The following is a 57671-nucleotide window of genomic DNA, read 5'->3' as shown; positions in this document are numbered from 1 at the left end:
TCCATTGTAACGGTAGCTCACGTTTGGGTCATTACATGAAGTGATTGAAGATCGCCATTGATTTTAGACAAAAGAAGCCACATGGAGATGCTACTCTCACATATGGCATCAATTTTTTATTCTATTCTTCTTGATGTTCTCGCTGCAATATCGATTTCAAACTTTTCCTCTGGTATGCCGAGTTCTTTTGTTGTATAGAGAATATAATCAGATACATTGTCTGTTAGTTCAAGCTTTATCCAATGGGTATCCCCACCAACGGCTAAAGTTTTAATTCTGTGTGTCTGAATTTCTGTTGGAATATACAATTCCTCTCCTGTGCTAACATTTTTAAGATATAACCGTGCATAACTGTTTCTTTGAAACAAATTAATTAAATCTACTCGATATTCATATTCTCCATCTGCTGATATCTTTAATGTGTCACTTCTTATCTTTTCGTTCGCCCAAGCGTGAGTGTTAACGCTTTGAATTAGAGCAGCAGAGATGAGTGCTGATAAAATTAGCACTACACAAATTCCAACGTAGTCTATTCCACTCGTTGGAGTCCATCTTTTGATGAGTAACATAGTAAACACTACAGCGAACAATAGAACTGGAATTCCTGCTCCCCATAAATAAGTGGTTCCAATAATATCCATACCTCTTTCAAAATACGCTGTTGAACCCATAAGGAACCATACAAATGAGGAAACACTAAATATTATTATTCCTATTAGGAATACCTTTAACCATATTGGCATATTCCTCCCCCTTTCGGAGTTTATACATCTTATTATTTCAACTTTAATATTGGCTCAATATATTTTTTCCAGACGTCTACATTACTGTGCATAGTTGAATGAGCTTGAATTTTCGTGCCGATTTCACCATCTTTTGCACGTACATTATCAGCACCTTTAAACTTCCTTGTAAATGAAGATCCTGCCCACCACCAACTTCCTCCCATCTCACCTTGGACGCTATCCCTATTATTATACATATGAATATGTTGCCCGACCTTTGTTTTTAGTTTATATTCCCTAACGGGAGTCGCTACAGTAATTAACGTCTCGACCTTCATCCCCTTTTTCTCTAGAAGGTTGGCTAACATGATTGCCACATTTCCTCCATGACTATGCCCTACTAATCTAATAGGTTCATCAGGATTTTTACTGTGCCATTCATATACTGTTTTTACGAGGTCCTCAGCCGCATCAGAACGTGCACCTTTGCTGTTTTTGCCTGTCCACTCTAGTGCTTTACTTGATTCATTGAATAGACCTTCCACATATTTCACAAAATCTGGAGTCCATGTATCCGCATCTGAGAAAGTACCATGAATCAGCCAAGCTCTATGACCAGTTGGATCCACATAGTTCAACGGATTATTTTCCACATACGTATACAAATTCAGACTCAGCGGATTTGTCAGTTCACCCTCGTACGTATCTTCACTAATAAACCGAGCCGTGGAGGGATCATACCAACGGGCTCTCAAATACTGGAGGTCTGTCACTTCATCCCAATACTTCCCGGCATAGCGCAAGACGTTCGGGACAGTCTCCTCTGCCGTCTCGGGATTGCCCCAGATATCATAGGTGTAACGGTTCAATACATTGCCCGATGCATCCCGGATTTCCGTTACATCCCCGTGGCCGTTGGTCACATAGGACTGTAGTTGACTCTCTCCTGCCATCTGCCGGGCGGTTAGTTTTCCGGTCGCATCATGCACATACCCTGTCGTGATCTGCACCGTTCCTGTGCTGCTTACCGTCCCTTCGGCCACCAGCAACCCACGATCATCATAATAGTAACGAGTTGTTTTTCCTCCTGTACTTCGCTCGGTCATCAGGCCGTCTGCATTGTAAAGGATAAGTTTTATCCTAAGTAAAATTTATACTTAGAAATGGTCAATCTTTAACCAATTTAGATACGCTCATCTTATATTTCGTTTTAAGAATAATTATTTAGACATATTCAATAATAACAACATCATGTAGGATTACCTTTTAATAAATTTTCACCTTCCTCGAATTAAACAACTGTAAAGTTATTTAATTCGAGGAAATTCATAGATTATCTTGTGAGTTTCTTATTAGTTCTGGAATTTGTATATCACTAAAAGGCTTATTCTGACTAATCGTCTAAGTGAAATAAGCCCTCTAGTGAGTATTAATTTTCTAAATTCATTAATTATATTGGAACGGTCCTGTTTACTCTTTAAAGTTTATTTAAAAATAGCACTGAGATTTCCACAATACAATTCTATTTAATTTGTCATCCTTAAATAATCATCCATTGCACTTCCGTCTAATGCAAATATAGATTCATAAATGCATATTTCTTCTCCCTCATATACAACCTCTATACAAACAGATACAAAACTAATCGGTTCATCAAACCGATAACTCATTGTTAGACTAATTTTATTGATATTGATTTCCAAATAATTCAATTTTATATTATTAAATACTTCTTTAAACTCATCTGGTTCTTCCTTTTTATAATTATCAATGTACGTCCAAAAACTCTTTTTAGTACGTTCGGCTACATTATTTATTAATATCCAATTTTCAAACTCCTCAGTATTCAATTTTTCATCTCCTTAAATGTTAATGTAATCCTTTTTTGAATTGGTCAAAAATAAATTTCCCTGTTTCGTCAATATATCCAAAAATTCGAAAATCTCCATATTCTTTATTTAACACTTTTATTTCATGAGTATACGTTTTCTTACCTATTTTTACCCCGTCTCCTTTTAATGCTTTTATTCCATTTTGACCCTGTGCACCGACTATTCCTTTATCTGCTGCCTTCTTGAAAGCCTCTACACCTTTTTATCCCCACTTTTTACCAATTTGTTTTAGGGCTTTACTGCTAATTGAATCCGAGAGATTCCCCGTCCCCTTATTCGCCTGTCCATTACTTGAAGTCGACGGCTTACTGCCAGACGATCCACTTCCGCCTCTTCCTCCACCTCCACCCATGCTTCCGCCTGGGGTCATTCTCCCTGAACTGGAACTTCCACTGCCACTTTCTAATCCTAACAGTGCATTATTAGCCTGCCTTCTCGCCTCTCCGCTCGGATCTACATAGACCAATGGATTATTTTCCACATACGTATACAAATTCAAATTCAGCGGGTTTGTCAGTTCACCCTCGTACGTATCTTCACTAATTTACAAGTGTTAAATGTGATATTGATTGAATGATGGGCTCATTCGACACTGGGTAACCCCCACTAAAAAAAGCATGCCCTAAAGAAAAAATCTTTAGGGCAAATAATCATAGCTATTATGATTGAGGGAACATTTCCAAATATGTTTCGTACCAATCAGGGCGTTGCGCTTTAATTAAGGAAAGCACCTCTGTCAAAGCAATCCCATTTAAATGAGATAACTTTTCATAACTTATTTGCTGTGTTGCAAGCCAAATTTGACCTATAGACTCACCACAGCTTGCCGCAATCATCTCATCACAGTTACTTTCATTTGACACTTTGATTAAAATGTCCACAGTCTCACCATCTTGGAAGTTCTCTCCTAGTTCAATTATTGCATCATCTTTTTCTGCATCTGATGCAGTAGAGTCTGTTAAAATCTCCATTAATGTTTCCTTTTTCATACATATCACTTCCCTAATGGAATATGAGTTCCAGTACTCCTACCGCCTGTTTTTCCGGTGAACGGATTAATGTAAGTTCCTTTATCGTCTAATCTAGCATCAAAGCGAGATTGATTACTTCCTTTACCAAGCCCTTCCCTTGTACTAGCTTCAGGTTTTAGCTTCAATCTCCAACTAAACGATCCATCAGTACTCTTTACTCCCCATTGCTCAACGCCTCCTGAACTATTTTGCTGTACCCATCCATTTTCTTTTGCCCAAGCCCTCAGATTTCCAGTATTCTTAGAAATGTTACCAGTATCTTTAACTAGAACATTTCCCGTCCCCTTAGTTGAGGACGACTGTTTTTTCACCATGCTTGTCCTTGATGCATGGATTCCTCTGACTTCATCTTTCAATTCATTCAACGACTTCTTAGATGAATATCTCACAAGCCTAGAATTACTTGAAATTTTAGGACTATTCGAAATTCTACTTGATGAGGATATCCCCCTTCCACCACCACCCATGCTTCCGCCTGAGGTCATTCTCCCTGCACTGGAACTTCCACTGCCACCTCCTAATCCTAACATTGCGTTCTTTTCTGGTCTTTTGGATTCTCCGCTCGGATCCACATAGATCAATGGATTATTTTCCACATACGTATACAAATTCAAACTCAGCGGATTTGTCAGTTCACCCTCGTACGTATCCTCGTTTATGAAACGGGCTGTGGACGGATCATACCAACGCGCTCTCAAATACTGAAGTCCCGTCACTTCATCCCAATACTCCCCGGCATAGCGCAAGACGTTCGGGACGGTCTCTTCTGTTATTTCGGGATTGCCCCAGATGTCATAAGTGTATCGGTTCAATACGTTGCCTGATGCATCCCGGATCTCAGTCACATCCCCGTGGCCGTTGGTCACATAGGACTGTAGCTGACTCTCTCCTGCCATCTGTCGGGCGGTCAGTTTTCCGGTTGCATCGTACACATACCCTGTCGTGATCTGCACCGTTCCCGTGCTGCTTACCGTGCCTTCAGCCACCAGCAGTCCACGGTCATCATAGTAGTAACGAGTTGTTTTTCCTCCTGTACTTCGCTCGGTCATCAGACCGTCTCCATTGTAACGGTAGCTCACATACTGGTCGTTAACCGTGGCACCTGTCAATTGGTTACGGGCATCGTAGGTATAGGATGCTGCCGCTGGCGGGCTCCACTCCCGGTCACTTTCCAGACTGCTCCGGTTATCCCGTACATCGTAGGTATAGGTCTCCTGATACTGGCTGGACGTTTGGATTCGGTTCAGCTTGTCATACGTAAATTGGTAGGCGATTCCCTGATCTGTTTTGCTCGTAATATTCCGGTTGTTATCATAGGCATAGCTGTAGCTCGGACCGTTTGTACCATTAAACGTATGCGTGAGCCCGTTCAGGTTCAGGCCGTCGTAGGTGTAGGTTTCTTTCCATCCAGACCCTGCACTTTTTTGAGCCAGACTATTGTTGGCACGGTAGGTGTACCCGAAGCTGCCGAGGGCCGTTCCGCTACCACTCGTCAAGCTCAAGGATTCAGGAAGTGCCGAAGCTCCCTTGTACGACATGCCCAGGTTGAGCGTATAACTACCTTGCTGGAAGGTCTGACGGGTCCGCACGCCTCTGGCATCGTAACCCAGCGTTAGCGTTGCCCCATCCGGATAAGTGATGCTCTCCAGCTCACCGACGGGTGTATACCCATATTGGGTGCTACCAATGGAGTCGACCATACCGGTTCTCCGGCCCATGGCATCATAAGTGAACGTAATCGTCCTGTCACTGGCCCGATTTTCCAGCAGGAAGTTACGGCTGTTGTATACATAGGTGCGTTCTTGCCCTTTACGATCCAGCATCTTCGTCATATTACCGCTCGCATCATACGTATATGTCGTGACCTGCCCCAAAGGGTCTGTCTGTACGAGCAAACGGCCAATCTCGTCATAACGTTTCTGCAGGGTTTTTCCGTCTGCATAGGTTACCTTAGTTAAGTCACCACCAAGATTGTACGTATAACTTGTCTTTTTATTCTCGGCATCCGTCACCGAGGTGAGACGGGACAAGGCATCATAACCATTCGTGGTCAGGTTGCCGTTTCCGTCGGTGACGGTGAGGATGTTGCCCCTGCTGTCATACGTGTTGGTAACCAGAACTACGTTGCCGCTGGCACGGAGTTCTTCCTTTTGGGTCACCTGGCCCATCACATTGTAGGACTCACGAATACGGTTGTTTTCGCCATCCGTGATCGTCAGGGTACGAGCCGTATCATCATACGCCATTAGAGTGGTGGACGTCCCGTCCTGCTCACGAATGACCCGATTGAATGCATCATGGACATATGTTGTCGTCTGTCCAGCGGCGTCCGTCTGGGCGATCATCCGGTCATACGCATCATACGTATACGTCTTGCTGCCCCGTTCATTTGTTTCACTGGATAGCCTGCCCAGCGGGTCAAAACGATATAGGGTTTGGCTAAGATCAGGTGTCGTTACCGTCAATGTATTATTCACATCATCATAGGACAAGGTTGTGATGCTTCCGTCCGGATTCTTCTCGGAAATGATACGCCCAAGCTTGTCATAGGTCGTCGTTGTTGTGTTCTGATTGCCGTCGGTATAACTGCTCATCTCTCCAGTAGCATTGTATCCCGCTTGCAGGGTAATGGTAGAGCTCATCCCTGCTGCATCCGTTACATTGACTTCCTGCTGAGTAGGCCGCATGGACTTGTAACCAAACTGCTGACGAACAATGGTATCCGCCGTCTCTCCCTTCAGTTGGAGCACAACCGGGTTTCCATAACCATCATATTGATAATTAGTCTGTTCCAGCAGATTACCTTGACTGTCCTGTATGACTGACTGTGTTAATGATCCAGTAACCGAATCATAACTGTAATTTGTTGTTGCTTGTTGATTATTACCACCTGTTTCCGTACTTTGAGTAAGTACAATGACTGGAGATAAGTCATACCCACTTAAGAATTTCATTTCGTAGGTGGACTTGACAGTGGCTCCAAGTGGATCCGTTTGGGAGATGACCTGTCCCCAGTCGTTATACTGGAGTGAAGTCACCGCTGCACTGGAGGCACCCGCCGTATCATACGAACGTTCTTCAATACGGGTCGGTACATTCCGGTAAGCGGATTCATTGTACGTATAAGCTGTAACCCGCTGCTGGTTCCCTTCGATGGCGCGGGCATTGATTTGCGTATTATAGACCACGTCAGGTTTGTTATGCGCGACAAATTGTTTCCTGAAGCTATAGTCAGTTCGGGTTAGCCCGTCCTCCACCGTGGTCGTAAAAGAATTACTTTGTCCGTATACGGCGCCAATATCGCCGCTATAACTCACATTGATTTGGTTGGAAACTTCCTGTCCTGCTGCTGTACTATAGAACACTTTGCGCTGCCCATATCGAGGCTGAGTCTCAGCGCCAGTCGGCCCCAGTTTACGCAGTACGGTCCCACCAAAGGTGTATTGTGTCATCGCTTTGGTCGGATGCTCAATGGAAGCCAGAACGAGCCAATCGTTCCATCCCCAATAGACCTGCTGATTTTCTCCCGTATAATCCTTGAAGGAATCAACCAAGTTGAAAAGTAGGCCATTCCAGCGAAGATACCCATACTTCGTTATTCTTCCTTCTGCATCAATGACGTGATCAAGCAAGCTTTGTGTACGATTGTTACTCGTCACATTCCGCTTTTTATACGTGACCGCCCGATCATCAAAGGAAACTTTGACTTCATTGGTGCTGTATGAAAAATCCATCGTCTGCACGGGCTGTCCCTTGCCCGCCCGAGTCATCACAAAACTCAGAACGGTGCCGTAATTGGCTTTAGTGGTGTAATAAAATTCAATGGTGTTATTATACTGATTACGAATTTGCAGTATGTTGCCGGCCTGATCAAAATATTGAACAATACCGGTATTATAATCTTTTAGAACATAGTGAGCTTTTTCTCCTGATACATAGAGATCAGAGTGTTCAAGCCCAAAGTCGAGATTATCCCAAGGATACCCTGCTAACCCGCCTCTTTCTGAATCAGCGAATGTACCGACTCCCGGGATATGAACATACGTCCCACCGCCTTCATGCTTCACATAAGGCAGATCCCAGGTCCAGCCTTTACCAATCGGAAATTTCTGTTCCTCTGTTGTGGATTCGGTTATGTTTCTGAAATCAGGATTTACTCTCGCGTCAATCCGATCCTTGCCCAACGAACTGTCGTATGTGCGACGCAAAGTAAAATCAAGACCGTTGACCCCTGGCATCACGAGGTCAACCACGCTTATATTAAGCGAACCATCGCTCGTGGAGATACTATCGTTGACTGATCCTACTCCATAAGGAGCCTGATCGAACTTGATGGACTGACGTTGTAACGCGATGTCATCATATCCATTTGCAGCGAGAGCAAACGTGTCCGGTGCTGCGTACACCTCGTCTGTGACAGATGCAGGCTCAGAGAAATCGGTGTATGTAACCTGCGTCACCGAGGGCTCATCTGCTCGTCCCAACGAACCCGGTTCATTCTCATACGTAACCGACTCAGGACTGTCCGTTAACGAATGATTCATTGCATCAGGATTTTTCTTTTGCAAGTAGGCCTCGTAGGAACCTCCTTGTTCCTGAGCAAGCAACGCCTGATAAATTTCATTCAACGCATATCCTTTGCCCAGTTCAAGAATGATCCAGTCCCGCTCCACCTGAAAACGTTCGGATACGCTCGTAATCGTAATGAGATCTTTCGAATCCACAGCGCCTCTCAAGGTTGGGTTCAATGAAGCATCGCCATATACGTCTCCCGTAACACTCCTATTCTTCTCGTTGTTATAGGATGGAGAAGCTCCGGCACGTTGTAACCCTATTTCTGGCGGGAATAGCATAGATACCACAAAAGCGAAAATAAGTAGGATAGATAGTCCTTTTTTCATATCTTCAATCTCTCCCTATTTCAATTGTAATTCCCCTTTGGACGAACGCAGCATATCCTTGGATCGTCCCCACTACGATACTTTAAGAATTCAAACTTCCCTATCGCAGAGAAGCGCTCTGAACTATCCTCAATAGATTTCCGTTGGTATCATACTGATATGTATATACCTTTCCATTAGCTTTCGTCACCGATGTTAATCGATTGTTGGAATCATATACATATGTCGTTTTGCCTGCTGCCTGTACTGACGAAGCCATGCACAACATCCCCAGACCTAATACGCACACCCCAGTCCACCTTTTCCATTTCCTTTTGTTTTGCAATTCAATTCCTCCCTATGACAGAATAATTGGATCTCCCTTATTATAGTAAATGTATTTTGTAACTATCTATCAAAATTTGTCGTTTAACCCAGGATATTTAATCATAGTTTTCAACTTCGTTCTTTACCTACCGGTTTCTTTAATCCAGATTCCCCAGTCACCCCGCCCGTTAGCCTTGAATGAAGGTGCTTCTCACGGCGGTGTTTTTCAATTCTCTATGTTCTGATCTGCAGCGATTATACTCATTAATCAATTCATCCAATATCATGGACTGCTGAAGAACCTTATCATCATGCATGCCATGATTCCCTACCAAACGACTCAATTCTTGTCTACCTTGCTCTATTTGGTCTTTTAGAATTCTCGGCTTTCTCACAGCATGCACCCTCTCTAAAACAATTTAGAATACATCTTAAACCCTCCTTTTCTTTTCGTTTAATCCTAAGTACTGACAAAAACATACTATATTTTGCAGAATTTTGTAAAAATGATTCTATAGAAAACTTTATGTCAGTTGTTTTTCCTTGATTTTTGAACATAAAAATAGCCTACTGCAAAAAAAACAGTTGGCTGCTTGAAATATTCCTATAATATTATGCATTTTCATTCAATAGAGTATCATCAATACACTTTAATGTTACCCCATTGCAGAAGTGATCTGATCCAGATGATTCATGGCAATGAGCCTATAGTAGGTGCATTTCCCACTCCTCCCACCCCCGACAGTTTCATTTCCCAAATTCTTGCACACTTAAACTCTCTATTAAAATTCTATACTGCTCCTCCTGAGCATCACTTGCCTGGTTTCTGAATTTCCCATACAAATCTATACATTTAATAGACATGAGGTCGTCGTTACTTGAGGATGAGAGCTCTAGGCTGGAAAGTAAACCCTCGATTCCAGATGAATAGTTTTGTTGGTAAAATCTATATCTCGCAAGTTCGTAGTATAAACTTATATAAGCGTGATTTAACATTTGATCATTATATTTTCCTTTATTAAGCGTGTCATTATTAAATAATCTAATGCAAGAATCAAATCTATCCAATGCAAAATCGATATCAAATAAATATTGATTAGCTGCTTTTAATATACCTACAAAGGCTGTTAAGATTTCTTCGGGATTGGCTTCGACATAATCCAAATAAGAATAAATAACCTCTTCATTACCTAGCATCAATTGATATAAGTAACGATTCCCTTGGGCCCATTTTTGGAATAACTGTATAATTTCGCTGTCCTCATGTGTTGGATTTTTAATTTCAATAACGTTCACATATATTTCTGTATGTTTCAAAGCACTTTCATATTCCTTACGCGCATCAAATACACTGGACATTAACAAATTTGCATATGCTTTGTAAGTAAATATCGGGTAGTACGCAATTCTTTGTCTATTTTTCCGCCTACGAGATTGAAGATCAAGTTGGAAATCAACTTTCCGTTCTAATTCCTCTGCTAATTCATAAACCTTATCCCAGAGGTGTATTGTATTATAGACATTCGCCAAATCTTTAATCGCATCCAGTTGCACTTCTTCATCCAACTTCTCAATATAAGGCTCAAATTTAACCGCAGCGTTTAGATTATCGAATTTACTCTTTGTTTTATGAAGTGAAAAAATACGGTACTGGCATAATGCCAACCGTTCCGAGTGCTGATACTTCTCACAGTCTGCTACACATTCATATAAAATAAGTGCCGCTTCACTCATTCCTTTACTATACAAATCTTCAGCCATTTCAAACAATTCTGAAATATAGGACCGATTATCCGTTACTTGAATAATAACCCTTTTAATACAATTCAGCTTGTTTAGTTCAGCACAACCATACAGAAACGGTTCCAATCGTCTCCAATGTGGTGCCACGTCTATAAAACACTCCACGCTATACATTTCGTAAAAGTATCCTTTTTCAAGCCCCATTCCAGACGTGATCTGATCCAATTGGTTCATGGCTAGAGGCCTACTCCCTTTTAAAACGGCACTCATAGTGCCAACATTAACTCCACAGGTGTTAGCAAATTGTTGAAGTTTGTACCCTTTCTCCTTGATATAATCCTCTATATGCGAGCGAATCGTAGGTGCAAGTTCCAAATCCCTCACCTCCATCAACCATACTAACTTTTCAATAAGTTATAATATATGTAATTTTAATCCTGTATTTTACAATGGTCAATCAATAGATACATAAAACGAGCGTTCCATTTCCAAATTAGGAAATAGAACGCTCGTTAACAATAAAATATCTTCAACTGCTCCACTACATATCAACATCCCTAATATCCACCCGTACCGTGACTAAAAAAAGAAGCTAATATAGATTCCGCACCGCTAATTATCCCAGAGAACAAAAGACATGAACTACAAAGCATTACTACTAACATTGCTTTTTTTAGCATATCGACCATAGACCTCCTTGATAATACTTTTGTACTTTAACATTACTGATTCGGTCGCTTGCGCTCTGTACTCTTCAAATAAACCCACACAATATATTATTGTAGAATCATCTTTGATTTTATGAGCAGATGATAAACAAGTTAATAGACTTCTATATCCTTCATCATATCGTTCCTTAGACAACTGATAAAAAGCTAATTCCGCCCAAAATTTAGTGTACCTATCATCCTTAATTTGAGTAATATAGCTACTTTCGTCATAATGATCCTCAAATAACATATTAATATATAGATTGAATCTTCTAAGAGCATGGTCTACATTCAGATTGTATAAATTGGCAGCTTCCATAATCTTAACTAACCCAAGAAGAGTTTCATTATCGTTATCTTCAATAAAATCTAAATAAGTATTTAGTGCCTCGTAATCACCCATCATCAATTTATAGAGATAGGTATTAACTTCAGCCCAATCTTGAAACCGTTTAATAAATATACGATCCTCTGAAGTAGGTTTTTCAATTTCAAAATTCGTATATTGAGCGGTCTGATCCAAGGCCTTTTGGTAATCCCTACGCTCACCCCACACATTAGACATCAATAAATAAGCATAAGATTTATAGGTGAATAAAGGATGTTTGGAAGTCCTCTGTTGATCCAACCCCCTTTTCTTTTTTTTGTATTGTTCTAAAAATTCAACTCGTTGTTCCAGTTCACCGGCTAATTGAAATACCTTATCCCAATGGCACAACCCACTATATGTATTAGCCAATTCCCTTAACGCATCGAGCTGCCGCTCTTCATCCAACCGATTAATATACGGCTCGAAATGTACGGCTGCCCTGAGATTGTCATGCTGATCCTGACCGAGAGATAAGGTGAAGATGCGATACTGACACAACGCGAGACGCTCCGAGTGTTGATATTTCTCACACTCCGCGACACATTCATATAACATACGAGCCGCTTTCTTTTGTCCACGCTCCAGCATACCCTCCGCCATCCCGAACAATTCCCCAATGTAGGATCGGTCATCCGTCACCTGCTGGATTACTTTGTGAATACACTCCAGCTTGTCCAGCTCGGCACAACGTTGTAGAAATGGCTCCAGCCTTCTCCAATGGGGTGCAGATTCTACAAAACATTCAGCACCGTAGATTTCGTAGAAGTGTCCCTCTTCGAGATTCATGCCCTGAGTGATCAGGTCCAGTTGAGCCATGGCGATTGGCCGTGTCCCTTTGATGATCGCACTTAATGTTCCGGCGTTAACGCCCGATATATCGGCAAAGTATTGAAGGGTAAACCCTTGTTTCCTGATGTAGTCCTCAATAGTTGAGCGTATCGTAGTTGTAGGTTCCATGTCTCCCACCTCCACAATTAAAATCCATAAATTTGAATTTATATGATATGTACAATTTTAATCCTAAATTTTACAGCGGTCAATAAAAATCGTGGCAATTATCTCCACATTCTTACAGGGCAAATCGACTTTATTCCCCTTATAGAAAAAATCCATTAGAAGAATGCCTCGCAACATGGTAAAGTTAGTTTCAACTTAAAATATCCTACTATTTCCATAGGATTAAACAACACAGATGCTTTTCGATTCCAGTCCGAGGAGTAGGTTAGATGAAATTTGCCTTGTTTAGTCTCATGATGAATCTGCCCAACGCGGTGACCGGGGAAGCGCTTACCACACAACAGAAGTTCCACAACATTCTGGAACAAGCCCAGTTGGCTGAACGGCTGGGATTCGATGCCTATGGGATCGGTGAGCGGCATGGTGCACCTTTCTTATCCTCCTCACCACCCGTCATGTTGACCGCCGTCGCCGCTGCGACCTCACGCATTCGGCTACTCACCACCGTTACTGTTCTCAGTATACTTGATCCCGTGCGGGTTGCTGAGGATTATGCCACGCTGGATCAATTATCTGGCGGACGGCTGGAGATGATCATCGGGAAAGGCAATGATCATCGGCACTACCCTCTGTTTGGCATTAGTGAAGAGGAACAATGGGATTCACTCAGTGAACGCTATGAGCTGCTGAAACGGCTATGGACTGAAGAGGATGTAACCTGGCAGGGAACGTATCGTCCTCCCCTTCATGAGGTTACCACTCAACCAAGACCGCTCCAGCAATCCATTCCGATCTGGCATGGTAGCGCATCGAGTACCCGCTCCACCGAGCTTGCAGCGAAATATGGTGAGCCGCTGTTCACCTCGAACTCTTTCCACCCTCAGGCCAAATATAAAGCACTCATCGACCATTATCGGGAACGTCTCGAACATTATGGTCATGATGCCGAGCGGGCGGTGATCGGTTCGGGAGCGGGCAGTCTGTACCTCGCGGATACACGCGAAGAAGCGATTCGTCGGTATACGCCTTATTATGAGGCATTTCATGCTACCGCTGCTGCACAGCACAACCAATCACCCTTCAAAAATCTGGAGGATAACATTGCTCACGGCCCTGTGTTAATCGGCAGTCCCGATCAGGTCATCGAGAAAATCCTGAACTATCATGCTGCATACGGACATCAAGTGCTGAGTATCAGCGTGGATGGCTTAAGCCGTAGCGAGCAGCTCGAGCAAGTGGAGCGTTTTGCCAAGGAAGTTGCACCTGTATTACGACGAGAACTGCCTAGTTCCGTATGGAACGATCCCCCCGTTTTGAACCAGCAACCCCCATCTTCTGCCGCTCCATCTCCAGAATCATGGCCCCCAGCCATCTCGCCGATTGTCCAAATATAGACCCTCGTACAATACACGCCCATGGCAACTTGGGAGATCCTTGTGAATCTCCCTGTTACCCTCCCACACCGCGCCTTAAATAATCCTTCTATTGAAATTCTGGTGAACTCGACATTGCACCCTATCCCACGTTAATCGGACTGGATACCATTGAACAGAGAAGTTAACAGTCGCTGCACATATTCAGCATCCATCGGCTCGCCAGTCACCAACATACGATAGAAAATTGGACCATACACGAGATCTATACATAATCCGATATCACAATCCTTCTTCAGTTCGCCGCGCGTCAGCCCCTTCTCTATAATTCCCCAAGCTTCACGCCTGCGAGGCTGAATGTACCTTGTCCGGTATTCTTCCGCAAGCCCTGGATCGGATTGGCCTTCTCCGATAATCTGTGTAATCACTTTTCCTTCCCGACTGGTCAAAAAATGAACCAGATTACTCGCATGAATGCGCACATCCTCGAATACTGATCCGGTATCCGGCACAGGCAATCTTGCCGTTGCCGCAGACATATACCCATCCATAATGACAGCCCCTTTATTGGGCCACCATTTATATATTGTTGCTTTGCTCACCTGAGCACGTTCAGCAATTTTTTCGACCGTAATCGCTCCAAACCCGTGTTCCAGCAATAATTCATAGGAAGCTGCAAGAATGGCATTCTGGGTTTCCATGTTGCGGGGACGCCCTCTTTTGGCAGTCATCATTATTCCTCCCTGGTGTGAATCGTACAACTAACTTCATTTTATATCATAAAAACGATACGTTCATTATACTAAAATGCCATGGATTTAAACAATTTCAACCTCGCGTTCGCCCGTATAACTAAAAAATATTCTCTCTGCCCATTTACAATACTAAACGTTTAGTTTATTATATGTTTGTAATTAGTGAACACAACGTTTAGTAATTAATGAACCCATGAGAAGTGTCACACTGGTTTGAACATACGGCTGGTCATGGTGATAAGTCAAACCATTACGCTATTCAGGATCATTAACATAAAAAACATTGGAGGATGATGAACATGTCTATGCAACATGATGTGAAGGGGAACAAGGTTCCGAGCTGGTTGATATTCCTTTTGGCTGCAGCTTGTGGACTGATTGTGGCGAATCTGTACTATGCTCAGACTGTCTTGGGGCCGATCAGCGATACAACGGGGCTGTCTTCTGCTGCTGCCGGACTGATTGTAACGTTAACTCAGATCGGTTATGTCATTGGGCTGCTGTTTATCGTACCGCTCAGTGACATTATAGAGAATAAGCGGCTGGTAACCTTGTTCCTCATCGTTCTGGTCATTGCCTTAATTGCCGCTGCCTTCTCTCCCAATGCCATCTTATTTCTGACTGCCTCCCTGCTCATTGGGATCGGTTCTGTGGTTGCTCAAATTCTGGTACCCTATGCCACCTACCTCACTTCGGAGGAGCAACGCGGACGGGTTGTCGGCAATGTGATGAGTGGTCTACTGCTCGGCATCATGCTGGCCCGTCCTGTCGCAAGCTTTATTACCAGCCTCTTCGGATGGCAAACCGTCTTTGTATCCTCGGCCATTGTTATTGCGCTGCTGATGCTGCTCCTGTCACGCGCGCTTCCTTCACGTCAGCTGCAGCCTGCCATGAAATATGGTCAATTAATCGTCTCACTCGGTACCCTGTTGAGAACGTACCCACTACTGCGTCGCCGGGCCCTCTATCAAGCCAGTCTGTTTGGCGCCTTCAGCTTGTTCTGGACCACCGTGCCGTTACGACTGGCTAACGATTTTGAAATGTCCCAGCAGGGGATTGCCTGGTTTGCACTGGCTGGTGTTGGGGGTGCTATCGCCGCTCCCATTGCCGGGAGATTGGCAGATCGCGGATTAACCCGGATTTTGACTGGCGCCGCCATGGTGATCGCTGTCGCTTCATTCGGTCTTGCTTATCTGTTCCAGGGCCACTCTACCGCTACCCTTATCCTGCTTGTTATTGTGGCGATTACACTGGATATGGCTGTGTCGGGCAATCTGGTTCTGGGACAACGCATCATATACTCTTTGGGGAGTGAAGCCAGAGGTCGTGTGAACGGAATATTCATGTCGATCTTTTTTATCGGGGGCGCGATTGGATCATCTCTTGGCAGCTGGTCTTATGCACACGGGGGCTGGAGCCTGACCACACGGATTGGCTTGGTGATGCCTCTGTTGGCACTTGTATACTACTTAACGGAAAAGAAAGCTACCGTCGTCAGCAATCATCTATAAGTGCGTGTTCAAAAAGGTCGGTTTTCAGTACCGAGAAGATGGGATGAAGTTAGAAATGGAGTAGCGGAGCGTAGGCAAACTACGTGAGCAACCACAATGTTTCAAAAGAAACATACTTCGTAAGCCTCCCGCTTATTTCGGCTGAATTCCATATTCGATGCTGAGATGCCGTCAGGCATCCTTCGTAATCAAAAGCGGACTTTTTGAACAACCTCTATAACTATCCTTTCATATGTAAAGAAGGGCAGAGTGATCTCTAGGATCAGCTTCTGCCCTTTTGACTTATTTCATGACACTGAACTTCTTGGTTATTGCCCGAACCATTTCATCCTCGCCCCACACAATGACCCCTACCACTTTGGTGGCTTCCAATTCCATCGAAGAAATCTGATCTGCATATTGTTCGAAGGCATTGTTGAGTGATTGGCCCGTCTGTGAAAAAACAATATGGCTCAGTCCCCCGCTGTCATCTGAGCAGGATTTGACCAGGTTGATCAGTTGATTCTCCCCGGCTTTCAGAATGACCGTACTGTACTGGATACCTGCATGCTGAACTCCGCTATGATCCAGTACAGGTTGATCAGAATATAACCCCGGCTCGTTGAGGGCTGCTTGTCCCATCAATAGGGCAGCCACATTGGCTGCGGCTCCCGGCTCCAGATTTTTGTCCAGTATAATAGCTATTCTTTTCATATGACTGCATTCACCCTCTGTGTATTTTTGGTAAAACATATCCATGGCATGTTGATTCCCTCGCGTAATACTTTATAGGTCACGAGCCCGTAATGATCAGCACAGAGCTGATTCGTGAGCGCTATGGACTTCTCCTTGTTGTACATGACCTTCCTGCAAGCTTCGGGGTTGGATGATACGGTGCTGCTCTCTCTATAGGTTGTATCAAGTTCAGATAACAAGTATGTAGTCGCCGGATGATGATAGATAATGTCGATCTGATCGGGACATACCGCATGGAAGCCGGATAGCACCAGGGCAGGAATCTTCTCTACAAAGCTCTCAGCCACGACTAAATCAGAATCCATGATGAAGCTGTTGAGCTTGGGATACGCCCCAGGAACCAGCAGGCAGGAAATTTCCCCTGACTTCAAGTCTTCCGCAGCCGCTTCAAATTCGGGGTATGGCTTGATTCGTTCAGAGTTGCCCAGCTTCTTCGCGATATGCATGCTGCAAGTCAGGAATCCTTCATCGTCTCCAAGTGTTCCCAGTATGGCATATTTCCCTTTGGTTATCTCCATTTATTTCTATTTCCTCCTTTTTATTTCTAATCCGCTAAAGATCGTATACCAAAAAATTCCTATTGTCAATTAACACTTTAACGTAACACAAATATGTATTTCCGTTCATATTTCCCGCTAAAAAGTATATTGAAATTGGAAGATTATGAGCTATAATGTTATGAAATGAATTATTTTCTATTTTTGCCTTTAAATTGAGGGAGGACTTATGAAAACGATTGTATACATATCTGATTTTAGGCTTCCAACTGGATTAAACTTCATTAAACCTTTGCAGAAATTCGCAAATCATAAGAAAATTCTGATCATTGAACGGCACAATCTCCATCATGATGAGCTGCTCCAGGACTTCTTTGATGAAATTAGATATGTCGACCATCTGGAATCCGTGGATGCCATCCGGGAGCATATGATTCAAATCCGAGAATCCCATTCCATAGAAGCTTTGTTAACTCCGGGGGAGAATGCCATTGAGATCGGCGGTCAGCTCCGATCCGAATTCGGCATCCCCGGTATGCAGCGCAATCAGGCTGAGGCTGTCCGCAACAAATGGATCATGAAACAAATGCTGCATCAACGCGGAATTCGGACATCCGAAATTGCCATCGCACTACATGAACAGGACTATATTCGTTTCACTGCTGCACACGGTTTCCCCATTATTGTGAAGCCACTCAGCGGATATGGAAGTATCAATACGTTCAAATTGTCCAGCATGGATGAACTGGTACATTATCTTCACCATACAAGACAAGCACAGCAAAGGGATTTGCTGGAGGAGTTCATCCACGGTACGGAGTTTCATTGTGATTCCATTGTGTCCAAGGGCAAGGTTGTTTTTTCATCCGTTTCCCAATACCTGTATAACTGTCTGGATATTGCAACGAAGCAGAAGCCGCCAGCTAGTATTACGTTCCCTGAAGGCACGGAAGCTGATTTTATCGATCACATCAAAGAACTCAATGAACAGGTCATTGCTGCCTTGGGTATCAACCAATCCGTAACACATGCCGAGCTATTTCTAACTCCGGAAGGAGAAGTGGTATTTGGAGAAATCGGGGCAAGAATCGGGGGATCGCATGTTATGCCTCCTTGTATCAAGAACACCCATGGCGTTGATTTCTTCGAAGCTGTCACTGATCTGGAAGTTGGAATATATGAGTTTAACCAACAAGAGACGAGCCATAAATTCACAGGCATGATCTGCTTCCCTTCACGCGCAGGGGTAATTCAACACATATCCGGGATAGAGGATTATGCGGATATCCCTGGCATCGTTGAGTTCAATGTATCCTATCAAGTGGGGCAGCGCGCCGGGGACGTAAACGATACGATGACCCGATCAGGGTATGCTATCGTGGAGGGTGATTCGTTCGAGGAATTGCGTCAAACCCTGCTGGATATGTACGACCGCTTCAAGATTGAAGTGACGGTTGCTGAAACCGTATAAGATGTACGGATGATCCTTACCGTTTTTGGTCTGGAGTGAAGGTTATCTTGGGGAGGGCTGGAATTATTGACGTTATTCAAAACCTACGCGGGTCTGAGCCGCGATATCTATTATCTCTGTTTGGCCAGAACGATTAACAGCACGGGGGATTTTGTCTTCTCCCTGATTACCTTGGTGCTTACGTTGCAGATGGGAATGAATGTAGTCAGTGCAGGGATCTTTGTGTCCATGGCAGCCCTGATCAGTGGACCCGGTGTACTGCTTGGCGGCTATTTAAGCGATCTTATGGGTAAAAAAACAATTATTGTCATCGGGCAATCGTTGTCTGCCGTCATGATTATATGCTGTTCCTTTTGGTCAGGCACAATCACGATTGGTTATCTTCTGATTGCAGTCATGTTCTTCATCAGTATTACCCGGCCTGCTTATAATGCACTGATTATTCAACTGTGCACGGAGGAAAAAGAGCGAAAATCCGCCTTCTCCCTCATGTATCTGGGGGCCAATCTGGGGATAGCCATCGGACCACTGATCGCCGGTTTTTTCATCAAGGATTACGTCAACATCGTCTTTATAAGTATCGGCACCGTGTTTCTGATATCTACCTTTATTATCATCAACCAGGTCAAGGTCGGCACACGCAAGGAATTGGCGTCAACAGGCAGCCAACATTCTGAACAACAAGAACAACAACTATCGAGCCAACCGCCTTCTCCATTATTCAGACTGCTGCTGAAAAATCCGCTCGTTGCCTTCTTCATCGTGGTATCATTTCTTAACTATTTTATCTATATGCAATACTCATTTAGCCTCCCGCTCCAGATGAATCACTCGTTTGGGGAAAACGGGGCAGCATATTACGGCTCTGTCATGACCATTAATGCCATCAGCGTCATCATTCTCACCACCTTGATCCTGTCCGCTACACGCAAATTAACTGCCCTAAACTCCATAGCTGTGGGCGCGCTCTTCTATGGAATCGGATTTGGTTCCTTGAACCTGCTGGGTTACTTTCCCCATTTTTCCATCGTCGCCTTATCCACGGTGTTGTGGACCATTGGAGAGATTCTGGTGCAGACCAATATCAACCTGTATATCGCTTCGCGTGTACCCGATACACATCAGGGACGCTTTAACGGCTTGCTGTTATTCGTAGGTTGTCTGGGTTATACACTTAGTCCATATTTGACAGGCATTTTCATCAAAAGCATGGACATGGAGAGCGTATGGATCATTATTCTGGCCTTCAGTCTGGTCTATGCGTTGTGCATGATTATTCTCTGGTATATTGAAAAAAGCTCAACCAGGAAAAGCGAAATGGAGCCGCTGGATCGCTCAAAAAGTGTCTGAACATTGGGCCAGCCGTCCTCCAGGTGCTGCAACATGGAAGACCCATAGCTGGTCGTACGAAAATACACGACTTTGTATACATTCCTTTCCATACGTAAACAAAGGGCAGAGCGATCCAGAGGATCGGCTTCTGCCCTGTTTCTTTATGTTCACACCAAAACAGACAGATGTGCATTCGCATCATACTCAACCAGCTGCTGCCCCGCATGCAATTTTTGCACCAGATCGGGATTGGCGATAAACGGTCTACCGAACGCAGTCAGATCAATGATCCCATTCGTCACAGCCAGCTCCGCGGTCTGAACATCCAGATCACCCACACCAATGATGATTCCGTCCCATTGACTCCGAATCCTCTGGTGAAAAGTTTGTTCTCCCTCCCACGTTCTGGTGTATCGATCTATCGAAGGGTGCAGAATGCTTATGCCTGTCTCACGGAACAGGTTCAGGTATGCGTCGATCATGCCAGCCTTGTCTGCCCAGACATAGGATGGGTCATCGTCTTTTTTCTCGGAAAATCGAACGGATATGCGATCCACACTGATTTCTTTTTTTACTGCAATGATGATGTCCCGAAGGAACCGCAACCTGCCTGTAGTGTCGCCTCCATACTCGTCCGTTCTATGATTCGTCTTCTCATTAATAAATTGATCAATCAGATAACCATGTGCCGCATGCAGCTCAATTCCATCGAATCCGGCCAATACCGCATTACGGGCAGCTATTTGAAATTGTTCAATGGTATCCTGGATATCCTGTACACTCATCGCTTGAGGTATCTGATATGGCTTATGCAATTTGTGGACTCTTCCCTCTGCCCGAAGGCTGGAAGGGGCCAGCGGAGCGGTACCAATCAGATCGGAATGGGACAATCTGCCGACATGCCACAGTTGTGCAATAATGGTTCCCCCATGTGTGTGGACTGCCTCCGTCACTCTTTTCCACGAAGCAGTCTGTTCTGCCGTGTATAATCCGGGGATGCCATAGGTTCCTTTGCCTGCCAACTCCGGGATAATACCCTCAGTAATGATCAGTCCCACGCCATCCCGGGCACGCTGTTCGTAATAAGCCACGACCTCTGCGGTCACTGTGCCATCATGATCATTGGCAAATCCTCGAGTAAGAGGTGCCATCACCAATCTGTTTCTCAAATGCCATTCGTTAATCGTCACCGGGTTTAGTAATGTAGACATGTTATGCATACAGCTCCTTCTCTCTTCGTAATAAGGATATTGTAAGCCGGCTCATATATATCGTAAAATGATTGAAATATATAGATGTATCTCTCTGAGAGATACCTGACAAGGAAATCTGAGGATAACAGCGATCGCAATGTTGTACTGTCCTCGGAGTGCCAGTGTAATATGCATTAGTTGAACTTATATAGATAAAAGCAATCAGGAGGCCAGATCCATGGAACTTTCGGATATCGATATTATTCTCGCGGTAGCACGGTCAGGCAAAATCTCGCAGGCCGCCAAAGAACTGAACTATGCACAATCCAATGTCACCACACGCATCAAAAAGCTGGAACAGGAATATCAGGTGCAACTGTTCAACCGTTTTCCCAAGGGCGTTGTACTGACCTCCAAAGGAGAGCAGTTTGTCCAGTATGCGACACGCATTCGTGACCTGTTAAACGATCTGCACCAGGATATGACCGATCCGGGGGAGCCTTCAGGCATGCTAAAAATCGGGATCGTGGAGACGGCGGCTTCCAGCCGTTTCATGGAAATGCTCAATGAATACCAGGTGAGCTATCCTGAGGTATCCATCTCACTTGTTAATGCCACTTCACCCAAAGTACTGCGCAAGAAAATACAGGACTATGAGATTGATGGTGCCTTTATCAGTGGTGCCTGTGTGAAGGAAGGACTGAAGGTGGAATATGAAATGCAGGACACGGTACATATCATCTCGAAACGGATGGACGTACCACCTGAAAGTCTGTGTCAGGTATCATGGGTTGTTTTTCCACAAGGTTGTCCATATCGTGAGATTACGGAGCAATTTTTACAGGAAGAGGGTCTATCCGCTCGCAATATGATTGAAGTCAGTACGATGGAAAACCTGCTTAGCTGTGTTGAATCGGGGATTGCTTTTACCATTATGCCGTGCAACGTTATTCACAAGAAGCCGGATGCGTTTTCCGTGCATGATCTGGCCGAGCAATTCACACATACCACGACAACCTTTGTCCGTGGTGAGGGTCGTTATGTAAGCAGCGCACTGGACCAATTTGTAAAGCTGTTGAATCAGAAATGCATTACATTTTGAATTCAACATGTAGCTGCGCCACATTATACTTTCGTTAGAATTGAACTTAGAACATAGGAAGAAACCAAAAAAGCACTCATAAAGAGTGCTCTTTGGTTTGATTGCCTCTACATACTAAATATTACTTCTTACTCCACCTTGAATCTCGCAGCCGATTCGGCCAGCTTTTGCGTCAATTGTTCAATGGTTTCCACCATGTTCGCCAGTTGCTGCACCGTAGCAGATTGCTCCATCATGGTAGCGGTCACTTCTTCAACCGATGCGGATACCTGCTCACCTGAAGCCGACAAACTATGCGCTGACTCCAGTACGTCGTCCTTATTCTGCAACATCTCCTGCATCTGTCCTGCCATCGTAGCGATCTGTTGATTAATGACCGTTACCTTCTCCAGAATCACATCGAATGCCTGTCGGGTCTGAATGACAAGCTCATCCTGTCTGGACGAGATGGTATGGATCTCGGCAACACTCTGATTGTTCTCCGCTACATCAGCCAGATTCTGCTCGATGATGCTGGAGATTTCCTTGGACTGGCGTGAACTCTGTTCTGCCAGATTACGAATCTCTTCTGCCACAACCGCGAATCCTCTGCCATGCTCTCCAGCCCGTGATGCTTCGATGGAAGCGTTCAATGCAAGCAGGTTGGTCTGCTTGGCAATCTGGCTAATGGCTTCCGTAATCTGACTAATACTGCCCGAACTCGTTTGAAGTTTGACCGTAATCTCAGAGATTTTCTCCACTTCCCGTTCATTCATCTCATTAATACGCATCAATTCATTCACGACTTCATTCCCATTATGGAATACACTTTCAATCTCATCTGCCCTTGCCTTCACGTCCTGTGCGCTGCTGTTCATGGCAGTCACTTTATCGCCAAAGCTGTTGAACTTGCCTGCAATCTGCTCCGTATCTTCGGATTGGGCCTCCATTGCCTTTGCAATCCCCATGGACGTCGCCGATGTCTCATCAATGGATCTTGCCGTCTGTCTGGACGTGTCCTCCAGTTCCTGGGTGCTGGCCTGAAGTACATGGATGGATTGATTCATGTTGGTAATCAGGCTTCTGTTCTGCTCCACCATGCCATTGAAGCCCTCAGCCAGATCCTTGAATTCACTGTTATATCTGCCATTAGCCTTAACGGTCAGATTCCCTTGAGCAAGCTGCTGGAACAGTCCGATCAGACGAATGATGGGTCTTGTAATACTACGAGAAATCAGCAATCCCACACCAATAGCCAGAGCAATTCCGATCAAGGTCACAATCAGCACCTGCCGCTGTATATCCTCTAATGGACGTTTGATATCGTCATAATCGTCCATAATCACCACCGAGAGATCTGCGCCAGGAATCTGATTGATACGATAGTAGATGTCATCTCGATCCATCGAGGTGATCTTCACTTTGTCCGTTGCCTTGGCCTCAATAAGTTCCATGGCTTCCTTATCCTCTGCAAGCGTTTGACCCACAACAGAAGGGTCCAGAGAATCATACATAATGATGCCGCTCCGGCTCAGCACTTCAACTCTGCCTTGACCATTGATTTTAATGTCTCCGAGTTGCCCCAGGAAAAAGTTGCTGTCCACCGACATGGCGAACACACCCAGAATATTCCCCTCTGCATCGATGATGGGCTCCGAGAATGCAATAATTAGCTTCTTGCTAGTCTTAGAGACGACGGCATCACTGATGAAGGATTTCCCCTGTATGGACTCCTTAAAATATTCCCGATCTCCCCGTGACTGCCCGATCACTTCCGGCATGGTTCCCGCCACCATGGTTCCTTCCTTATCAAACACGAACAGGTCCGGCTTGGAGCCTACCGTTTCAGATATACTGTCGGTAAGAATCGTATTCGCTCTATTGAAATACGGATTCTCATCTGTGAAAAAGGTCTCGTCTGTCATTTCGTTGGTATCACGCAATTTCAAGAGTTCTTTAAAAGTACTATGTACGGATATGGCATGACTCATTTGTTGCTGAAGCTGCATCGCTGTCCAAAGCCCTTCCCCAAGGCGGTCCGCCATCACATTAATCTCATCCTTGCTTTTTCTGACCACAACATCAGATGAAACCATATAACTTGTGGTCGTTGCACCAAGCAGAACCAAAACAACCAATACACTGATCATGATCGACAGCTTGATTTTAAGCGACACATTTCTGATCTTATGACCTACCCCTTGTTTTTTCCCCATTTCTCCACTTCTCCCCACTTTTATGAACCATCTTGATGATATACACCTATACATTATCGGAAAAATTCGTGACGAATTTGATCAAACAGGGAGATATTGCCACTGTTTTTTTCTGAGCGCACACAAAAATGCCTGCTCGTATTGACAGGACCCATAACTTAAGATGGATTGCCGACACGTAGCAGACAGTATTCAAGTGGTATTATGGCCTTGGGCCTTGGCTATCCGCGTAATCTTCGGGAACTCAGCGCGTGATGGCCGTTCTGAAGGAATGTGCTTCGTGTATTCTTCATGAGTTCGATTCGGCGCTCAGCCAAACGGTCCGCCGCCACATAAGTTGCGATGCCTTCAGTCCGGGACGTTTCGAAGATTTTCTCCAGCGTGTTATAGATCTCCCCAACCTTGCTCCACGCACGATCCGCGTTATAGCCGTTCAGCTCATCCGCAATGTTAATTACACCACCTGCATTGATGACATAGTCTGGTGCGTATACAATACCCATCTCATGCAACTTGTCACCATGTCGAGTTTCCAGTAGTTGATTGTTCGCACAACCTGCTACAACCTTGGCTTTGATCTGTTTCAGCGTATCGTCATTGATTGTACCGCCCAAGGCACACGGGGCATATATATCACAATCTACTCCAGTAATATCCGCAGGGTCTACTGACTTTGCACCAAATTGGTCCACGGCCTGCTTGACAGAATCCTTGTGAATATCCGTGACGATCAGACGCGCACCTTCCTCGTACAAATATTTGCATAGATGCATCGCCACGTTACCCACACCCTGTACAGCTACTGTCTTGCCTTCCAGCAAATCGGTTCCGAATGCTTCCTTTGCTGCTGCCTTCATGCCACGATATACACCCCAAGCGGTTGCGGGCGATGGGTTACCGGATGAACCATAGCTCGGCGAGATGCCTGTCACATAATCGGTTTCCTGATAGATCAGGTTCATATCTTCTTCTGTTGTGCCTACATCTTCTGCCGTTACATAACGTCCGTTCAGTCCCTGAATATAGCGGCCGAAGGCCCGGAACATCGCTTCATTTTTGTCCCGGCGTGGATCGCCGATCATGACCGATTTGCCCCCGCCGAGATTCAGTCCAGATACCGCATGTTTATATGTCATTCCCCGGGCAAGGCGCAACGCGTCTTCAATGGCCGCTTTTTCTGAAGCGTACGTCCACATCCGGGTACCTCCCAGCGCAGGGCCGAGTGTTGTATCGTGAATAGCTATAATTGCCTTTAACCCGGAGGCTTTATCCTGGCACAGTACCAGTTCCTCATAATCATGATGTTCCATCGCTTCAAACCAACTCATTTAACCGTCTCCTCTAGCCATTTTTGCGATCGGTTCGCATTCATCTGTCCATTTTCCATTCTCTATTGTACCTATGAATACCAATTTTGTGCAAAATCACATCACAATGTCAGCGAAGCATCGATCGATGCCTCTCTTTTGGCCGGGGCGGGGTGTCGAATTTTTGATTTGAAAAATTTTCATATATCAAGTAGGGTAAGACGAGGGATTACTCCCTCGGACTCCGGGTAGAGGGGCCACCCAACTGGTGACCCGAACCCCCACAGAACCCGGCGTGCGGATTTCCCGCACCGGGCTCTTCAGAACTGGTTTTACAGCATTGCGTATGTCTTCAACCGTTGATACGGGATGAAGATTTTCGGTCGCATTAGTGGAAACAATGAACGCAATCGCTGGTATTCTTCCCAGGTTACGTAGCTCTTTCGGCTTCGTCTGCTGAGTACTTTCCTCCAATAGGTAACGGCTGTAGCGTAGACTTTGCTCAGACACCTCATGTTGCCTACCATTCCATAATAGGCATAATGTCCTTGCAACATTTGGTTCATCTTCTTTGCCTGTACCTCAAGCGGTTCATGCTGCATTCTTCTCATGGTTTCCTGCACGTTTCCTATACTTCGCTTCTTTCGTTTCTTCTCTGTCTTTCTGCCCACCATGAAATTAGATTTCTTTTGGCGCATAAAGGCTCGCACCCTCATTCGCGTCCATTCATCCAGACGCCCAAACTTCTTCTTCACATTCCCTATACCGAAATAATTTCCAAACCCTCGGATGATTTCGTTAGTGTCTTGAGCATTTCGCTCAGGTTGTTTCCTTGTTGTCTACGAGTCGCGTTTCGGATTTTATCCTTATATTTCTTCACTTTCGTGTCCGGCAAGGTCACATAATTCCTCCAGAAGTTGAATCCCAGAAAACGAAATCCCTCTTCGAAGTCCACCACTTTTGTTTTCTCCGGGTGCATCCGCAGTCGCAGGTCTTCTTCCAAGATCTTCTTTGCTGCCTGATACGCCGCTTTTGCCTGCTCCGTTGTCTTGCATAGGATCACTGCATCGTCCGCATATCTGACTACGGCAAATCCCCACTCCTTCATTCCCCAGTCAAACGTATTCAGATAAATATTTGCTAAGAGCGGCGAGATCACTCCGCCCTGTGGAGACCCGATTTCCGTTTCATGGAACTGATCATCTTCCATGACTCCCGCCGTCAGCCATCCGCGAATGAGCGTCAGCACTTTTCCGTCGGTGATTCTTTCCCGTACCTTCTCTATGAGTCCCTCGTGGGGAATTTCGTCGAAGAACGATACGATATCCAGGTCCACTACATGTTCATATCCGTTACGTTTGGCCCGCCGGATCGTGTGTATAGCTTGATGCGCCGAGTATCCTGCCCGAAAGCCAAAGCTATAATAGTAAAAATCCTCTTCAAAGATAGGCTCAATGATTTGACGTACGGCTTGCTGACATACCCGATCCCGGATCGTGGGAATGCCTAGCGGCCTTAACTTCCCATTTTCCTTCTCGATGTAATGCCGCCTCACCGGATCGGGAACGTAACGACCCTGCTGCAATAACCTCTGAAGTTCCTTTAGGTTCGTGCTCACATTCTTCTCGTACATCCTGATACTCACTCCATCGATTCCGCCGCTTCCCTGATTCTTCTTCACCGATAGCCACGCTTCGTGCAGATTGTTCATTTGGTAAACCTTATCGATTAAGGAATAGTAACGTCTTTTCGGTTTCATTGGTGTTTCACCACCTTTACCGCTACTCACCAAGCTGGTCTTGTTTCCGCTACAGAAATCGATTCCTTGCTTGTTCCATCCCGGCAACTGCGTGTTAGAAAAAAAATTCAATCGCTCCTGCTGCCTTGGATGTACTCAGGCCGCCAGTTTGCCTTATCCCCAAGCGTTCTTTCGCTCTCGGCGGGACGCACCCTCTCGGTCAAACTCTCACTGGTTACGGCGTTTACGATCTCCACTCACGAACACTCACAGGCTTTGACGAAGCACGTTCCCTTGGCCTCTGTCTCTCCTCTTTTGGAGTAAGAGCAGGGTATGCGACACCACTTTTTTTTCCGGCTGCTTGCCTCTAAAAAAAATCCTGAGCGCATACTCATCCGGGTGTTCTCCTCCAGTCTGTTACCAGCTTTCATCGGCCCGAATTTACTCGTTACTACGGAACGACCCGCTATCTCGCAATCCTTCGGCTTGGCTTTCCCTTTCGGTTATACCTCCCCTACCTTATCTGCGTTTGCACCAAGGAGACTACGAGACTTCCCTCAGTTATCTGCACCTTCTATTCCATCCATCCTGACCCTAATCACGTCGATGAGTCCTACTGGTCATTTCCCTTTGTTTGGTTTCCTGTAGGATATACATCTATGTATAAGTTTTCCCGTTTTCTAGGCGGGTCACCCAGCATCGCCGCCACCTCTGGTTCACTGCATTCCGGGCTGGACTTTGCCTGCAGGCCCTTCAGATTCTTCCTCACGGAAGACACCCTGCCCATCCGGCTACAGCACTTTAAAGGGTAAAGTTCCCGGGTGGATTTGAACCACCTAGATGGTGCGACTGTGAGGCGCACTAAAAAAAGCCTTTCGGTATACGAAAGGCTTTAAAAGGATATAATCGTAATTTGAGTATCATTAACTTAGAAGAATGAATGCCCGCCTACTCTGTTCCATGTATGATAATGTGCATAATAATAGAATCCTGGGATTTTATCCACATTTAATTCTGGACCTGCTGGTGTTACTCCACCGCCTGCTGTCCTTGCCACTCGTTCAGCCCCCGTCCTAGTTGTGGACCAAACATTTTTCGCAGGAGCTGCAAGCATTGGGTTTACCAGTCTAGCAGCAGCTGAAGTTAAATCGATAGCAGGTCCTACGTAAAGTTGCCCACCCATTATATTTGCCTGATAGTATTCGTGACTTTTTTGTCTCAAAGTCTCTCTTATTTCAATAACTGTAGCCCAAGTTTCGTTTGCTACAATCAATACAGCACCAATTCCAAGCAACCATGCTAACAAACTTTCGCCAATTACGATCCCAATCGGAATCGCAAATGATGCTTGTAATTTATCTTGTTCAATAGTGTAAATTTGATTTGTTTCTAGATCTGTAAAAGTTGCATTGATGTCCCTTTTATAACATTATTTTTGATTTGTAAATATAATGTAATCCCCTACATATTATTAATGTCGTATTGAATATTTTCTCTTTAATTGCAATAATATGAGAATAGAACTAATGAAGGAAGGATGAAGTTCAAGATGAGTTTCGAATTCTATATAGCAGCAGATCGTCCGATCCCCGAGATTAAACTTAGTGGGCAAGAGGTTTTAACTGTCGGTGATATGATTCGTATGAATGTTCCGGATGGCCTGATTCCTTGGAAAGAAATGAATGAAAATGCAAAAGTTCTTTATGGCGATCCAGCAGCCTCTAATTGTTTTCACATAGAAGGTGCTTCATATGCTTTAAAAATAATGAGCAGATATACTGATCTCAATCATATTTATAAATTCGATGTTTCTGATATCAATCTAACGAAGGAGTTGTATAATTATGTAACTTCACTCAATAAAGAAATAAACTTGGAAATCTGGCATCTCTGGTTCGGCTATGATAATGAAGATGAAGTTATTACAAGAAAGAATTTGTCGCGCTCCACTCTTACTCTCCCTGATTTTGATGTCGTTCTTAATGAGAGTTGGTGCATAGCTATTGAAAGTTGATTCGTGAAGCAGGAAAATAACAGAAGGGACTGCTAAGATCAGTCCCTTCTGTTATTTTCTCTCTAAAGTAAATCATTTATTCTCTTGCAAGTTCATGATGCGTGCTCACCTAGATAGTGCGACCAGGATGAAATATTCCTCGTTTTTAGATATCCCTCAATTTTATTATTTATTCTCCTTTATGCATATTATTTAACATCAGTAAATCTTCTAAAATATTGAATAGAAGAATCTAATTAAAGATTACTGTCACAGATAAAAGATTGAGGTTAACGCCACCTATATGTTCTCGTTGACTCATAATTAGCTGTTCTATTTCTATCAATAGCAAATCTCCATCTAAATTTCTTATGATATAACCCTCCATTAAGAACATCTTATTATTTTTAATAATTTCCATTATTTTAATTTAAATAACTTTAATTAACAGGGGTATTATACCATAACGATTCTAAGGTGGTTCTTAATAGAAGTGTATCTCACAACAGGTCTTATCCTGAGATAATTTGATTTCCGCAAAAAAGGCTCTTCGCTCTATTGGATGGGTAGACCAAAGTAAAATAGTTTCAACTGTCATGGTCAAAACGGGATAACGTCAGATTCATTCGATCCGCCACACGATGGAGGTCTGCCTTGAGCCTCTGCCTCATCAAGGAACTGTCAGAGTCTGCTTGCCGGTTCATCATTTGCCTCCTCCTCTGGTTGGTTGGACTTCACGCTACATCATTAGTACCCATACCTTCCCCTCGTGAGCAGGCATTTATGCAGTAGCAGGACTGTAAGGGTAATTCTCGCCATTCACATGAAGTGGAGATAAAAAAGAAAAGAAACCTGCCCGCTATCTCAGCAGTCAGGTCCCTATCGCATGTTATCCGTTATTGAGCTTTTCCGTATGAACCTGACTTGAACGTTGTAGGATCATACCATTTGTATCCTGCCGCTGGTACAGCCCAAGGTTCTGTTTGCGGCTCGGTGGATGCAGCCGGAGCTTCTATAGTTAGCAGACTCGTTGGTGTGTCCAGTGTCAGTCCTGGCACTTGGGCCAGACTGGTATAGCTCTCTTTTACCGCGAGCCATTTCACGGTATTCACAAGGAAGGTGGCATCGTCCACTTCTTTGAATCCATCGTAGGTCTTCTTGGTAGCGCCAGTCTCCTCACGCAAATATTTCGGAGTGGCGTCTTCCACTGGTGAAGAGTCGCCGATAAATGCAGCCTTTCCTGCACCTACCTTGGCAATAGCAGCATAGGCTCCTTCGGCCCGACCCCCGCCATTGTATACGCCTTGGTCAACAGCGTTGCCCCATTTGGATACACCGCTTGGCACGTACACCAGACCTTTGGCCTTATTCGGATCGATAATAGCCAGCGTAGAGCCGGCATGCATCGCTACCGAGTTCACGCCTGTGGTAATGCCAAATGACTGCGTGGGGGCAACAATATCCGATGCGTTCACATCGCCGAGGGCATTGTAGCGGAAACGAACACCAAAGTTTGTGGCCAGCCAGTCCGAGCTAATCACACTCTGCATAGCAGGTGAATTTGCTTCGGCCGATGACATGCCTTTGGCCGGATTCAAGAATGCACCACGGCGATATCCGTTGAACACTTCGGAAGAATCCCACCGATTTTTGTTTCGATCTGCGTTATAGTGGTCGGAGATGAAGAAGACACTGCCGCCATTCTGTACATATTGCAGCAGCGCAGCCTGCTCTGTTGCTTTGAAAGGCACGTTCGCTTCTCCAATCACGAAGACGTTATAGTCTTTCAATTTATTATAGGTGATTGCTTGCTCACCGAATGTATACGGGATGCTGCGTTCCAGCTGATCCACGGCAAAGCCTGCGTTTCGCAAACCATTGGCAAAATCCGAAAATGCCCCATCAATAATCCAATCGGCTGCACCTGCAGTCTGGGCATGGGTATTGTCGAATAATACTTTCTTGCCAGTCCCATCCGGTAATGTTGTTCCTGGATTGGGTTCAGGATTGGTTGTTCCAGAGGAGAGTGTGATTGAGGTTGGGTTTTTAACTCCTGCATAGCTGTTGTACGCACCAAGCGTGCCGGTTACGATGATCTTCTGTCCTACGAGATTGGGATTGGAGGCCAGTCCAACCTGCGAACGATACGATGCAGGAATCTGCACATCAAGCAGCTTCGCATTGGTCTTCTCTGTCGCTGAATCTGCAATCAGGAAGTTGAAATCATTGGCATAAGGAGATGTAAACTTGGCTGTAAGCGAACCGGTAGCATGTCCAACAATATACCCTTCTACCGTTGCCGTTCCTCCACCACTCTGGGCGGCGATGGCCTGAGATACCGTAAGTGGTGCTGCAGCTTGTACCGAACTTTGCGAACCCGGCCCCAGCAATGCCGTTGCCATCATGATGAAGACCAGGAATGCCCCGATCCAATGCTGCCATATCGCTTTCTTCATACGTGCCTTCTCCTCCTCATAATTACCTGATAATGGATCATCCTCCTCTAATTTAATCGTTCATATGCTGAATTCCTCTTTCTTTTTGTAAAATGTTTGAAAATTTTTTTGGAAATAACATCATCGGCCCACCATTTCCTGCTGAATGGCTGGTTCCTTTATCCTTCCGCATACCTTAGTATGTACATTCCTTAACTGCTGGGATGAGCCTATTTTCGAAAAAAAGTTGAATTCTTTTGCTGCTTGGCATTGCATTTTACCATCGTTCATTGCATAATGAATATATATCTATGATAATGATTATCATTATTGACCTTGTCTCGATATAACTGTCAACTTCCTATGATTTTACGATTTTATAGATAAAGGGGAACGAACATCGAATGAATACAACTCTGCAAAAGGCTGACCTGCAGCTCGACGATTATTTGGATCTTCTGAACCTGGCAACCAACCTGGGTGATATCAAATGGCAAAAGGAAATTATCCGCAAGCTGGCTTATACGTATCCCGCAGTTCAATGTAAACAACCACAGTAACATCCTATATGTGAAATAGCTCAATGAAAGATTCTTTACAGGAATCGGATCTTGGGCTATTTTTTATGGATTAGGAGGGGATCGCCATGCAACTGGAAACCGAACGACTTATCATCCGGGATATTCTGGAGACAGACTGGGAAAGTATACATATCTACACATCCATGACAGAGGTTACGCAGCATACGGCATGGGGACCGAACACGGAAGAAGATACGCAGACTTATGTGGAATCTGTGCTGAATACACAGCAAATACAGCCACGAGAGGGATTCGAACTGGCGATATGCCTGAAGAATGAGGGTACGCTTATTGGTGGTGTAGGCCTACATGTTATGGAGCAAACGAACGCAGAGATTGGCTATGTTCTCCATCCCGCTTATCAGGGTAAAGGTTATGCTGCCGAAGCAGCGCGAGCGATGCTTGGCTTTGGCTTCAATACACTAGGCGTACATCGTATTTATGCGAAATGTCGCCCGAACAACAAGGCTTCAGAGAAGGTTATGCAGAAGATCGGCATGCAACGTGAAGGCCTGCTGCGCGAACACTGGTATTACAAAGGAAAGTTTCACGATTCTTATCTATATTCGATGCTTGCGAAGGAATATGTGATTGCGAACGTTGAACGTTTAGACTGAGTATGTGAGCACCGTGAATGATTGTAAGATACAACGCAATGTATACAAAAAGAATGCAACAAAAAGCTGACGCCGAAATTTTCGGACGCCAGCTTTTTCGTTCTCCGTAACGACCCCAATCGCCCAATGAAGATGATGCAGCTATTCATAACCTGCTCTTATTACAGCCGACACAGCTCTACCGGACAGCTCGGGAATGTGGGACATCCACACATAAAGCGCAGGGCTGCAAGATCACGAATCATCAATTTCCCGTCCATGGTGTCCAGCGTCCCCTGCTCTTTCCAGGCCCCCAACATGCGTGTCACACTCTCCCGCGTTGCACCAATCATCTCCGACAGCTCGGTATGATTCAGCTTCATATCCAGCACGATGCCCTCTGGCGTAACTCTGCCATTCGAGTTGCTGGCGCGAATCAGTGTCGATGCCAGCGCACCAGCCTTGCCATAGAGCAAAAGATCACGGAAACGCGACTGGGTAATACGCTGCGAGAGTGCCATCCACTGTAGGAACTTCAATGCAAGATCACCGTGCTTGCTGAGTACACTCTCCAAGTCGCTAAGCGAGATAATCGCCAGTTCCCCTTTGCCACCCATCTCTGCACTGTAGCTATGAGTCAATCCGCCGATGCCGCCAAACTCTCCAATCAGATCCCCGGTTTGCTGAATCGATAAAATAATTTCTTTCCCGTCCTCAGTCGACTTGGTTAGCTTCACTCTTCCAGAGCGAATGTAGTACAGATATCCAGCTTCATCGCCTTCCAGAAAGAGACTGTACCCCGACTTCACACGTTTGGGCTGCATCTTGGTCTCGATTAACCCCCATTGTTCAGCTGTTACGAACGAAAGGATCCCACCTGTTTCCCGTGTCATCTTGCCCGCCTCCGTCTGTTCCTGTACTTCCCTCTGGGTTGCTCTTTCTGTAAATACTGTACTCATAACCATCGTCCCCCTCGGTGTTCCTTATGTATATATCATACCGCGAAAGTTGCTTGGGGGTTATCGGGGGATTACCTGAACCTTGCCGGGAAACTCCCTGAATTTGCTGTGAAAAAAGTCACACTCCACGGATCGCTGCACACCTCCAGCATCGATAAATACCTTGCCGTACTTGGCCTCAGGGTCCACTATAATACAGGATCAGTAGATTAGAGTACGGAAATAGGGGTTTTCCCTGAATTACAATGCGAAAGAAAGAGTCTACAATAGTACTAACATCGTAATATCCTTATTTTAAGAGGTTGTTCAAGAAGTCCGCTTTTGATTACGAAAGATGCCTAGTGGCATTATCAGCACCGCTCTTTTTGAACACGCACTTTAAGATGATCCTGTCCAAAGGTTAATGATATTGATTACACCGTAACCTACGGTATAATCCAAAAAAGGAAGTGTCCTCTCATGTATGATGAACTGCCATCTGGCATTCAGGAGATGATTGACGGCCTGCGCCTGAACACGTCCAGCGACTTCTGTGGACTTGCCTGTCTATCCGGGACGATGCTGCGCTGGAAATATACCTCCGGGGCCAGTAACGAACGAGTGAAACGCATGGAAATGCGCCCCGGACAAGATCTGGTAGGCACAGCCCTTCGGATTGGACGCACAGCCCTATCCGATGCACAATCCACCGAAAAGCATTCACCCGGTCGTTGCCCGTTAATGCTTGCAGAGCGTCTGGTCAGTGCTATAGCGGTACCTGTGTTCCAGGAAGGAAACGTCGTGCCTAACGCCGTCTTGCTCGTTGGCAGCAGACTGCCCTGCACGTTCTCACCAGACATGGTCCGGCAAGCCGAGCAAGTCGCTCTAAAGCTGGAGTCCAAAGTTTATGGATAACGACATCTGAAACGATGCCAAAAGTCTTGTTATCTCCTTATGGGGGTAACAAGACTTTTTTTATAAACTCATTTATGATAAAGAAAGAACTGTGGAAGCGGACAGGAGGAAAATGATGTGATTCAACTATTAGTTGTAGACGACCATGTCGTCGTACGCTCTGGGCTGATCGCCCTGCTGGACGGAAAGAATGATATACATATCGTGGGAGATGCAGCCGATGGCGACGAAGCCATTGCAAGAGCACAAGAGCTGAAGCCCGATGTGGTCTTGATGGATTTCAGCATGCCGCCCGGCAAGGACGGGTTGACAGCCACTGCTGAATTGAAAAAATTGATGCCGGACGTCGCCATTCTGATTTTGACCATGCATGACGATGAGGAGTATCTGTTCCGTGCGATCCACGCGGGTGCATCCGGGTACATCCTTAAGAGCGCACCACACGAAGAATTGCTGGCTGCCATTCTTTCTGTAGCAGATGGAAGTGCTTATCTCTACCCCAGCGCCACCAAACGGTTGATGAGCGAATACTTGGACAAAGCCAAACAGGAGAACGCCGGACCGTATGACACGCTCTCCGAGCGGGAGAAAGAAATCTTGTCATGGATTGCCAAAGGTTATGCCAACAAGGAAATTGCCGAGCATCTGATCATCAGTGTCAAGACGGTCGAATCCCACAAGAGCAATTTAATGGAGAAGCTCGGCCTGCGTACCAGACCCGAACTGGTGAAGTTTGCGATGAAAAAGGGGTTGCTGAACTTTGAGTAGCGCACGCAAAAACAGACTTAGCGGACTGGCCGATCAGCCTATAGACCAGTTGCTATTAGAACTAGATACTCATATAACAGATACTGAATTCTGCAGCCGACTGAAAGGTTCACTACATCAACTGAGTGATCTGAAGTTTGCCCTGGACGAATCCTCGATTGTGGCCCTCACGGACCGTAAAGGGAAAATCCAGTATGTGAACGATAAATTCTGTGAAATCTCACAATATACTCGTGAAGAATTAATAGGTCAGGATCATCGGATCATTAATTCCGGTTATCATGGCAAAACCTTCATGAACAGCTTGTGGGAGACCATATCTTCTGGACGGGTATGGAACGGAGAGATTCGCAACCGCGCCAAGGATGGCAGCCACTATTGGGTCAACACGACCATCGTCCCTTTTCTCGACAACGACAGTGAGCCTTATCAATATTTGGCTGTCCGTAGTGAAGTGACCAAGCTGAAGCAGGTCGAATCCGAGTTGCAGACGATGATGACTCAGGTCATGAACATTCAGGAAGAGGAACGCCGCCGGATCTCGCGTGAACTGCATGACGGGATTGGACAGAGTCTCTTCTCTCTGGTCATTCAGATGGATCGTCTGCTGGCAGAAGGGCCGCAACCAGGTGTCGAAGCACTGCGGAAACAGGTCACGGGCATCATGGAGGATGTACGCGGCATGGCATGGGAGCTGAGACCATCCGTACTGGATGATCTGGGCGTTGTTCCGGCCATTCGTACCTATATTGAGAATTACAACCGCCATTACGGGATTGAAGTGGATCTGGAATGTAATTTGCGAAAGCGACTGGATATGAACCGGGAGATCGCCATGTACCGGATTATCCAGGAGGCGTTAACCAATGTTGCCAAGTATGCCGATGTTTCTGAAGCTCGTGTGACGGTAGAAGATTCCGAGGCAACAACCGTTGTCAAAATTGAGGATCACGGCGCGGGTTTCAGTGGGAAGACCGCAGGTAACGGCGTTGGCCTCTTCAGCATGGAAGAACGTGCACGCGGAGCCGGAGGCACTTTGTCGATAACCTCCGAGCCTGGAGTAGGTACGCTAATTACTCTTTGCCTGCCCAAGTTGGCACAGTAATTTCATTCTGAACGGGAACATGGATAACCGGATTTTGCGGTGAATGTGATCTCTATCATGCCTTATCTTATGTATTTCTTCAATGCAGAAGACTGCTTACGGACGGACTCCGTGAACGGTCTTTTTTCAATGGATGACTGTATTCCACTCCCCCTACTTCATCCCCGATTGGTATAAATGACAAAATGAAAGCTCGAAAACAGATAAATTCAACATTCACGATAAATCTATTGACTCCAATTACGATTCGTCATTAAACTATGAATGCCACATACAAATTGTATTTATCTCCATAATATTTAGTATTTACTTGAATCTATATAATGATTGAAAAGGGTGGTCAACCATGTCAGAGAAACGCTCCTCCAAGGGAGGAGAAATTCCGCAAATGTATAATCTGGACGAGATGGATCGCAAAATTATAGCTGCGCTTCACCAGAACAGCCGGATATCCTATACGGATCTGGGTACACAGATCGGGTTATCGCGTGTAGCTGTTCAAGCGCGCATTAATGCTTTATCCGAAAAAGGGATCATTGAACGCTTCACCGTAGTCATCAACCCTGGCAAGGTTGGGCTTCAGGTCTCCGCCTTTTTCAATGTTGATGTCGAACCGCAATTCCTCGATGAAGTCGCGGAGAAACTCGACGAAGAACCGGCAGTCACCAGCCTCTATCATATGACAGGCCCGAGTACCCTGCACATGCATGGTATTTTTGCAGATATGGAGGAGATGGAGCAGTTCTTGCTGGAGAAGCTATACAAGATGCCAGGCATCGTCAAGGTAGAATCACAGCTGTTATTAAAACGTTATAAAAGCCGGATGGGCATGAGACTCTAGGAGGAAATCAGCATGAGTTGGAAAGATTACAACGGTCTCGTCATCGGAATGGTACGAACCGGAATTCTCGGATATGGCGGTGGTCCTTCGGTTATTCCGTTGATCCGTTACGAGGCTGTGACTCGTTACAAGTGGGTCAGCGATGATGAGTTCGGTGAGATTTTGGCTATCGCCAATGCCCTGCCGGGTCCCATTGCGACCAAGATGGCCGCATATCTTGGTTATAAAACCAAAGGTGTGCTGGGCGCCATTGTGTCCGTACTCGCTCATATTTTGCCGACAAGCATTGCCATTATTGCTCTGCTCGGTTCCATGTACGCGCTGCGCGAGTCGAAAGTGGTGGCAGGTATGGTAGCCGCCGTACGGCCGGTCATTTTTGTCATGCTGGGCATGATGGCTTATGAATTCGCCATGAAAGCCTGGAAGGGACTCGGCAGGGCTTTTGCTGCCATATTTGGCGTAATTGCCTTTGTACTGTTGCAGCTGCTGGATATCCATCCCGGGATTGTGATCGCGGTTTTCCTTGGATATGGCGTCTTCCACCTGGATCTGGTCCAACGATTCAAATCCAAGGGCAATTCCGACAAGGGGGTGTCCTAAGCGATGCTTCAGACATGGTGGGAATTATTTTGGGGATTTTTCGTAGCCAACATATTGGGATATGGGGGCGGCCCGGCGTCCATTCCGCTAATGCAGGAAGAAATAGTGAATCACTACCATTGGATGACCACAGAGCAATTCGGTGATGTACTAGCGATTGGTAACGCACTTCCCGGCCCGATTGCAACCAAAATAGCTGCATTTGTCGGGTACCACGTGGCAGGCTGGTTTGGGGCATTTATCGCCAGCTTTGCCACCATCGTTCCTTCTGCAACCGCATTGATTTTATTGCTTCGTTTGTTGAACAAACATCGCACTTCACCTAAAGTCAAAGGCATGACCTTACTTGTGCAGCCGGTAATCGCTGTACTCATGATTCTGCTCACTTGGGAGTTCGGCCAGGTATCCACCGATTCCATTGGCATCTGGCAGACATTGATTATTGCGGGCATTTCGCTCTGGGTCATGACCAAGACTAAGCTACATCCGGCCATTCTCATTGTGATCGCTTTTGCATACGGTGCGTTGGTCCTGTCTCATTCGATGTAATTGATTTTCATTTTCATGTTCAAAAAAAAGCGGTGATGTCAGCATATAAGCTGTCATCACCGCTTTTTGGATTACAAATCTTGGCACGGTTGTTGCAGATAACTATTTTGCTTCTACGACTACAGTTACTTTTGTTTTCACGCCTGCATAAGTCGCGGTAATGGTTGCTTTACCTTTGCCATTGGCCTGGATGATGCCATCTTTCACCGATGCTGTCGCAATACGGGAAGATTTCCAGAGCGCCGGTTTGGATACGTTCGCTTCGCTGCCATCGTCATACGTTGCTGTTGCAACCAAGGTCACCTTATCCCCAGGTTTCATGGTCAGGGTTACCTTATCGGTTTGCAAATATTTCAAGGTATCCACTTCTAAAGCAACGGTTACAGACTTGCTGCCATACTTGGCTGTAATTTTCACTTTACCTGAACTGAGTGCTTTCACTTTACCTTTAGTCACCTGAGCTACCTTATAACTATTGGTTTTCCATTCAGCTTTATCCGTAACATCACGTTCGCTACCGTCACTCAGATACGCAATAACTTTAAGATCCGCTGTATCCCCCGATTTCAGGGAAAGCACCGGTTCGGATGCTTCGATGCGAGAAATGACGTCCACTTCAACCTGAATCGTCACTTTTTGGGAACCATACTCAGCCGTAATGTTAGCTTTACCACTGCTGTTCGCTGTGATCACGCCTTTTTTCACATCCGCTACGCGTGAGTTGCTTGATTTCCATGTGGCTTCCGAGGATACATCCTGTGTCAATCCATCCTCATCGGTTGCCGTTAGCACAATTTGCTGTGTTTCCTTGGCGGATAACACCACAAAGTTTAGATCAGCTTCCAGTCCACTCGCCATGCCTACTTCAACAGGCAGCGTTAATGTTTTGCCTTCAATTTTGGCTGTAATGGTGGCCTTACCGGTTGCAATACCCGTTACAACACCTTTGCTATCCACTTCAGCGATTTTGTCGCTGCTGCTGCTCCACGTTGCGTCTTCGGATACGTCTTTGGACGTATCACCGTAGACAGCCAGCACTTTCACAGACAAAGTACCTTTCACAGCTACCGAGGCTTTTTTCTTGTCCATTTCATACTTGTCTGCCACGTCTACATTCACTGTAAATTTAACGGTTTTACCGCCGTATGCGGCAGTGATGGTCGCTGTTCCTGACTTGTATGCGATCAGTTCTCCGTTTGATACATATACAATATCTGCGTTGCTTGAAGTCCATGTTGCTTTGGAAGTTACGTCTTCTGTACTCGCATCAATATATTCTGCATTGGCTACCAGTTTCTTGGATTTGTTCTCACCGGTAACACTCATAGCGAGTTTGTCATTAACATCCTTGATGTCCAAATATCTTGCCGTATCTACATCCACAGCAATTTCTACTGTTTTGCCACTATAGGTTGCCTTGATCGTTGTTGATCCTGCGCTAATCGCAGTGACTTGTCCCTTGAATACCGTCGCAACCTTCTCATTGCTCGATGTCCAAGTCGCTTGATCCGTTACATTCACATCAGCACTATTCGGATAAGATGCAGTTAATACTACATTTGCTGTTTTATTAGATCCGGTCAAACGGAAGAAAAGGCTTTGTTCCTCCACACTCAGTTTGCTCGTCAGATCTACATCCACATCAACCGATACGGATTTCGTTCCATATTTGGCTGTGATCTTCGCAGATCCTGCGGAGTATCCTGTAATTACGCCTTTTAACACGTCAGCTACTTTTTCATTACTTGACGTCCACTCTGCCAGACCCGTTACATCTTTGGTCGTACCATCTGGATAAGTGGCCATCAATTTCACGGTCTCGCTTTTGTTCAATAACAGATTGACCTGTTTCTTGTCCACATCCACACGTTTAACAACCTCAACGTTAACATCCACTGTCACGCTTTGGCTGCCGACTTTGGCAGTAATGACGGCTATACCTGCACTTTGTCCAGTTACTTTACCGTTCACAACGGTAGCAACCTTCTCATCACTGGTAGACCATTCTGCGATACTAGATGCTTCCTTGTTTGTCTCATTGTCACTATAGGTTGCTGTCAAAATAATTTCTTTCGTGTCTCCGGTGCGCAAATCAAGGCTTTGCACGTTTTTGGAAAGGGCTTTGACCTTCTTGGTTACTTTCACCTGAACGGACTGACTCTGGCCCTGATAAGCTGCCGTAATCGTTGCTGTACCTTCTTTTTTGGCTGTGATTGCACCATTATATACAGTTGCTACCGAAGTATCTTGGCTACTCCAGGTTGTACTGATCGTTACGTTCGACGATGTATTATCAGAATATACACCTGTCACTGTAACGGCACCGGAATCACCCACTTCGAGCGACATTTCATTCTTGGAAACCACAATTTTGGACAGTTCTTTATCTGCCGCAGCGGCCAAGCCTACGTTGGAAATACTCAGCATCAACACCAGCATCATCACCATGTACTTGGTCAATCTTGGCTTTAACATCATTTCCCCCCGATTATCATCATTTTTTTCCTTATGTTTAATGTCGGCAAGTTCTTTCCAGATGTTTAGGTTTTCAGGAAATATTCAGGGAATTTAGTGGGAATTCATTCAACGGATTAGTTACATTCATTTTGCATAATTCGATTTCTATCGCTAACGTGTACAAGAAATAGACGAACAGGATCATTTCGATCTATATCTTGATGATTGGAAGACGCTCTAGGGATTTATGCAAAATACTCACATTTCAAACAATTCATACCCGTACACATTCCGCATAACCTATGTATAGTGACAATTCTGGAATTCATTTCAACCGATCGGGGGAAAAACATGCGGCAGCCTTTTGATTACAAAGGATATTGGGAGCAAACGTATCGCTCAGGCGAGACATCGGGAAGGGGTTCGTATGGCGTACTGGCTGAATTTAAGGCAGAAGTGGTCAACGGGCTAATTCAACGTGAGAGCATTTCCAGCGTCATTGAGTTTGGTTGTGGGGATGGGAACCAACTGCAGTATATGAATTACGGTGAGTACCTGGGCATGGATGTGGCAGCATCCTCAGTACGGCTCTGTGCCTCCAAGTTTGCCAACGATGCCTCCAAGAGCTTCATGTTGTATACACCAGGTCTGTGGATTAACCGCGGCTTCCTGAAAGCCGATCTTACCGTCTGTCTGGATGTGCTGTACCATATTACGGATGAAACCGATTTTCGCAATACACTCTACGACATCCTGCACACTTCGGCAGAGTGGGTTGTGTTGTACACTCGTTTGAAAGAAAACGGCAATCCGGGGATCGACACGATCCAGGACCGCAATCTGTTTGATTATCTGCTCGACTATCCCGACTTCAAAGTACAGGAGATTATCCCTCAGCGGTATCCCGATCAATCTTCAGCCGACTTCGTTATTCTGAGACGCACTCCTTCCAATAGAAAATAGACCTGGTCGCAGCCAATTATGGTCCGCCCCAATCCGATATTCAGCATAGTTCCTATCTTAATGAAACATCATTCTTGTGACGGTTAAGGTGCCCTCTTCCATTCAGCAGCATTTTCGAGTGTGCTCCGCCTCCATTGAGGAAATCCCATTTTCCAGCCAGGAGGCAAAGCACACTCGAACAGCTGTATCGTGAATTGTGAATTGCACACCCTCATGTATACTTACTGCCCGATGTGTTTTGTTCCTAGATCCCTATGTCTAAAATAAGCCCGGACGTCCACGCAGCTTCGCCAATGCCTCCATATAGAAATAATCGCCGTATATGATCGGCACATTCAGCCCTCGCCCTTCCGGGTAATGCACCGTTCCCTGCATAATCAGTCCTTCTTCCGCTGCCGCCCCGCCCGAGCTGTAGTTCTCATGTAAGCCGCGAACGATTCGTTCCCCTGCGGCTGCATATTCTTCACCGCGTGGCGACAGCTTCGCCAGCTCCAGCAGACCGCTGGCGGCAATCGCCGCAGCGGACGAGTCCCACGCCACCTGATGCTCGGCAGGTGCGCGGAAATCCCACACCGGCACGATCTCTTCGCCAAGCATGGCGAGGAAGAAATCGGCCGCACGTTCCGCTGTCTCCAGATAGCGGGCTTCGCCCGTATACCGGAAAGACAGCGCAAACCCGTGCAACGCCCAGGCGGTGCCCCGCGCCCAGGCGGAACCTGGAGCATGGCCTTGCCCGCCATGCTCGCGCAACTTCTGCCCCGTGTGTGGATCAAACTCCACCACGTGGCAGATGGACCCGTCAGCGCGGACGAATTCGCGCGCCACGGTGTCCGCATGCGCTTCCGCCAGCCAGCGGAAGCGGGGGTCGCCGCTCTGCTCGGATGCCCAGTAGAGCAGCGGCAGGTTCATCATGCTGTCAATGATGGCTACGCCGCGCGTATCCATTGCTGACGAGCTGAAGTTCCAGGCGCGGATAAACTCGCCGCGCACATGGAAGCGGGCAGCAAGCAGGTTGGCGGCGAGCATTCCCCGCCGCCGTCCATCTGCGCTGCCTGTCTGGCGGTAGTTGGCTACGCCACTAAGCAGCCAGATGAACCCCAGATCGTGATCCACCGATTCGGGATCACGCAGACAACCCTCCAATTGCCGCTCACAGCTCTCGGCAATACGATATAACGGAGCGACAGCTTCGTTTTCCGGCGACTCCCCATAGACAAGCCATAACAATCCCGGCCAGAAACCGGCCGTCCACCACTCGGGATCATTTCGATCATACCTCCCCTGCGGGGCGGTGTGCGGAAATGTATCCTTGATACGCTTCGCGTTGCGAATGGTTTTGGCCGCTCCCTGCCGCCACGCTTCTTCGAGCCATTTCACCGACGTTGATGTATTCATGAACATTGCCTCCTCTAATGGTTACCAGACATCTTTTCTAGACGTTCAGTTCTTCATCACCCTGTTTTTCTCCACATCTTTACCAGCCCGACTACGGATCACTCCCCATATATATCTGATCCAGAGCCTGTAGTCCCTCACCTTACATGCATCATCAGCCTGGACGAATTCATGTAACCTCATCCAACCTGATCGTGAACGTTATACTCTGGCTACCGCTTCGTTCCATCCTTGCTTCTTTGAGCAATCCATTACGAGAAGCCACCGACTGTTCCTTCATCTGAATTACCACCCCTTCATCCAGCGCTGACGATTCGGCATAAGCTCCCTGATACTCGCTGCGTACACTATGATTCGTATGCGTAATAACAGCCTGCTCACGGCCATCACTGAACATCAGCGGAATGAGTGCTCCTGCTGCCTCAATCTCACCTTCGAACTCATACGTCACAGTTAGCAAGTCCTGCTGTTGTACATAACGGGTATGCAGTGCCTCTAACCCAGGCAGCGGACCTCGCCATGTCACCACAAACTCATTGGCCTGAGGAGGCTCTTCCTCTTCTACTCCCGCGTATCCTGACCTGGACTCTTCCTGTGGGTCTAACGTTTCAATCCCAATCGAACCCCCACCATCGGCAGGATTAATTCCGGCATCCCGATCATAGACCTCGCCAGACGGAATACCCTCTGCAAGACTGTGCCATACGCCATCTGGTGTCTTCCAGGCAGGGCAGTAGCTTAGGGGATTGATCTCCCCTTCAGCAAACTCCGTGAATCCAGATTGCACATGTCCAGCGGCAGATGGACCAATCAGACCCGGTAATCCCGACTGCTGAATCCGCACTAGACCCGGAACGGTGTAAGGATCATTCATGGCTGTGTGCAGAACCAATTGCTGACCCGGTACAGTAGCGATCATCGTTTCGAACCATCCATCTGTCTGCAACACCCGGCTGCCTACCTCGGAAGGAAGGTACATTCCAGTCACATCATCACCAGGATCACTGAGACAGGCATGGGCCAGTGCTGCGGCCGTCCACAGGTTATAGCCTGTGTGATTTGTATAGATCTCGTACCCATGGCGTGCCTCAGGTGTATACTCGTTGCGAACAATCTTCAAACGTCCATCTTCCATCTTCCAGCGCTCCACGGCAGCAAAACACAGATTGGCCGCGCGTGCGAATGCCCCAGCCATCACCCGATCTCCAGCCTGCAAGGCCTGTGTTGCGTAAGTGGAACATACGTAGGCCGCAGCCGCCTCATTCCATTGATGCTGGGAGCTGCGACCACGCGGCGGGATCTCTCCCAGTGGGGACAGTGTAAGCAGTGAGCTGAATGCACCATGACGCAAATGCTCCTGCAGCTTATCAGCACATGCTCCGTCATATCCCGCTTCAAGCATGACGCCCAGGTGATAACGGGTCGCTATATCATAGGAAAATGGACAGTTTGGACGGTCCAACGGCCCATCCCGATACAGTCCAAGCTTCGTGAATCGTGGCAGATGATACCGATCGAGATAACGATCCATCCACCCGGTGCCCTCACTGGCGAGTTCTTCTTTCCAGCGCAGATATTCCCCGGATATCATAATGGCATTCCAGTTAATCATGCGATTGGGATTGTTCATTTTGCTCATCGTAAATACATAATCTTGCTCAGGCTGTATCTTCCTCAGGGCATCCGCCCAGGTCCTCGCTTGCACAGGCAGATGCGGCTTCAACAGCATGTAAGCTCTCATCATCAGCACAGGGAAAAAATCCGGGTGATGATCCGGTGCACATCCCTCCACTACAGCATTAATGCTATGTGATAGAGCCAACGCTGCTGAATCAAGCAGGTCTGTTCGGCCCGCCTGAACAAGGACAGCCGCAGCCATTGCATAAGCCGGCGTCGAATAATATCGCTCAACCGCTGAGAACGGATCAATAATAGCGCCGTCCTTATCCTGATAAGGGGTGTAAGCGCGCACAACATTCTCAACAAGTGCCAGCTTGCGAGCCTGATTCCAACCATCTGAAGGAGCGGGCCCCGCCTGCTCTGCCAGTACACGGTAACTTTCGAGGGCATCTTTCCATGGATAAGTTGATTTGCACGTATATTCACTCATTCATGTTCACCTCCGTTTCGCATTTTTTCGGTTCAATCGTGAAGCGCACCTCACATACCGTTTCCAGCAGACCAGACCCGTCGGTGCTCTCACTGCAATTGTCCAATATTCCCCGCCAAGCCAGAGAAGTCCGATAGAATGTGACGGGATTATGATCATGATCCTCCGTATTAATCGTCTCTATATGAGCTTGCCATCGGCTTGCATCATAATCCATATATACTTTCGCATGTGCCCCCTGCCATTGAAGCTTCCCTGTATTCACCAGTTCAGGCAAAACTCTGCTCATAAATCGCTCCACCACCATGGAATATCCTGCATCTGAATCGCCCACCGAAGATTGTACAGCAGAAGACAACACCCTCTTTTTCCACTGGAACCGGTCAATCAGAAACATTTCTGCACCATTCCTGTCAGCATCGGGAGCAATTCTCCAGTGAAGACGGCGTGTATAACGAGCCAATGAAGAGGCTTCAGGGTATGCAGCCGTCAGATCCAATGTGGAATCCAGTTCACTACCGTTCTCTGCCAACTGTACCTCTATCACACGGGCTTGTGCTTGCCGACCATAGCTTTGCTCCCGACCTTCAATCAACGGAACGCTGTGCCCGGATGACGAGATGTGGAACAACTGCTCTCTTCCTGGTGCAAAGTAAGCTTGTGTATACAATCCCGCTCCTGGATCACACAGGATGTTCTCGCCGCTGCAATGGATAATGAATTGCCCCAGATCATTATGGTTATGGGGTTCATCGTTATGCCCGCCTTTAACGGAAAAAGCCACATAAACAGGTTCGACATCCGCACGTTGTGTACCCGGATTATCCAGCTTGCCCTTTGCAATCATCCAGCCCAGATTATAGAAAATAAACCCTTGTTCAACTTGTGCAGATGCCCGTTCATCCCCGTATAATGCCGGATCGCTCCACATCACGTTTCGCAACATATGAGCCCAGCGATGACAGGGATCATCCGTAAGCAATGGAATACGAAGCGGTAGATTAACCAGCAACCCTACCCGGGATGCCAGCAGGGAAAGTAATCCTGAAGGGATCTCTTCCTGTTCGGCACTATCCGAATAATTCACAAATACCCCGCCTGACAGGTGAACTCGCAGTGGGAAGGCTGCGATCGCCGCTATGTTCGAACCTGTCAGCAGCAGATCCAGCTCACCCTCACTGTACTCATAAAGCATCTCGGCATAATAAGTGAAATAACCGAAGCCATATACCCAATACCCCATGCCTTCGGCACAGCCGCCATCCTCGCCATAACTGCTCAGGAATGCCTTCATACAGTTGACTGTTTGACAGATCGATTCCCGCAGTGTGGACTCATCCTCCAGCAATAACAATGCCGCCATACCACAGCATCCACCACAAACCGCGGACCAGTTGTGATCCGCTGTCTGCCAGTGGAATGTCCGCTGTTCCCGGTAAAGCGGGGTGAAGATTCGCCGCTCTGCTTCGAACCTGATTCGCTCTATCACAAGATGATCCAGCCGTTGGGCGTGGATCTTCACAATCTCGGCCAACATATGTACAGTCTCTGCGGCAAACAGATCAATGTTTCCATGCACCTGGTCTGCCTTTCCCGTACCCAGATGCGCGGGCAGGCACCACGAATACTCACCACACACGTCCCACAACATATCTTCGAGTGCATGTAGGGCATCCGGCGTAGCAGAGTTCAATGCCAGCATCGCCACAGCCGCCAGCCGACCCCTTCGATCGAAATATGCCTCCTCATAGGCTTTCCTCTCACCCGTATCGCTGAACTGTCTATATAGACGGAAGGACAAGGAAGGCATAGGTTCGTTCAAAGCACGTTCACCATAAGCCTTCAAGTCCGTGTATAGAGTAGCCAGTTCAGGCCGGGATAACTTCTCTATGAGTCTGTCGGCACTTAGGGAATCCACTACATTTGGGTAACATTGCTCCCTCTGTTGTTGATTCTTGTGTTGATCCTGACGCCTATCATTCATCTTCTGATGGATCACCTGCTGAATGCGCAGATCATCCGGCCAGCCCATTGTTTTAGCATTACTTATTTCGTGAATCGAATCTCCCACTGGATTCACCACTCTTCGCTCATGGAATGCCATACAAATATTAACATGTAATCGATTTCATTTTACCGGATTTCAGATCTTTTTTGAAGAATTATCCAATACTATCGAATTTACATACAAAAACAGCCGATTGTAATACACAATTCGGCTGTTTTTGTATGGGGTGTAGGAATGTTATTCACGGTTTAGTGGATGCTCTAATTCCGCATGACCCATTAAACTGTCCGTTGCATTTCCGTCAACAAGCAGATCAATACTGCTTACTTCGTCAAATTGAAAAAAAGTTTCTTTCAACGCATCGAGGGCTAGAACCTCTCCTCCAGCTCCTAATCTCGCTTCATCTGGAATATGCACATCTAACGTCAATTTTCCTTGATCAAATGTGGATGAAAGTAAATCAATGTTAGTCCACAAGGGGATCAGCTCGGATTGATCGTTACTTTGAAGGGCGGCATACGTCTTGCTGTATTTGTCGGAGTCATCTTCAAAAGTAATCTCCTTTGTACTTTTTTCAAGTTGTAGTAGTTGATCATCCGCGTAAAAAACCTGAATTTTTTGAGATTGCTCGCTGTCTTGTTCCTCATTAGCTGCTGGTGTCGGTGCAGTATTTGCAGGACTAGAGCCTTGCACTGGACTAGATGTAGTAGGCTTGCTACCACAACCTACGGTTAATAAACTTATGGCACAGATGACGATAGCAAGATGAATTCCTTTTTTCATAGACGCACATCCTCTTGAGTTTTTCACTTGCACAGACTTATAACTTCAGATACTCTTTTATCCCATCTACGATGGCTTGAGCTGCCTTGTTTTGAGTGCTCTCTAACATCATAGCCTCTTCCTCAATCTGGTTACTTAAAAATCCGATTTCCAGAAGGACGGCAGGCATTGTGGTTTCTCGTATGACTTGATAGTTACCGTTCTTAGAGCCGCGATCTTTAAATCCCATAGCCTTGATCAAATTTTTATGAATAATGTCTGCAAGCTCTTTACTGCTTGCACGTTGGTAATAATATGTCTCGGTTCCCGAAACTTGGGGAGCAGAGGTTACGCTGTTCCCGTGAATAGATACAAACACATCTGCCTTAAGATCATTGGCAAGTTTAACTCGTTCCGGTCGTGTAGGGTAGATATCCGTTTCACGAGTCATAATCACTTCTATATCCGATTCTTGTTGCAAGAGAGCCTGAACTTTAAGGCCCAAAGCAAGGGCAAAATGCTTCTCATGTTTTTGTGTAAAACTTATTGTACCCGGATCACTGCCTCCGTGTCCTGGATCAATAACGACTATTTTTTTGCCACCAGTGACAGGAGTTGCGGTTGTCGGATCGTTTAACTTACTCAGATCAAGGATGAATTTTCCAGCAATAGTTTGTTGATTATAATTAACCGAACTTACATTGTTTAATTCAATCACGATTCGAACCTGAGCCGGATCATTTTTGAAAAGAGAATAACGTATCTCAGTAACATTTGGAAAGTCGCTAGTGTCTAACCTCCCCATGGAGCCTCCAGAGGGTACTTGTCCCAAATTACCGAAGTTGGTAGAGGGGAAATCCACGACGATTCGGTCAGGATTCTTTAGTGTTGTTATGACTGGAGTAATTTCACGCTCCAATGAGACAACAAGTTGATTATTGGTATAGTTTAATTCGTGAATCAGGTTAGTTGTTGCTTCATTCCCACTGCCATTAGTGGGAGAGGTTGGGAGTGAAGGGGTGCTAGTTAGCGTAACAATCTTGTCTTTGTTATTCCAGCCAACTTTCAAACCCATTTCTTCACTAACAAAACGAATAGGAACGACCACCGTATTTTTGATCATTTGCGGAGCAATATTAAGGTTCACGGTGCTGTTTTCTACTAAAGCCTCTTGTTTACCAACGGTTAACGAAATTGCATTAGAATCTTGTTGAATATGTACGTTTTGTGTTTTTTGATCCCAGTTCACACTGAATTTCAAGTTCTCAGCCACTACTCGGATGGGAATCATGACATTGTTTCGCACATTAACAACTTCCACGTCATTAGGTAGATTTAGTTCGTGCCCATCTAGAATAATTTTGGTTTGATTGGTTGCTGCGTGACTCTGAACTGGAATTAATAAAAATATCAGTGCGCTAAACAATAACATGAGTATGGATTTCTTCATTATACACCTCGGTTTTAAAATTAAAGTTTCACCACTTCCACTTGATTCATTACAAGCTCATCCTCCACTCTATTTAGAACGCTGTCAGCAACAAAATAGTTGCGGAATGATATGGATTTTCTACAATAATATTCAATTTTCCGATTATTATCGAAAAGTGTTGCGCAAGAGGAGATCGTTACACCCCAAACTCTCTCTCCTCATTTCTCAAGAACTCTTCGCCAATGGAATGCTACCAAAATCCCATCTGTGTTCCGTTGTAGCAAATTACAAGTTACACAATTGCGAGCGGAGAGTTCTGTACAACAGACAGCCACTGACGTGCGATCAGCTCATGACCTGCCGCGGTTGGATGCACTCCATCCCATAACCAATAAGCTGCGTCCGCCTGTGCGAGCGCATCGTTGAACGTTTGCTGCAACGGCACCCACACAGCCCCAAACTCATCAGCGAGTTCGCGGACCAGATACTGATACACACCGATACGCTCCTGCCAGAATTCCCATTGCTCCACTGTAGCTCCGGTTTTCAAAATAAAAGGCTCCATTAAAACAAGTCCGGTATGCGGCAATACTTCCCGCGTCTCTTCAAGCAAGTGGCGGTATGCTCGTCCGAGACGATCCGTAACACCACTAGGTTCACCGTTCATGGTGCGCCAGGCATCATTGACCCCAATCAGGATGCTGATCAGGTTTGGCTTCAGACTAATCGTATCCTCATTCCAGCGTGCATACAGATCCGATGCGCGATCTCCGCTGATTCCTCTGTTGTAAAATGTTGGCTGCTTACCTGCCAGCTCCACACCCAGTTTGCTTGAGATCAGATACGCATAGCCATGACCGAGAAAATGATTCGGATCATCATTGCGTGATCTTCCCCCATCAGTAATCGAGTCTCCCTGAAACAATACAACGGATGGACTTGTACTCATAATCGAAACCGTTCCTTCCTCTATGTAAAATGTAAAATAAAAAATGAACACCTCAGTCTCCATTTTATTCCTTTCGGCCTCAATAGAAAATAGCGTTTTCAGAACACCTCTGCCAGATCATGACCCCATCAAGTAACGCAAAATCATCATCGCAACCATACCGACAAGTACCGTTCCGAGCAGACTCCGAGTCCAGATGGCCACTGCAATCGTTGGCAGAGCTGCCCACAGGGCCGCATTATGCATAATCGGCACCAGCTGGTTGTCCGACATAAACAACTCCTGCCCAATCAGGGCCGACATCACCGCCACAGGTACATATTCAAGCCATCGTAGCAGCCACATCGGAATCTGTATTTTACTAAACAGCATAAGTGGCAGCACACGCGGGATAAACGTTAACAGAGCCGAACCCATGATGATCCAGAATACATCCCATCTTACTTCCATCGTTCCATCACCACTCCCATCGTTGCCGCAATGACCGCAGCCACAATGATACTCATGCTGCCTAGCGAAGCCATGTTGGCGATGATTACACAGACCACGGCGATGATCGCCACATTCATGTGCAATTTTTTGTTTTTGCGCTGCATCAACTGAAGCACAACCAGACCAATAAACATCGCAGGCAAGGCAAAATCTAGTCCAAGCCGCTCGGGATTGGTGATCCAGCGTCCAAAGTAAGCCCCCGCCATGTTCGCCACGAACCAATTCAGATATGCTGTAATGTTCAGACCATGCATCCAGCGTTCACTCAGCGTCTTCCGGCCAATGGCACGTGTCATTGCTACTCCGAAAGACTCATCCGTGAGCAGCGAGCCAATCCACATATTTTTAAGCGGCGTCAGATGACGAAAATACGGTGATACAGCTGCACTAAGCAGCAGATGGCGAAGATTCACGAAAAATATGGTGAACATAATAGCCGTCGCTGACCCATTAGAAGCCAGCATGCCTGCGGCAATAAACTGGGCTGATCCAGCGTATAGAATCAGACTGAGCAGAGCTGTTTCCGCCAGGCTGAGGCCTGCCGTCATTTCAATGACACCCGCTGCAAAGCCGATACTTAAATATCCAAGCAGGGTTGGGATACAATCCTTGACCCCTTGCATGAATGTAGCCTGATCCGGGACCTCTTCTGTCTTCCCCTGTCCGGATGTTTGTAATGCAGTTTGGTTCAACTCCGATGTACCCCCTCTCCAATTTCTGTCTCCATAAACCGATATATATCGATGTATACCCATTCGGATTCATCCTTCATGAAGACAGCTTCTCTGTGTATTCGACATGACCAGGTACATACCTTAAGCATTAGCATCATTCAAATCACATTAATTCAGAAATATACCACAAGATGAGACCTTCGGGGAGAGATGATTTCTTTTCACAGAGTAGATGTAATCCTAAATACCTATACAACCAAAAAATATTTTCACAAAAATCATAATTCATGTTGAATAAACTCGAATTTTGTCATACGATAACACCAGAAACATCTGGAAAGGATGGAACGAAATATCTTTTACCAGATTGAACTTGTCCACCAGACATAGGGATGGGTTACACAGAGGGGGAATGTGTGTGAAGAAGATTCGTAAACAAGGGACTACAAGAACGCTACAGATGAGAGAAAAATTGATATTGTCCTTTGCCATTGTGCTGCTCATTCCGACGATTAGTCTAGGCATTATTTCCTTCCAAACTGCCGATGCCAAGGTTGAAGAGAAAATGTATGAGAACGCGAGCAGCAGTGTAAATGTACTGAATCAGACCATTGACCAGATCATTGGGGCTACACGTAAAAATGTAGATTTCCTGGCAAGCCAGCTGGATGCAGGCAACGTTGGACCGAAACAGGGCGATGAAACAGAGACTATCCGCACCCTGCTCGATGCTTATAAAGAAACCCATAGCGATGTGGAACTTGCCTCCATCGGTACCGATCAAGGCGTCTATATTAATTCCCCTGTAACTGCAGTGAACAAAGAAGGCTATGATCCACGCGAACGTCCCTGGTATCAAGCTGCTACACAGAACAAAGATGTCCCTACCGTAATCACTCCTTACATATCGAGCAATACCGGCAATGTTGTTGCTTCGGTAGCCCAGACTTCAGCGGATGGCCACGGTGTTGTCTCTGTCAGCCTGTCACTTGAAAGCCTCTCCCAGACGGTTAACTCAACCAAGATCGGGGAGAAGGGCTATGTCTATATCATCGACAATACCAATAAAATCATCGTACATCCTATCGAAAAACCGGGAACCGAAGGAACCATGGCACCCTATAAAGATATTTTTGCAAAGAAAAACGGAAGTCTAACTTATACGCTAAACGGAAACGAAGAACACGCCTTTTTCTCCACCAATGAAATGACGGGCTGGACCGTGGTAGGTGTCATTGACAGTAATGAAGTGACGGAATCTGTCCGTCCAATTCTGTATACCACACTTGTTGTTATAGCAATTGCAATTGCAATAAGCTCCATCATTATTTTCTGGATTGTCCAGTCGATCACCAGACCGCTAAACCGCTTGGTGAAGGCATCGAACGAAATTAGTGATGGTAATCTGACCATCGAGGTTGCTGTATTGGGACAGGATGAATTCGGGAAGCTGAGCACCAGCTTTAATAAGATGAGCGAATCCCTGCGAACCGTCATTCAGGATGTCCGTCACACGGCTGACGAGTTAACCGCCTCTTCAACACAATTGGCAGTCAACTCATCCGAGACAACCAAAGCAACAGAGCAGGTCGCCCTGATTACAGAAGAGGCCGCAGCTGGACTTGAGAAACAAGCGACCAGCCTCAAGCATACGGCGCAGCAGATGAATGAGCTGGCCGGAGGTGTGGGACAGGTAACGAACAGTACACAGCAAGTATCCGAGGCTGCCATGCAAGCAAGTGAGCTCGCGGATAAAGGGAATGCCACCATGCAGACGGCCGTTTCCGAGATGGATTCCGTCAGTCGCTTCGTGCAAAGTATGGCAGAGACGGCAGAGCGACTTGGGCAACATTCCACATCCATTGGCGAGATGGTATCTGTCATTACAGACATCGCTGCACAAACCAATCTGCTTGCTCTCAATGCTTCTATCGAAGCAGCTCGTGCAGGTGAGCATGGACGCGGCTTCTCCGTTGTTGCCAGCGAGGTTCGCAAGCTCGCGGAGCAATCCAGTCTGTCCGGCCAGAAGATTGTAGAGATGGTTGGATCGATTCAACAGGAGATTCTAATGGCCAATCAGAATGTACAAGTGGGCAAACAGGATGTAAGCAACGGAATTCGTGCCGTTCAGTTTGCAGATGAAGCTTTTGCACAGATTAGTCAGGCCGTCGGGGTCGTCAACCAGCAGCTTGAGAACATTGCAGCCGCCTCACAGCAGATGTCTGCAAGCACAGCCGAAGTCGTACAATCCATTGATCAGATTCACACCATTTCGGAAACAAATGCCGATGGAACGGAGAACATCTCTGCAGCCACGGAGGAACAGGTTGCCTCCATGCAGGAGATTTCCTCTTCTGCTGATTCTCTCGCCCACTTGGCCCATAAGCTGCAAAAGCTCGTGGAACAGTTCAAGCTGTAAACCGGCTTCATGTCGATAAATAGGTTATCGTGTTCAGGTAAACACAGGTAGACATTGGTCTTCAACGTATAAAAGTCCCTTTGCCATCATAGCGGCAAAGGGACTTTTTCTGTCATGTCGTGTTTTTAGATGAAATGGATCACTTATTTACCGGATTCCTTTTTATCTCCATGGTACCCTTGATCCCCATACGGCTCAAGCTGATCAAACCAGCGATTCAAACATTTGGCTAATGCATCTTTGGGATCATAATAGGGGCTGTCTTCTTTTTTCAATTTCTCCAGCACTTCGATCATGAAGGCATTCTCTCCATACTCATTCCATTCCGCCTGCAACTGGCGATTGAGATGGCTACCCATCTGCAGCATAAACTTCTGACCATTAAGGGTTTTCAGATTAAGTGTGCTGTCGAGATACACTTTGCCGTTGTGCTCATTGCGGATCTGATATACCCCTGCTTCGGTCTTGACCTCCTTGGCCTGTTCTTGCAGTTCTTTACGGCGGTTCATTTCATTTTTCTCCCCTTTCTCTGCATCTGTCTGCGTTTTGGATTCTTTACGTCCCCGTTTGTTGTCTTTACCACGCTGATCTGTTGTGCTTGCCAGCCAGTATTGGCTACCGTCTTCTTCACGTTCCATCAAGCCGTAGTCAATCAGGTACCTCCGTATTTCGACGTAATCGTCATAGACTTTCTTCAGCAGCTCATTGACCTGTTTCTCGGTATATTTGCGTTCTGGATCAAATCGTTTGACAATCTCGGTGAGCACGATATATTTATGCTTTTGCTGCATGTGAAAAGTAATCAGCGGACCATCCGTTCCCTGCGAAAAATACTTTTTCAGCACCTTCACCCGATCCTGTTCTGAAATATCAAATGAGTCGGAATGAATCTTATGCACATGACTTTTAACAGGGGACACCCACTCCGCTGGAGCATGGGTATCTTTACTTTTGAGAAGCTCCATCAGTGCCAGAAATATCTTGGCCTGCCGCTCCTTCTCCTTCAGTACAAACCGATGGTTGCGGATCGTGGAAGCACTCCCTATGCCAAGTGCTTTCTGTACCTCGGGATCTTTCTTGCCTTCATAGAATTGGGCCAGCAAGCCACGCTGGACATCCGATAATCCGGTCACACTTTTGTCCAGCTCCAGCAAATATTCGAATACCGAGCCGTGGATTTTCTCGATATGGACACGCATATAGCGTGCTGCTTCATAGAGCACACCCTCTTCTGGATAGATGATGCCCACTTCCGTCCTATAGCCACAGCAGACGCATACGTATGCTGGCCCTTCCTCCACATATCCACGTTTGATCTCTTCCAGCGAGGCTGTTTGCAACATTGATTCCGATGATTTCATTGAATGGGACTCCTTTGAGCATATTTATAAGTTGAAAAACTTTTTCGCCAACATCTGTTTATTTGTTTGTTTATTTATAGACATTTTATATTTTTGTTTACATTTTGTCAATCAACAGTAACCTATGTATGTCTTTAATAAAAACGAATGGAGAACGCTCCAATACAAAAAGGGGTGTCCCCAAGTCATCAGCATGACGGAGGACACCCCTTGTTCAGCGTTATTTTATTCTAATGAATCGAGCACACGCTATCCGCTTCGATTCACCCAGGTACGAGGTCTAACGAATCACAGAGACGTTATTTCGCCGATTGGGTCTAATTTGAGGTTCTAAACACCCTATCATGACGAAATAACGTTACTGAAATTTGTTAAATGTTACATTCCTAGATTTTCTGTCTATTAAGACGCGGTAGGTTCGTTAGCGCTTCTGTTATAACTTAAAGCGTTCAATCAAGCTTTGCAGATCTTCAGCCATACGTGACAATGCAGCCGAGGATGCTGCTACCTCTTCCATTGTTGCCAACTGCTCCTGAGCAGCTGCCGAACCATCTTCGGTTCCTGAAGCAATCTTGTTAGATAGAACAATGGTGTCATTTACTGCCTTGGTCACATGACCCATGCCTCCATCAATCCGACGGGAAGCGATGGATACTTCACCAGCTTGTGCAGCCACTAACTGCACGGCATTACGAATATTATGGAAGGCCTCTCCGGCTTCCGTAATCATCTGCGAACTCTTCACCATACCTTCTCCTGTACGGGCAAAGGTGGATTGTACTGCATTCGTTTTCTCCTGCATCTCATGCATCAGTACATTAATACGCTCTGCTGAAGTACCCGAACTGTAAGCCAGTGCCTTAACTTCATTGGCAACCACGGCGAAACCGCGCCCTTGCTCACCCGCTCTTGACGCTTCAATAGAGGCATTCAATGCAAGGATGTTCGTTTGCTTGGCGATGGCCGTAATTTCGGCCACGATCTCCAGTATCTCTCCATTTTTCGCCCGAAGATCCTCAATAACCACAGCCATAGCCCTGCTCTCGTCGTTTACCTGTTGAATATGTGCAACCGCTTCTTCCACTGTAACCATACCCGCTTCGGACTTGGTTGATGCTTCACCAGCTATGCGAGCTGCGTCTTCGGCACTTGATGAGATTTCTTTGACCCCAATAGACATCTCTCCAACGAGTTGACCTGTAGCAGCAAGGCTGTCGTTTTGCAAAGTCGTTCCTACTGCTGCATCCTGCATCAGTTCAGCAACCTGTTCTGTTGCCTTGGAGGTCTGCTCGGAACTCGCCATCAGTTCCTCAGAAGATGCTGCCAGCTGACTTGACGTATCATGCACCTCTCCAAGGACATTGCGGAGCGAAGCAGTCATGGTATCGAAGCTGTCTCCAAGCTGTCCAAACTCATCCCGACGCTGTAACCCTACCCGAACGGTCAGATCACCCGCACTTACTTTGGCTGCCGCCTGTGTTAAT

The 57671-nt window shown here is 46.0% G+C and carries 47 protein-coding genes (1 of these 47 cut by a window edge); 16 read left to right on the top strand and 31 right to left on the bottom strand.

What is annotated here, in order from left to right:
- Positions 1-116: 116 nt before the first annotated feature.
- The 9 genes from ACR32F_RS01830 to ACR32F_RS01790 all read right to left on the bottom strand — a co-directional run bounded on the left by ACR32F_RS01830 (position 117) and on the right by ACR32F_RS01790 (position 12635).
- Entirely contained in the window at positions 117-743 is a 627-nt protein-coding gene (locus tag ACR32F_RS01830; RefSeq protein WP_440115589.1) for a hypothetical protein, read from the bottom strand.
- A gap of 32 nt (positions 744-775) precedes the next feature.
- Positions 776-1831 carry an RHS repeat-associated core domain-containing protein gene (locus ACR32F_RS01825; RefSeq protein ID WP_440115587.1) on the bottom strand — a complete coding sequence of 352 codons (1056 nt, stop codon included), beginning with the start codon at positions 1829-1831 and terminating at the stop codon, positions 776-778.
- A gap of 420 nt (positions 1832-2251) precedes the next feature.
- Positions 2252-2575, bottom strand: a complete 324-nt coding sequence (locus ACR32F_RS01820; RefSeq protein WP_440115585.1) for a hypothetical protein — start codon at positions 2573-2575, stop codon at positions 2252-2254.
- Between the two features lie 244 nt (positions 2576-2819).
- Positions 2820-3083 (bottom strand): hypothetical protein, encoded by a 264-nt coding sequence (locus ACR32F_RS01815; protein WP_440115583.1) that lies wholly within the window; start codon positions 3081-3083, stop codon positions 2820-2822.
- 193 nt (positions 3084-3276) lie between these two features.
- A complete protein-coding gene (locus tag ACR32F_RS01810; RefSeq protein WP_440115581.1) occupies positions 3277-3606 on the bottom strand; it encodes a hypothetical protein in 330 nt (109 codons plus the stop codon).
- A 5-nt stretch (positions 3607-3611) separates the two neighbouring features.
- Positions 3612-8549, bottom strand: a complete 4938-nt coding sequence (locus ACR32F_RS01805; RefSeq protein WP_440115579.1) for an RHS repeat-associated core domain-containing protein — start codon at positions 8547-8549, stop codon at positions 3612-3614.
- Between the two features lie 494 nt (positions 8550-9043).
- Positions 9044-9250: an aspartyl-phosphate phosphatase Spo0E family protein gene (locus ACR32F_RS01800; RefSeq protein WP_440115577.1), complete on the bottom strand. Its 207-nt coding sequence runs from the start codon at positions 9248-9250 to the stop codon at positions 9044-9046.
- Between the two features lie 352 nt (positions 9251-9602).
- Positions 9603-10973, bottom strand: a complete 1371-nt coding sequence (locus ACR32F_RS01795) for a hypothetical protein (RefSeq protein WP_440115575.1) — start codon at positions 10971-10973, stop codon at positions 9603-9605.
- A gap of 267 nt (positions 10974-11240) precedes the next feature.
- A complete protein-coding gene (locus ACR32F_RS01790) occupies positions 11241-12635 on the bottom strand; it encodes a transcriptional regulator (protein ID WP_440115573.1) in 1395 nt (464 codons plus the stop codon).
- 269 nt (positions 12636-12904) lie between these two features.
- On the opposite strand from ACR32F_RS01790, the gene ACR32F_RS01785 reads away from it, so the two are divergent.
- Complete coding sequence (locus ACR32F_RS01785; protein WP_440115571.1) at positions 12905-14029, top strand: LLM class flavin-dependent oxidoreductase; 1125 nt, start codon at positions 12905-12907, stop codon at positions 14027-14029.
- A 131-nt stretch (positions 14030-14160) separates the two neighbouring features.
- On the opposite strand, the gene ACR32F_RS01780 is transcribed toward ACR32F_RS01785, so the two are convergent.
- On the bottom strand, positions 14161-14739 hold the full coding sequence (locus ACR32F_RS01780) for a TetR/AcrR family transcriptional regulator (protein ID WP_440119647.1): 579 nt from the start codon (positions 14737-14739) through the stop codon (positions 14161-14163).
- A 329-nt stretch (positions 14740-15068) separates the two neighbouring features.
- Here ACR32F_RS01780 and ACR32F_RS01775 point away from each other — a divergent pair, with 329 nt between their 5' ends.
- Complete coding sequence (locus ACR32F_RS01775) at positions 15069-16274, top strand: MFS transporter (protein ID WP_440119646.1); 1206 nt, start codon at positions 15069-15071, stop codon at positions 16272-16274.
- 282 nt (positions 16275-16556) lie between these two features.
- Here the strand turns inward: ACR32F_RS01775 and ACR32F_RS01770 are convergent, their stop codons facing one another.
- Both ACR32F_RS01770 and ACR32F_RS01765 read right to left on the bottom strand, forming a co-directional pair.
- Positions 16557-16967: a DUF2000 family protein gene (locus tag ACR32F_RS01770; RefSeq protein ID WP_440115570.1), complete on the bottom strand. Its 411-nt coding sequence runs from the start codon at positions 16965-16967 to the stop codon at positions 16557-16559.
- The gene (locus ACR32F_RS01765; protein ID WP_440115569.1) at positions 16964-17527 is read right to left on the bottom strand and encodes a hypothetical protein; all 564 of its coding nucleotides are present in this window, start codon (positions 17525-17527) and stop codon (positions 16964-16966) included. Before ACR32F_RS01765 ends, ACR32F_RS01770 begins: the two co-directional genes overlap by 4 nt.
- 208 nt (positions 17528-17735) lie before the next feature.
- Here ACR32F_RS01765 and ACR32F_RS01760 point away from each other — a divergent pair, with 208 nt between their 5' ends.
- Positions 17736-18977 carry an ATP-grasp domain-containing protein gene (locus ACR32F_RS01760; protein ID WP_440115568.1) on the top strand — a complete coding sequence of 414 codons (1242 nt, stop codon included), beginning with the start codon at positions 17736-17738 and terminating at the stop codon, positions 18975-18977.
- 66 nt (positions 18978-19043) lie between these two features.
- Positions 19044-20327, top strand: coding sequence for an MFS transporter (locus tag ACR32F_RS01755; protein ID WP_440115566.1), 1284 nt, complete (start codon positions 19044-19046; stop codon positions 20325-20327).
- Positions 20328-20476: 149 nt separating this feature from the next.
- On the opposite strand, the gene ACR32F_RS01750 is transcribed toward ACR32F_RS01755, so the two are convergent.
- Complete coding sequence (locus tag ACR32F_RS01750; RefSeq protein WP_440115564.1) at positions 20477-21520, bottom strand: oxidoreductase; 1044 nt, start codon at positions 21518-21520, stop codon at positions 20477-20479.
- A 220-nt stretch (positions 21521-21740) separates the two neighbouring features.
- Here ACR32F_RS01750 and ACR32F_RS01745 point away from each other — a divergent pair, with 220 nt between their 5' ends.
- Positions 21741-22604 (top strand): LysR family transcriptional regulator, encoded by an 864-nt coding sequence (locus ACR32F_RS01745; protein ID WP_440115563.1) that lies wholly within the window; start codon positions 21741-21743, stop codon positions 22602-22604.
- A gap of 128 nt (positions 22605-22732) precedes the next feature.
- Here ACR32F_RS01745 and ACR32F_RS01740 read toward each other — a convergent pair whose 3' ends face one another.
- The 5 genes from ACR32F_RS01740 to ACR32F_RS01720 all read right to left on the bottom strand — a co-directional run bounded on the left by ACR32F_RS01740 (position 22733) and on the right by ACR32F_RS01720 (position 29150).
- Positions 22733-24799 (bottom strand): methyl-accepting chemotaxis protein, encoded by a 2067-nt coding sequence (locus tag ACR32F_RS01740; protein WP_440115561.1) that lies wholly within the window; start codon positions 24797-24799, stop codon positions 22733-22735.
- Positions 24800-25020: 221 nt separating this feature from the next.
- Complete coding sequence (locus tag ACR32F_RS01735) at positions 25021-26127, bottom strand: Leu/Phe/Val dehydrogenase (RefSeq protein ID WP_440115559.1); 1107 nt, start codon at positions 26125-26127, stop codon at positions 25021-25023.
- A gap of 311 nt (positions 26128-26438) precedes the next feature.
- Positions 26439-26897 (bottom strand): group II intron maturase-specific domain-containing protein, encoded by a 459-nt coding sequence (locus ACR32F_RS01730; RefSeq protein ID WP_440119645.1) that lies wholly within the window; start codon positions 26895-26897, stop codon positions 26439-26441.
- The gene (gene ltrA, locus ACR32F_RS01725) at positions 26867-27865 is read right to left on the bottom strand and encodes a group II intron reverse transcriptase/maturase (protein ID WP_440115557.1); all 999 of its coding nucleotides are present in this window, start codon (positions 27863-27865) and stop codon (positions 26867-26869) included. Before ltrA ends, ACR32F_RS01730 begins: the two co-directional genes overlap by 31 nt.
- A 907-nt stretch (positions 27866-28772) precedes the next feature.
- Positions 28773-29150, bottom strand: a complete 378-nt coding sequence (locus tag ACR32F_RS01720) for a hypothetical protein (RefSeq protein WP_440115555.1) — start codon at positions 29148-29150, stop codon at positions 28773-28775.
- Positions 29151-29393: 243 nt separating this feature from the next.
- Here ACR32F_RS01720 and ACR32F_RS01715 point away from each other — a divergent pair, with 243 nt between their 5' ends.
- On the top strand, positions 29394-29858 hold the full coding sequence (locus ACR32F_RS01715) for a hypothetical protein (protein WP_440115554.1): 465 nt from the start codon (positions 29394-29396) through the stop codon (positions 29856-29858).
- 875 nt (positions 29859-30733) lie between these two features.
- Here the strand turns inward: ACR32F_RS01715 and ACR32F_RS01710 are convergent.
- Positions 30734-32242, bottom strand: a complete 1509-nt coding sequence (locus ACR32F_RS01710; RefSeq protein ID WP_440119644.1) for a DUF6359 domain-containing protein — start codon at positions 32240-32242, stop codon at positions 30734-30736.
- Between the two features lie 434 nt (positions 32243-32676).
- Between ACR32F_RS01710 and ACR32F_RS01705 the strand changes: the two genes are divergently transcribed.
- Positions 32677-32832, top strand: a complete 156-nt coding sequence (locus ACR32F_RS01705) for a hypothetical protein (protein ID WP_440115552.1) — start codon at positions 32677-32679, stop codon at positions 32830-32832.
- A gap of 86 nt (positions 32833-32918) precedes the next feature.
- A complete protein-coding gene (locus tag ACR32F_RS01700; RefSeq protein WP_440115550.1) occupies positions 32919-33470 on the top strand; it encodes a GNAT family N-acetyltransferase in 552 nt (183 codons plus the stop codon).
- A gap of 161 nt (positions 33471-33631) precedes the next feature.
- Here ACR32F_RS01700 and ACR32F_RS01695 read toward each other — a convergent pair whose 3' ends face one another.
- Positions 33632-34408: a Crp/Fnr family transcriptional regulator gene (locus ACR32F_RS01695; RefSeq protein ID WP_440115548.1), complete on the bottom strand. Its 777-nt coding sequence runs from the start codon at positions 34406-34408 to the stop codon at positions 33632-33634.
- A gap of 459 nt (positions 34409-34867) precedes the next feature.
- Between ACR32F_RS01695 and ACR32F_RS01690 the strand changes: the two genes are divergently transcribed.
- From ACR32F_RS01690 to ACR32F_RS01665, 6 genes are all read left to right on the top strand, one after another.
- Positions 34868-35302, top strand: a complete 435-nt coding sequence (locus ACR32F_RS01690; protein WP_440115546.1) for a GAF domain-containing protein — start codon at positions 34868-34870, stop codon at positions 35300-35302.
- Positions 35303-35419: 117 nt separating this feature from the next.
- Positions 35420-36070 carry a response regulator gene (locus ACR32F_RS01685; RefSeq protein ID WP_440115544.1) on the top strand — a complete coding sequence of 217 codons (651 nt, stop codon included), beginning with the start codon at positions 35420-35422 and terminating at the stop codon, positions 36068-36070.
- Positions 36063-37175: a PAS domain-containing sensor histidine kinase gene (locus tag ACR32F_RS01680; RefSeq protein WP_440115543.1), complete on the top strand. Its 1113-nt coding sequence runs from the start codon at positions 36063-36065 to the stop codon at positions 37173-37175. The genes ACR32F_RS01685 and ACR32F_RS01680 overlap by 8 nt, the downstream gene beginning before the upstream one ends.
- A gap of 346 nt (positions 37176-37521) precedes the next feature.
- A complete protein-coding gene (locus ACR32F_RS01675; RefSeq protein WP_440115541.1) occupies positions 37522-38016 on the top strand; it encodes an Lrp/AsnC family transcriptional regulator in 495 nt (164 codons plus the stop codon).
- 12 nt (positions 38017-38028) lie between these two features.
- Positions 38029-38616 carry a chromate transporter gene (locus tag ACR32F_RS01670; protein WP_440115539.1) on the top strand — a complete coding sequence of 196 codons (588 nt, stop codon included), beginning with the start codon at positions 38029-38031 and terminating at the stop codon, positions 38614-38616.
- 3 nt (positions 38617-38619) lie between these two features.
- Positions 38620-39165 carry a chromate transporter gene (locus ACR32F_RS01665; protein ID WP_440115537.1) on the top strand — a complete coding sequence of 182 codons (546 nt, stop codon included), beginning with the start codon at positions 38620-38622 and terminating at the stop codon, positions 39163-39165.
- Positions 39166-39267: 102 nt separating this feature from the next.
- On the opposite strand, the gene ACR32F_RS01660 is transcribed toward ACR32F_RS01665, so the two are convergent.
- Positions 39268-41643, bottom strand: coding sequence for an Ig-like domain-containing protein (locus ACR32F_RS01660; RefSeq protein WP_440115535.1), 2376 nt, complete (start codon positions 41641-41643; stop codon positions 39268-39270).
- Between the two features lie 330 nt (positions 41644-41973).
- On the opposite strand from ACR32F_RS01660, the gene ACR32F_RS01655 reads away from it, so the two are divergent.
- Positions 41974-42585 carry a class I SAM-dependent methyltransferase gene (locus tag ACR32F_RS01655; protein ID WP_440115533.1) on the top strand — a complete coding sequence of 204 codons (612 nt, stop codon included), beginning with the start codon at positions 41974-41976 and terminating at the stop codon, positions 42583-42585.
- A gap of 258 nt (positions 42586-42843) precedes the next feature.
- Here the strand turns inward: ACR32F_RS01655 and ACR32F_RS01650 are convergent, their stop codons facing one another.
- The 8 genes from ACR32F_RS01650 to ACR32F_RS01615 form a co-directional block, all read right to left on the bottom strand.
- On the bottom strand, positions 42844-43980 hold the full coding sequence (locus tag ACR32F_RS01650; protein WP_440115531.1) for a glycoside hydrolase family 88 protein: 1137 nt from the start codon (positions 43978-43980) through the stop codon (positions 42844-42846).
- A 169-nt stretch (positions 43981-44149) separates the two neighbouring features.
- A complete protein-coding gene (locus ACR32F_RS01645; RefSeq protein ID WP_440115529.1) occupies positions 44150-46090 on the bottom strand; it encodes a glycosyl hydrolase in 1941 nt (646 codons plus the stop codon).
- On the bottom strand, positions 46083-48170 hold the full coding sequence (locus tag ACR32F_RS01640; RefSeq protein ID WP_440115527.1) for a heparinase II/III domain-containing protein: 2088 nt from the start codon (positions 48168-48170) through the stop codon (positions 46083-46085). Before ACR32F_RS01640 ends, ACR32F_RS01645 begins: the two co-directional genes overlap by 8 nt.
- 165 nt (positions 48171-48335) lie before the next feature.
- Positions 48336-48881, bottom strand: coding sequence for a GerMN domain-containing protein (locus ACR32F_RS01635; protein ID WP_440115526.1), 546 nt, complete (start codon positions 48879-48881; stop codon positions 48336-48338).
- A 37-nt stretch (positions 48882-48918) separates the two neighbouring features.
- Positions 48919-50310, bottom strand: a complete 1392-nt coding sequence (locus ACR32F_RS01630) for an N-acetylmuramoyl-L-alanine amidase (protein WP_440115524.1) — start codon at positions 50308-50310, stop codon at positions 48919-48921.
- 274 nt (positions 50311-50584) lie between these two features.
- Positions 50585-51241, bottom strand: a complete 657-nt coding sequence (locus ACR32F_RS01625; RefSeq protein ID WP_440115522.1) for an SGNH/GDSL hydrolase family protein — start codon at positions 51239-51241, stop codon at positions 50585-50587.
- A gap of 117 nt (positions 51242-51358) precedes the next feature.
- On the bottom strand, positions 51359-51691 hold the full coding sequence (locus ACR32F_RS01620; protein WP_440115520.1) for an AzlD domain-containing protein: 333 nt from the start codon (positions 51689-51691) through the stop codon (positions 51359-51361).
- Positions 51682-52356, bottom strand: coding sequence for an AzlC family ABC transporter permease (locus ACR32F_RS01615; protein WP_440119643.1), 675 nt, complete (start codon positions 52354-52356; stop codon positions 51682-51684). Before ACR32F_RS01615 ends, ACR32F_RS01620 begins: the two co-directional genes overlap by 10 nt.
- Positions 52357-52825: 469 nt before the next feature.
- Between ACR32F_RS01615 and ACR32F_RS01610 the strand changes: the two genes are divergently transcribed.
- A complete protein-coding gene (locus tag ACR32F_RS01610; protein ID WP_440115518.1) occupies positions 52826-54826 on the top strand; it encodes a methyl-accepting chemotaxis protein in 2001 nt (666 codons plus the stop codon).
- A gap of 143 nt (positions 54827-54969) precedes the next feature.
- Here ACR32F_RS01610 and ACR32F_RS01605 read toward each other — a convergent pair whose 3' ends face one another.
- Together ACR32F_RS01605 and ACR32F_RS01600 are read right to left on the bottom strand one after the other, a co-directional pair.
- A complete protein-coding gene (locus ACR32F_RS01605) occupies positions 54970-56187 on the bottom strand; it encodes a DUF2087 domain-containing protein (protein WP_440115516.1) in 1218 nt (405 codons plus the stop codon).
- A 433-nt stretch (positions 56188-56620) separates the two neighbouring features.
- Positions 56621-57671, bottom strand: the 3' portion of a protein-coding gene (locus ACR32F_RS01600; RefSeq protein WP_440115514.1) for a methyl-accepting chemotaxis protein. Its footprint extends 923 nt past the window's final position; 1051 of the gene's 1974 nt are visible here — the last part of the coding sequence; the start codon falls outside the window, past its right edge; the stop codon is at positions 56621-56623.

Origin of the sequence: Paenibacillus hebaui, from assembly GCF_051934385.1 — a bacterium.
GTDB lineage: Bacteria > Bacillota > Bacilli > Paenibacillales > Paenibacillaceae > Paenibacillus.
Note: the sequence above shows the minus strand (reverse complement) of the source record. Positions and strands in the feature narration are given on the sequence as shown.

Excerpts from the sequence above, each read along its gene's own strand:
- ACR32F_RS01830 (WP_440115589.1), bottom strand. The coding sequence starts at position 743 with ATGCCAATATGGTTAAAGGTATTCCTAATAGGAATAATAATATTTAGT.
- ACR32F_RS01825 (WP_440115587.1), bottom strand. The coding sequence starts at position 1,831 with ATGACCGAGCGAAGTACAGGAGGAAAAACAACTCGTTACTATTATGAT.
- ACR32F_RS01810 (WP_440115581.1), bottom strand. The coding sequence starts at position 3,606 with ATGAAAAAGGAAACATTAATGGAGATTTTAACAGACTCTACTGCATCA.
- ACR32F_RS01805 (WP_440115579.1), bottom strand. The coding sequence starts at position 8,549 with ATGAAAAAAGGACTATCTATCCTACTTATTTTCGCTTTTGTGGTATCT.
- ACR32F_RS01790 (WP_440115573.1), bottom strand. The coding sequence starts at position 12,635 with ATGGAACCTACAACTACGATACGCTCAACTATTGAGGACTACATCAGG.
- ACR32F_RS01785 (WP_440115571.1), top strand. The coding sequence starts at position 12,905 with ATGAAATTTGCCTTGTTTAGTCTCATGATGAATCTGCCCAACGCGGTG.
- ACR32F_RS01780 (WP_440119647.1), bottom strand. The coding sequence starts at position 14,739 with ATGACTGCCAAAAGAGGGCGTCCCCGCAACATGGAAACCCAGAATGCC.
- ACR32F_RS01775 (WP_440119646.1), top strand. The coding sequence starts at position 15,069 with ATGCAACATGATGTGAAGGGGAACAAGGTTCCGAGCTGGTTGATATTC.
- ACR32F_RS01770 (WP_440115570.1), bottom strand. The coding sequence starts at position 16,967 with ATGAAAAGAATAGCTATTATACTGGACAAAAATCTGGAGCCGGGAGCC.
- ACR32F_RS01765 (WP_440115569.1), bottom strand. The coding sequence starts at position 17,527 with ATGGAGATAACCAAAGGGAAATATGCCATACTGGGAACACTTGGAGAC.
- ACR32F_RS01760 (WP_440115568.1), top strand. The coding sequence starts at position 17,736 with ATGAAAACGATTGTATACATATCTGATTTTAGGCTTCCAACTGGATTA.
- ACR32F_RS01750 (WP_440115564.1), bottom strand. The coding sequence starts at position 21,520 with ATGTCTACATTACTAAACCCGGTGACGATTAACGAATGGCATTTGAGA.
- ACR32F_RS01745 (WP_440115563.1), top strand. The coding sequence starts at position 21,741 with ATGGAACTTTCGGATATCGATATTATTCTCGCGGTAGCACGGTCAGGC.
- ACR32F_RS01740 (WP_440115561.1), bottom strand. The coding sequence starts at position 24,799 with ATGGGGAAAAAACAAGGGGTAGGTCATAAGATCAGAAATGTGTCGCTT.
- ACR32F_RS01735 (WP_440115559.1), bottom strand. The coding sequence starts at position 26,127 with ATGAGTTGGTTTGAAGCGATGGAACATCATGATTATGAGGAACTGGTA.
- ltrA (WP_440115557.1), bottom strand. The coding sequence starts at position 27,865 with ATGAAACCGAAAAGACGTTACTATTCCTTAATCGATAAGGTTTACCAA.
- ACR32F_RS01715 (WP_440115554.1), top strand. The coding sequence starts at position 29,394 with ATGAGTTTCGAATTCTATATAGCAGCAGATCGTCCGATCCCCGAGATT.
- ACR32F_RS01710 (WP_440119644.1), bottom strand. The coding sequence starts at position 32,242 with ATGATGGCAACGGCATTGCTGGGGCCGGGTTCGCAAAGTTCGGTACAA.
- ACR32F_RS01705 (WP_440115552.1), top strand. The coding sequence starts at position 32,677 with ATGAATACAACTCTGCAAAAGGCTGACCTGCAGCTCGACGATTATTTG.
- ACR32F_RS01700 (WP_440115550.1), top strand. The coding sequence starts at position 32,919 with ATGCAACTGGAAACCGAACGACTTATCATCCGGGATATTCTGGAGACA.
- ACR32F_RS01695 (WP_440115548.1), bottom strand. The coding sequence starts at position 34,408 with ATGAGTACAGTATTTACAGAAAGAGCAACCCAGAGGGAAGTACAGGAA.
- ACR32F_RS01690 (WP_440115546.1), top strand. The coding sequence starts at position 34,868 with ATGTATGATGAACTGCCATCTGGCATTCAGGAGATGATTGACGGCCTG.
- ACR32F_RS01675 (WP_440115541.1), top strand. The coding sequence starts at position 37,522 with ATGTCAGAGAAACGCTCCTCCAAGGGAGGAGAAATTCCGCAAATGTAT.
- ACR32F_RS01670 (WP_440115539.1), top strand. The coding sequence starts at position 38,029 with ATGAGTTGGAAAGATTACAACGGTCTCGTCATCGGAATGGTACGAACC.
- ACR32F_RS01665 (WP_440115537.1), top strand. The coding sequence starts at position 38,620 with ATGCTTCAGACATGGTGGGAATTATTTTGGGGATTTTTCGTAGCCAAC.
- ACR32F_RS01660 (WP_440115535.1), bottom strand. The coding sequence starts at position 41,643 with ATGATGTTAAAGCCAAGATTGACCAAGTACATGGTGATGATGCTGGTG.
- ACR32F_RS01655 (WP_440115533.1), top strand. The coding sequence starts at position 41,974 with ATGCGGCAGCCTTTTGATTACAAAGGATATTGGGAGCAAACGTATCGC.
- ACR32F_RS01650 (WP_440115531.1), bottom strand. The coding sequence starts at position 43,980 with ATGAATACATCAACGTCGGTGAAATGGCTCGAAGAAGCGTGGCGGCAG.
- ACR32F_RS01645 (WP_440115529.1), bottom strand. The coding sequence starts at position 46,090 with ATGAGTGAATATACGTGCAAATCAACTTATCCATGGAAAGATGCCCTC.
- ACR32F_RS01635 (WP_440115526.1), bottom strand. The coding sequence starts at position 48,881 with ATGAAAAAAGGAATTCATCTTGCTATCGTCATCTGTGCCATAAGTTTA.
- ACR32F_RS01630 (WP_440115524.1), bottom strand. The coding sequence starts at position 50,310 with ATGAAGAAATCCATACTCATGTTATTGTTTAGCGCACTGATATTTTTA.
- ACR32F_RS01625 (WP_440115522.1), bottom strand. The coding sequence starts at position 51,241 with ATGAGTACAAGTCCATCCGTTGTATTGTTTCAGGGAGACTCGATTACT.
- ACR32F_RS01620 (WP_440115520.1), bottom strand. The coding sequence starts at position 51,691 with ATGGAAGTAAGATGGGATGTATTCTGGATCATCATGGGTTCGGCTCTG.
- ACR32F_RS01615 (WP_440119643.1), bottom strand. The coding sequence starts at position 52,356 with ATGCAAGGGGTCAAGGATTGTATCCCAACCCTGCTTGGATATTTAAGT.
- ACR32F_RS01605 (WP_440115516.1), bottom strand. The coding sequence starts at position 56,187 with ATGAAATCATCGGAATCAATGTTGCAAACAGCCTCGCTGGAAGAGATC.